Origin of the sequence: Micromonospora nigra, from assembly GCF_900091585.1 — a bacterium.
In the GTDB taxonomy this organism is placed as follows: domain Bacteria; phylum Actinomycetota; class Actinomycetes; order Mycobacteriales; family Micromonosporaceae; genus Micromonospora; species Micromonospora nigra.
The window spans coordinates 4709955-4767100 of record NZ_FMHT01000003.1; the positions used below are offsets into that span (position 1 = coordinate 4709955).

Consider the following 57146-nt stretch of genomic DNA (forward strand, 5'->3'; position numbering starts at 1 on the left):
GAACCCGCTGAGCACGTTCGGCCGGGTCGCGATCACCGGGGCCGCCCGGTCGCCCGACGGCTCCCGGGTGGTGCTGCGCACCTACGCCGACGCCTTCGAGTACGACGTCTCCGACGGCGACGTGGTCGCCGCGCTGACCACCGGCGAGCCCCGGGTGACCGCGCTGACCGACCCGTTCGGCGAGGCGATCAGCTACTCCCCCGACGGGAAGACCTTCCTGACGGTGTCGGAGGCGAGCCGGTTGGAGGACGACGAGCCGGTCGACATCCTGAGCTACACCCCCTCCACCGAGGGGGCGAAGCCGCTGAGCGGGGCGGCCGACGAGGAACGGAAGGCCGCCGGGCAGTCCTGGTTCGCCAGTCTCACGCTGGACGACATCACCTACCTGATCGCGGCCGTGGGGGTGCTCGGCGCGCTGCTGGTCGGCGCGGGGATCACCGGCATCGTCCGGGCCCGCCGCAGGCCGGCCCCGCTGTCCGACAAGCCCTCGGGTCGGGAGCCCGACGGCGGCGTCGACGGCCCTTTCCCGGTGGGCGACAACCGGCAGCGCGGCGGGGTCTACGGCGGCGGGTCGCCCGGTGGGACTGCTCCGGCAGGGGGCGGGGGAGCCGTGTACGGCGGTGCCCGCCCGGCCGGCGGCGGCGTCTACGGCGGCGCCCGCCCGGCCGGTGGAGCCGGCGTGTACGGCGGCGCAGGGCGCTCCGGCGGCGGACGCCAGGGCGGTGGCGTGGCCGGCGGTGGCGTGCCGGTGAGCGGTCGGGACGGTGCTCCGGGCGGTGGTCGTCGCGGTGACGCTCCGGGAGGCGCCCGTGGTGGCGCTCCGGTCCGTGGGCGGCCCTCCGGCGGCGTCTACGGCGGCGGCCGGCCCGCTGGCGACCAGCAGGGCGGCGGGTACGGCGGCGGCCGGGCGGAGCCTCCCCGTCGGGGGGGCCCGGAGCAGGACCCGAGGGGGCAGCGCCCGGCGCGTTGGCGCGAGGACGGCCGGCACGCGGACGTGCCCGACACCGGCGGCGGGTACGGCTACCAGGGCGACCGCTACTGAGCCGGCGCGGGGTCAGATCCGGCGCAGCACCGCGACGACCCGGCCCATGATCACGGCGTCGTCGCCGGGGATCGGGTCGAAGGCCGGGTTCTGCGGCATCAGCCAGACGTGCCCGTCGCGCCGGCGGTAGGTCTTCACCGTGGCCTCGCCGTCGAGCATGGCGGCGACGATCTCACCGGAGTCGGCGGTCGGCTGTTGCCGCACCACGACCCAGTCGCCGTCGCAGATCGCGGCGTCGAGCATCGAGTCACCCTTGACCTGGAGCATGAAGACCTCGCCCTCGCCGACCAGCTCGCGGGGCAGGGGGAAGACGTCCTCCACCGACTGCTCCGCGAGGATCGGGCCACCGGCGGCGATCCGGCCGAGCATCGGCACGTAGGCCGGGGTGGGCCGCTGGGAGCGGCTCAGCTCGTCGTCGACGTGGTCGTTGGGGGAGCGGACGTCCACCGCGCGCGGCCGGTTCGGGTCGCGGCGCAGGAAGCCCTTCTTCTCCAGCTCCTTGAGCTGGTAGGCGACGCTGGACGGCGACACGAGCCCGACGGCCTCGCCGATCTCGCGCACGCTCGGCGGGTAGCCGTGGCGCTCGACCCAGGTGCGGATGAAGTCGAGGATGCGGCGCTGCCGGGCGGTCAGGTCGACGGTCACCGGGTCGGGGAACGAACTGACCACCGGGGTGACGGCGCGGACGGCGGGCTGCCCGGCCCGGCTGCGCGCGGCGCTGCGGCGTCGGGTGGCCGGTGGACCCGCCTCGGTGATCTGCTGCGGGTTCTTCGGCCGGCTTGCCCGGTCGTCGGTCACGTCCGTCCTCCCTGGTCGGCGCTGGGTGCCTCGGCGGCTCGTGGTGCACATGGTGGGTGGGGTCCGGCGAACCCCGTGGGGGGGCCGCGACCGGTTGATCCTGACCGTATCGGTGAGATCGGTCATTTTCAAACATCTGTACGACCTTGTCGGCGTGTCGGGTTGAAAACGCTGTTGTCTCGAACGGGTGTTCTGATAAATGGTACGTCGACTCGAACGGGTGTTCCATGTCGCCCGATCGGCGGGTGACGCCGGCTGGGCGGACGGTAACCGGCGGCGGCGTGTCACGTTGGGCCCCTCGGGTCGCCCCGTGCGGGTGGACGCGGGTGACGCGCCGGACACGCCGGCCAACTTGACCGCCGTTCGCCGGCCGCTTACGGTCAACCCCTAGATGTAGTAGTCACACGGGCGTAAGTCGCCTACAGGTTGGGTTCGACTACCGACCGCACTCCCGTACCGTCGAACCGGCGGCCGTCCCTCGGGGCGGTTCCGCCGCGTCGTCGTGTGCCCGGGAGGCGGCCGATGCGGCCCACGGTCGACGGAGGAGGTCGGGCGAGATGCGGTGTCCGTACTGCCGGCACGCCGACTCCCGGGTCGTCGACTCGCGGGAGGCCGACGACGGTCAGCTCATCCGGCGGCGGCGGTCCTGCCCGGAGTGCGGCAAGCGGTTCACCACCGTCGAGGAGGCGGTGCTCGCGGTGGTCAAGCGCAGCGGGGTGACGGAGCCGTTCAGCCGCACGAAGATCGTCGGCGGGGTGCGCAAGGCGTGCCAGGGCCGGCCGGTGGACGAGGACTCGATCGCTCTGCTCGCGCAGAAGGTCGAGGAGACCGTCCGGGCCAAGGGGGCCGCCGAGATCCCCAGCCACGAGGTGGGCCTGGCCATCCTGGGCCCCCTACGGGACCTGGACGAGGTGGCCTACATGAGGTTCGCCAGCGTCTACCGGTCGTTCGACTCGCTCGCCGACTTCGAGCGCGAGATCGAGTCGTTGCGGGCCGCGGCCCGCGCCCGCGAGGGCGCCGGGGCGGCCGAGGCCGCCGGCCTCACCAGCTGAAGTTCTTCGCAAGGCAATGACAGTCGGCGCGCGGGGCAACCGCGCGGATGAGGGGGCGGATGAGATGTCGGGGGATGGTGTGACAACAAGCAGGGCACGCAGCAAGGCCGGCGCAGGGCTGAAGGTCGAGCGGGTCTGGACGACCGAGGGTGTGCACCCGTACGACGAGGTCGCCTGGGAACGGCGCGACGTCGTGATGACGAACTGGCGGGACGGCTCGATCAACTTCGAGCAGCGCGGGGTGGAGTTCCCCGAGACCTGGAGCGTCAACGCGGCGAACATCGTGACCACCAAGTACTTCCGGGGGGCCGTGGGCACCCCCGAGCGGGAGTGGTCGCTGCGGCAACTGATCGACCGCGTGGTCACCACCTACCGCACGGCCGGCGAGGAGCACGGCTACTTCGCCTCCCCGGCCGACGCCGAGGTGTTCGGCCACGAACTGACCTGGATGCTGCTGCACCAGGTGTTCAGCTTCAACTCGCCGGTGTGGTTCAACGTCGGTACGCGGTCACCGCAGCAGGTCAGCGCGTGTTTCATCCTCGCCGTCGACGACTCGATGGACTCCATCCTGGACTGGTACAAGGAGGAGGGGCTGATCTTCAAGGGCGGTTCCGGCTCCGGGGTGAACCTGTCCCGGATCCGCTCGTCCCGGGAGCTGCTGTCCTCCGGCGGTAACGCCTCCGGTCCGGTCAGCTTCATGCGCGGTGCGGACGCCTCCGCCGGCACCATCAAGTCCGGCGGTGCCACCCGGCGCGCGGCGAAGATGGTCATCCTCGACGTGGACCACCCGGACATCCAGGAGTTCGTGGTCACCAAGGCGCGCGAGGAGGACAAGATCCGCGCGCTGCGTGACGCCGGGTTCGACATGGACCTCGGCGGCACCGACATCGTCAGCGTGCAGTACCAGAACGCCAACAACTCCGTCCGGGTCTCCGACGAGTTCATGACGGCGGTGGAGAACGGCGGCGGGTTCGACCTGCGGGGTCGGCTCGACGGGGCGACCATCGAGACGATCGACGCGAAGAAGCTGTTCCGCTCCATCTCCGAGGCCGCCTGGGAGTGCGCCGACCCCGGCCTGCAGTACGACGACACGATCAACGACTGGCACACCTGCCCGGAGACCGGCCGGATCACCGCGTCCAACCCGTGCTCGGAGTACCTGCACCTGGACAACTCCTCGTGCAACCTCGCCTCGCTCAACCTGATGAAGTTCCTCCGCGCCGACGGCGGCTTCGAGGTGGAGAAGTTCGTCCGCAGCGTCGAACTGGTCATCACCGCGATGGACATCTCGATCTGCTTCGCCGACTTCCCGACCGAGAAGATCGGCGAGACCACCCGCGCGTACCGGCAGCTCGGCATCGGGTACGCCAACCTCGGCGCGCTGCTGATGGCCTCGGGCCTGCCGTACGACTCGGAGCAGGGCCGTTCGGTCTCCGCAGCGATCACCTCGCTGATGACCGGCACCGCGTACCGCCGCTCGGCCGAGCTCGCCGGCATCGTCGGCGCGTACGACGGCTACGCCCGCAACGCGGAGCCGCACAAGCGGGTCATGCGCAAGCACGCCGCCGCCAACGACGAGATCAGGCCGTCCGGCACGGTGGCGACCGCGATCGTCCGGGAGGCCACGAAGCAGTGGACCCAGGGCAACAAGATCGGTGACCGGTTCGGCTGGCGCAACTCGCAGGCCAGCGTGCTCGCCCCGACCGGCACCATCGGCCTGATGATGGACTGCGACACCACCGGCGTGGAGCCGGACCTGGCGCTGGTCAAGTTCAAGAAGCTGGTCGGCGGCGGCTCGATGCAGATCGTCAACCAGACCGTGCCGCGTGCCCTGCGCAGCCTCGGCTACCCCGAGGAGCAGGTCGAGGCGATCGTCGAGCACATCGCCGACCACGGCCACGTCGTGGACGCCCCCGGTCTGAAGCCGGAGCACTACCCGGTCTTCGACTGTGCGATGGGTGAGCGGTCCATCGCGCCGATGGGTCACGTGCGGATGATGGCGGCCGTCCAGCCGTTCATCTCGGGTGCCATCTCCAAGACGGTCAACATGCCCGAGGCGGCCACCGTCGAGGACGTCGAGAAGATCTACTTCGAGGGCTGGAAGCTCGGCCTGAAGGCCCTGGCCATCTACCGGGACAACTGCAAGGTCGGCCAGCCCCTGTCGGTGGCGAAGCCGAACAAGACCGCGTCGCCGGTCGAGGCCCCGGCCGCCGAGGTCGAGAAGGTCGTGGAGAAGGTCGTCGAGTACCGCCCGGTGCGCAAGCGGCTGCCGAAGAAGCGTCCCTCCGAGACCATCTCCTTCTCCGTCGGCGGGGCCGAGGGCTACCTGACCGCCTCGTCGTACCCGGACGACGGCCTCGGCGAGGTCTTCCTCAAGATGTCGAAGCAGGGTTCGACCCTGGCCGGCGTGATGGACGCCTTCTCGGTGGCCATCTCCATCGGCCTCCAGTACGGCGTCCCGCTGGAGACGTTCGTCAGCAAGTTCACCAACATGCGCTTCGAGCCGGCGGGCATGACCGACGACCCGGACGTGCGGATGGCCGCTTCGGTGATGGACTACATCTTCCGCCGGCTGGCGCTGGACTTCCTGCCGTACGAGCGCCGCGCGGAACTGGGCATCTTCACCGCCAGGGAGCGGGCCGCCCAGTTGGCGGCCGAGGCGGAGGCAGAGGCGAGCGGTGCGGACCTCACCGCGATGGCCGCCTCCGCCCCGGTCGAGGTGCCGGCCGAGTCGAAGACCGGCCCGGTCGCCCAGCCGGCCCAGGAGACCGCCGACATCGCCGCCGCCGCGCCGGCGCCGCCGGTGGGCTCCAGCACCGAGCTGCTGGAGGCCGTGATCGGCAAGGCCGCCGACGCTCCGCTGTGCTTCACCTGCGGTACGAAGATGCGCCCGGCCGGCAGCTGCTACGTCTGTGAGGGCTGCGGCTCCACCAGCGGCTGTAGCTGACCCAGGTGCGGCAGGGGCGGGTGGACCGGTGAAACTCCGGTCCACCCGCCCTCGCTGTGCCGAGGCCGGGGGAGCGGCGCACCTCGCCGGCTCCCGGTCAGGTTCGGCCCTAGACTCGCCCGGTGAGTGGAGAGCGCCTGCCGCTGGCACCTCGGGCCCTGACCGAGCCGCATCCGTCCCGGCTGTCGCCCGAGCACCCCGACCAGGAGCGGATCCTCGCCGCGCACACCGCCGCGCTGGCCGCCGGCGACGCCGGTTACACCGACCCGGCCACCGGTCTGTTCGTGCTCACCGCCGGCTTCCTGGCCCGCCGGGGCACCTGCTGCGGGCGAGGATGCCGGCACTGCCCGTACGTCGACGACCCACCTGCGCGGTGAACCGTCGACCTACCCGGACCGACGCGGGGTGACGCAGCAACCCCGTGACAACTTCCGGCGCGGGGTGCAGCGGTCGCCCGCCGTGGTCACCTGGCGGCGACGAAGACCCGGGAGGGTCACCTGGCGGCGACGAAGACCCGGGAGGCCACCTCGCGGGGCAGTCGGACCCGGTCACCGGAACGGTCGATGGAGACCCCGTCGCGCTCCTGCGCCACGGTGACCGTCGCGCCCGGGTCGACCCCGGCCGCGTGCAACTGCCGCAGCACGTCCGCGTCGGTCTGCACGCTCTCGCAGATCCGCCGCACCACGACCGGGCCGCTCAGGCCGGGGAAGGCCAGGTTGCGCTCCGTCTCGGCCGACTCGCTGCTGGCCGGCTCGGGCGAGCCCAGCTCCTCCAGCCCGGGGATCGGGTTGCCGTACGGCGAGCGGGTCGGCCGGTTGAGCAGGTCGTACACCCGCTTCTCGACCGCGTCGCTCATCACGTGCTCCCAGCGGCAGGCCTCCTCGTGGGCCTCCTCGTAGGGCATCCCGATCACGTTGACCAGCAGCAGTTCGGCGAGCCGGTGCTTGCGCATCACGGCGACGGCGGTGCCGCGGCCCAGCGGGGTCAGCGCAAGATGCCGGTCGCCCTCGACGGTGAGCAGACCGTCGCGCTCCATCCGGGCGACGGTCTGGCTGACGGTGGGGCCACTCTGGTGCAGTCGCTCGGCGATCCGGGCGCGCAGCGGCGGCACGCCCTCCTCCTCGAGTTCGAGGATGGTGCGCAAGTACATCTCGGTCGTGTCGACCAGGTCGTGAGACTTCATTTTGTCAGCGGCCCTCCGGCCGTCGATGCTACCCCGCCGTGGACGATCGACCGCAGGTGAACCGCGGGGTGCCGTTGCGCGATGGTGTTGACTGGTCGGCATGTCCGGAACCGACGATCCGCTGGTCGAGGCCGAAGACCTCGCGGCCGAGCTCGACCGTGCCGACCCGCCCACCCTGCTCGACGTCCGCTGGCGGCTCGCCGGGCCGCCCGGCGGCGAGGACTACGCCGCCGGGCACCTGCCCGGCGCGGTCTTCGTCGACCTGGACACCGCCCTGTGCGGGCCGCCCGGCCCGGCCGGCCGGCACCCGCTGCCCGACCCGGCCGCGTTGCAGTCGGCGCTGCGGGCCGCCGGGGTGCGGACCGATCACCCCGTCGTCGTGTACGACGGCGGTGACGGCATGTCCGCCGCCCGTGCCTGGTGGACGCTGCGCTGGGCCGGGCACCGGCCGGTGCGGCTGCTGCACGGTGGCTGGCCCGCCTGGGTGGCCGCCGGCCTGCCCACCTCCACGCGGGTCCTCGCCCCGGCCCCGGGCGACGTGCGGGTACGCCCCGGCGCGTTGCCCGTGCTCGACGCCGACCGGGCCGCCGCGCTCGCCGCGGCCGACGACGCCGTCCTGCTCGACGTACGCGCCGCGGCCCGTTACCGGGGCGAGACCGAACCGGTCGATCCCGTCGCCGGGCACGTGCCCGGTGCGGTGAACCTGCCGGCCGGCGAGTACGTGGCCGACGGCCGGTTCCCGGCCGTCGGGGCGCTGCGGGAGCGGTTCGCCGCCGCCGGGGTCGTCGAGGGCCGTCCCGTGGGGGCGTACTGCGGGTCGGGGGTGACCGCCGCGCAGGCGGTGCTCGCCCTGCACCTGGCCGGTCGCCCCGACGCCGGGCTCTACGTCGGCTCGTGGAGCGAGTGGGTGGCCGACCCGGAGCGGCCGGTGGCGACGGGCCCGACAACCGGGTCGTGACCGGGGCGTTCCGGTTGTCCGTGCGACGATGGGCAGATGTCCGACGACACGGTGGTGGTGTGGGACGAGGCACTGCTCGCCTACGACCTCGGTGACCATCCGCTCGACCCGGTGCGGGTGGAGCTGACCGTCGCGCTCGCCCGGGAACTGGGCGTTCTGCAGCGGCCCGGGGTGCGGCTGGTCGTGCCCGAGCCGGCCGACGACGAGACTCTGGCCCGGGTGCACGACGTCCGCTACCTCGGCGCGGTGCGGATCGCGCCCCGCGACCCGTTGTTCGCCGGGTTCGGCCTGGGCACCTCCGACAACCCGGTGTTCGACGGCATGCACGAGTCGAGCGCGCTGATCGCCGGCGCCAGCGTGGCCGCCGCCGAGGCGGTGTGGCGGGGCGAGGCCCGCCGCGCCGTCAACGTGGCCGGAGGGCTGCACCACGCCATGCCGGCCCGGGCGGCCGGGTTCTGCGTCTACAACGACCCGGCGGTCGCCATCGCCCGGCTGCTCGACCTGGGCGCGCAGCGGGTCGCGTACGTCGACGTCGACGTGCACCACGGCGACGGGGTGCAGCAGATCTTCTGGAACGACCCCCGGGTGCTCACCGTCAGCCTGCACGAGACGCCCCTGGCGCTGTTCCCCGGCACCGGGTTCCCCGACGAGACCGGCGGGCCGGGCGCGGAGGGCAGCGCGGTCAACGTGCCGCTGCCGCCGGGCATCGACGACGCCGGGTGGCAGCGCGCCTTCCACGCGATCGTCCCGTCGGTGCTGCGCGCGTTCCGGCCGCAGATCCTCGTCACCCAGTGCGGGGCGGACGCCCACCGCAACGATCCCCTGGCCGACCTGCACCTGTCGGTGGACGGGCAGCGCGCCACCTACCTGGCCCTGCGGGCGCTGGCCGACGAGTTGTGCGAGGGCCGCTGGGTGGCCACCGGTGGCGGCGGGTACGCGCTGGTCGAGGTGGTGCCGAGAGCGTGGACGCACCTGCTGGCCGTGGCGACCGGCGCACCGCTGGACCCGGCGACGCTGACCCCGCCGGCCTGGCGGGCGTTGGCGGCGGCCCGCCGGCCGGGCCACGAGGTGCCGTTGCGGATGACCGACGGGGTGGACCCCCGCCACGAGCCGTGGCAGCCGACGGGCGAACCCACGGCGGTGGACCGGGCCATCGCGGCGACCCGCAAGGCGGTGTTCCCGCTGCTCGGGCTCGACCCCCACGACCCGCGCGACTGATCGGCGGATCCGGTGACCACGGTCGACCAGCCGGTGGACGTGCTGCTCAGCGACGGCACCACCGTCCAACTGCGACCCATCGACCCGTCCGACGGGCCGGGCGTCGTGGCCATGCACTCCCGGTTCTCGGAGCGCACCCGTTACCTGCGCTACTTCTCGCCGTACCCGCGCATCCCGGAGCGCGACCTGCACCGGTTCGTCAACGTCGACCACCGCGACCGGGAGGCGTTGGTGGTGCTCGCCGGCGAGCAGATCGTCGCCGTCGGTCGCTACGAGCGGCTCGGCCCCGCGGCCCCCGACGCCGAGGTGGCGTTCGTGGTGGAGGACGCCTACCAGGGGCGGGGCATCGGCTCGGTGCTGCTGGAACACCTGGCCGACGCGGCCCGGCGGCACGGCATCGTGAACTTCGTGGCCGAGGTGCTGCCCGCCAACGGGACGATGCTGCGGGTCTTCTCCGACTTCGGCTACCAGGTGCAACGTCAGTTCGCCGACGGGGTGGTGCACCTGACGTTCCCCATCGCGCCCACCGAGGCGACGCTGGAGGTGCAGCGCGGTCGGGAACACCGCACGGAGGCCCGTTCGATCGCCCGGCTGCTCGCCCCGCGTGGCGTGGCCGTCTACGGGGCCAGCGCCACCGGGCAGGGCGTCGGCGCGGCCGTGCTGGGGCATCTGCGGGACGGCGGTTTCGCCGGGGCGGTGGTGCCCGTGCACCCGACCGCGTCGACGGTGGCCGGGTTGCCCGCGTACCCGTCGGCGGTCGACGCGGGGTCCCCGGTCGACCTGGCCGTGGTGTCGGTGCCGCCCCGTGCCGTGGAGGGGGTGGTCGCCGACGCGGCCGCCGCCGGGGCGCACGGCCTGGTGGTGATCTCCGCGGGCTTCGCCGAGGCCGGTGGGGAGGGGGCCGCCGCGCAGCGGGCGCTGGTCCGGGCGGCCCACGCGGCGGGCATGCGGGTGGTCGGCCCGAACTGTCTGGGGGTGGCCAACACCGATCCGTCGGTACGCCTCAACGCCACGCTCGCCCCTCGGCTGCCGGCGCCCGGCCGGGTGGGCATCTTCAGCCAGTCGGGCGCGTTCGGGGTGGCGTTGCTGGCCGAGGCGGACCGGCGCGGGCTGGGCCTGTCCAGCTTCGTCTCGGCCGGCAACCGGGCTGACGTGTCCGGCAACGACCTGTTGCAGTACTGGCAGGACGACCCCGGCACAGACGTGATCATGTTGTACCTGGAGACGTTCGGCAACCCGCGCAAGTTCGCCCGGCTGGCCCGGCGCATCGGCCGGGACAAGCCGGTGCTGGCGCTGGCCTCGTCCGCCCGACCGCCCGGGGCGGGACAGGTCGCCGGCCCCGACGAGGTGGCGGTGAGTGCCCTGTTCGCCCAGTCGGGGGTGATCCGGGTGGACACGGTGGGCGAACTGCTCGACGTCGGGGTGCTGCTGGCCCACCAGCCGCTGCCGGCGGGCGACCGGGTCGGTGTGGTCGGCAACTCCTCGGCGCTGTGCGGGCTCGCCGCCACCGCCTGTGCCGCCCAGGGCCTCACGGTCGCCGCCGGTTACCCGGTCGACGTGGGGCCCCGGGCCGGCGTCGCCGAGTACGCGGCCGCGCTCGCCGGGGCCGCCGCCGACGAGCGGGTGGACGCGCTCGTGGCCGTGTTCGCCCCGCCGCTGCCGGGGCAGCTCACCAGCGCCGAGGCCGACTTCACCGCCGCCCTGCCCGTCGCGTTCGCCGCCGGCAAGCCCACGGTGGCGACCTTCCTCGTCGGCCGCGCCCCGGCCGGGGTGCCCGCGTACCCCAGTGTGGAGGAGGCGGTGCGGGCCCTGGGCCGCGTCACCGCGTACGCCCGCTGGCTGCGCCGCCCCGCCGGGGTGCTGCCCGAGCTGCCCCGGGTCGACGCGGCGGCGGCGCAGGCCGCCCTGCGCCCCGAGTGCCTCGACCCGGCGGGGCTGCTCACGGCGTACGGCGTCGACGTGGTCGAGTCGGTGCCCGCCAGCTCGGCCGACGGGGCGGTCGAGGCCGCGTACGACCTGGGTTTCCCCGTGGCGTTGAAGGCCGCTGCCGCCGGCCTGCGACACCGGCTCGACCTGGGTGCCGTGCGCCTCGACCTGCCCGACGCGGCGACGGTGCGCCGGGCGTACGCGGAGATGGCGGCGGTCTTCGGCGCGGACGTGCTGGTGCAGCCGATGGTGCCCCCCGGGGTGGCCTGCGTGGTGGAGCTGGTGGAGGATCCGGCGTTCGGGCCGGTGGTCGGTTTCGGGTTGGGTGGGGTCGCCACGGAACTGCTCGGGGACCGGGCGTGGCGGGCGGTGCCGCTGACCGACCTGGACGCCGCCGAGCTGGTCGACGAGCCGCGGGCCGCGCCGTTGCTGCGGGGGCATCGGGGTGCCGCGCCGGTGGACCGGGCGGCGCTGACCGACCTGCTGCTGCGGGTGGGGCGGCTCGCCGACGAGCAGCCCCGGGTGCGGGCGTTGACGTTGAATCCGGTGCTGGCCCGGCCGGACGGCATCTCGGTGTTGCACGCGACCGTGCGGATCGGTTCGGTCGTCGACCGTCCCGACACGGGCCCCCGCCGCCTCTGACGGCCGCCGCGTGGAGCCGGCGACGCCGGGTTCGGGCGCGGCGTGCTCCGGCTGCCGGGTCAGGCCCGCTCGGAGATCTGCTGGACGGCCCAGGCGTTGCCGTCGGGGTCGGTGAAGAAGACGAAGCCCACGTTGTCCAGTGGGTCGGGCACGGGCCGCGGGTTCTTCCCGACGACCTGGATCTCGCTGACCTCGACGCCCCGGTCGACCAGTTCGGCCCGCGCCGCGCGCAGGTCCGGAACCACCAGCTGGAGGCCCTTGAGCGAGCCGGGAGGCATGTCCGGCACGGCCCCCTTGCCGATCACCACCGAGCAGCCGGAGCCGGGCGGGGTGAGCTGCACGATGCGGGTGTCGGCGTCGATCACGGTGTCATGGTCGACGGTGAAGCCGAGCCGGTCGGCGTAGAACGCCTTGGCCCGGTCCACGTCGGAGACGGGCACGATCACCACTTCCAGTGTCCAGTTCACCACGCCTGCCTAGTGGGACACCGCTGCGGGCACAAGGACCGACACGCGCGACGGCCCCGGCGAACCGCCGGGGCCGTCGCGGGCGGACGCGTCAGCAGGCGTACGCCTCCAACCGCTGGGCCCGCTCCGGGGCACGCAGCTTCAGCAGGGTGACCTTCTCGATCTGGCGGATCCGTTCCCGGGACAGACCGAACTCGCGGCCCACCTCGTCGAGGGTGCGCTGCCGGCCGTCGTCGAGGCCGAACCGCAGCCGGATCACGGCCTGCTCCCGCTGGGAGAGGGTGGCCAGCACGATGCTGACCTCGTTGCGCAGTTCTCCGTGCGCGGCGACCTCACCGGGTGCGGCTGCCGGGTCGACCGCGGCGACGAAGTCGCCGAGCGCGCTCTCCCCGTCCTCGCCGACCGCCTGGTCCAGGCTCACCGGCTCCCGGTCGTACGAGATCAGCTCGATCACCTGGAACTCGGGAACGTCCAACGCCCGGGCCACCTCCGCGACGGTCGGCTCCCGGCCCAGCGTCACCGACAGTTCCCGGCGGGCGCGGACCATCCGGTTGACCTGCTCGACCATGTGGACGGGGATGCGGATGGTGCGGGCCTGGTCGGCCATGGCGCGGGTGATGGCCTGGCGGATCCACCAGGTGGCGTAGGTGGAGAACTTGTAGCCCTTGGTGTAGTCGAACTTCTCGACGGCGCGGATCAGGCCGAGGTTGCCTTCCTGGATCAGGTCGAGGAAGGCCATGCCGCGTCCCGTGTACCGCTTGGCGATGCTGACCACCAGCCGCAGGTTCGCCTCCAGCAGGTGGTTCTTCGCGGCCCGCCCCTGCGCGGCGACGAGTTCGAGGTCGGCGCGCAGGCCGGCGGAGACCGGGGTGCAGGTGGTCAGCTTCTCCTCGGCGAACAGCCCGGCCTCGATCCGCTTGGCCAGGTCGACCTCCTGTGCCGCCGTCAGCAGCTTCGTGCGACCGATTCCGTTGAGGTATGCCCGGACCAGGTCGGTGGAGACGCCGCGCTCGTCGGTGGCGTCCAGGTCGGTCAGGGTGTCGGTGCCGAGCTCGGCCTCGGTGGTGCCGGCCGGGCGCATCCGGTGCTCCATCATCTGCAGGGCCATCTCTGTTCTCCCCGTGTCCACGTCTGTGCCGCGTCTTTGCCGGCCCAGTGGTGCCGGTATGACAGACAGCTTGGCGGTCCGGGCGTGAAACGGGAGTGAGGCGATCGCAGAGTTGACAGGAACTTGCGTCTTCGGGGCCGGCCCTGCGGCGCGGGCGGGCCCGCGGCGGGTCGGGCGGCGGCCCTTGTCAGGGGCGGATACCGTGCCAGCGGCCGGCCGACCGGGCCGGCGCGGACCGCCCGCACGGGCGGCCGGGTGAACGGACGACGGAGGAGTGATCGTGGTCTTCAAGCGGCTCATGCAGGCGATGGGCGTGGGCGGCCCGTCGGTGGAGACGGTGCTGGCCAACCCGAACTGCCGCCCAGGTGGCCAGTTGGAGGGCACCGTCCAGGTGGCCGGTGGCGACCACGCCGTCGACGTGACCTACGTGGCTCTCGGGCTGGTCACCCGGGTCGAGGTGGAGAGCGGCGACGACGACTACCAGACCACGCAGGAGTTCCACCGGCAGCACGCCACCGGCGCGTTCCGGTTGGAGGCGGGCCAGCGGTACGACATCCCGTTCCGCTTCGACGTGCCGTGGGAGACCCCGCTGACCGAGCTGTACGGGCAGCACCTGCACGGGATGACCATGGGTCTGCGCACCGAACTGGAGGTGGCGAAGGCCGTCGACAAGGGTGACCTGGACGCGGTCGCGGTGCATCCGTTGCCCGCCCAGGAACGGATCCTGGACGCGTTCCTGCGGTTGGGTTTCCGGTTCGCCCGCGCCGACGTCGAACGTGGCCACATCTACGGCGTACACCAGAGCCTGCCCTTCTACCAGGAGATCGAGTTCGCGCCCGCGCCGCAGTACGCCGGAGCGATCAACCAGCTGGAGGTCACCTTCGTGGCCGACCCGCAGCAGATGCAGGTGGTGCTGGAGCTGGACAAGCGCGGTGGCTTGCTCACCGAGGGCCGGGACACCTTCGGCCGGTTCACGGTGCAGCACGCCACGGCCGAGGGGACGGACTGGACGGCTCAGCTGGACGCCTGGCTGCGCCAGTCCCTCCAGCGCCGGGGACTGTTCGGCTGACGTCGTCCGACCCGCCCCGCCCGGCTCGACCCGGCGGGGCGGGTGAGGTGCTCAGAGGTCCAGCAGGAGGGTGCGGGGACCCACGTTGACGCTCTCCACCAGCATGTGGGCGCGGAAGCGGCCGGTCTCGACCGTCGCGCCGCGCTCCCGCAGCACCCGGACCACCTCGTCGACCAGGGGTTCGGCGATCTCGGCGGGGGCGGCGGCCGTCCAGCTCGGCCGGCGCCCCTTGCGGGCGTCGCCGTAGAGGGTGAACTGGCTGACCACCAGCAGCGGTGCGCCGCTGTCGGCGGCGGACCGCTGCTCGTCGAGGATGCGCAGTTCGTGCACCTTGCGGGCCATGGTGCGGGCGATGTCCACCGTGTCGGCGTGAGTCACCCCGAGCAGCACCAGCAACCCGTCGGTGATCGCGCCGACCACCTCGCCGTCGACCGTGACGCTCGCCCGCGCGACGGTCTGCACCACCGCCCGCATCAGCGCACCACCGCCCCGGCCCCCGTCACGCCCGCACCGGTTCGACGAAGCCGCGCTCGACCAGGTGCGCCACGATCGGGCCGGCGGCCTCCGCCAGCTCAGCCGGCGGGACGTCGTGTGCGGCGGCGAGCAACGCCAACTGGTCGCGCAGCGGCAACCGGCCGTCGGCGCCCCCTACCAGCGCCAGCACCAGCGGGTCGATCTCCTCGCTCCAGCGCAGCCCGTGCGGCATGGCCAGGACCTGCCGGTCCACCGCCCAACCCTCCTCGCCCATGGTCGCCTCCTGACGTAGCTGGAGCCCCTCGGCGGCCTGGTAGCGCGCGTCGAGCAGCTCGTCGGTGTCCCGGGCCCGCAGCCAGTCCTGACGGTCGAACCAGCCGGCGACCCGGTCGCCCATCGGCGCCTCCACCCGCTGGCGCAGCTCCTCCACCCGCACGGGCGGGTCGTCGTGGCCGGCCCGGCGCAGCGAGACGATGCCGAAACCGACCGCTTCCACTTTGTGCGCGTCGAACCAGTCCAGCCAGTCGGCCATCCGCCGGGGGTCGGCGGCCTCGCCGACGTCGGTGAGCCACAGGTTGACGTACGCCATCGGGTCGGCGACCTCGCGCTGGACGACCCAGGCGTCCAGGCCGGTGCCGGTGAACCAGCCCGCCACCCGCTCGTCCCAGTCCTCGCCGGTCACGTGCACCCAGTTGGCCAGGTACTGCATGGTGCCGCCCTCGGTGAGCAGGCCGGGGGCGGCGGCGGCCAGTTCGGCGCCGATGGCGTCACCGACCCGCCCCGAGTCGCGGTAGACGTGCGTGGTGGTGCCGGGGCCCACGACGAACGGCGGGTTGCTCACCACCAGGTCGAAGCGTCGGCCGGCGACGGGGGCGACCATGTCTCCGCGCAGCAGCTCCCAGTCCTGTCCGTTGAGGGCGGCGGTGGTGGCGGCGAAGCGCAGCGCCCGGGCGGACAGGTCGGTGGCGGTGACGTGGCGGGCGTGGGTGGCCAGGTGCAGGGCCTGTACGCCGGAGCCGGTGCCCAGGTCGAGCGCGGTGTCGACGGGACGTCGGACGGTGGCCCCGATCAGCGTCTGGGTCGCCCCGCCGATGCCGAGCACGTGTTCGGCGTGCAACGGCTGGCCCGGCCGGGCGCTGGCCGGTACGTCGGCGAGCACCCACCAGTCGTCGCCGTACGGTTCGAGGTCCAGACCCATGCGCAGCCCGTCGCTGTGCCGCTGGACCAGGCCGGCGGCGAGGGCGTCCTCGATCGACAGGGGCGCGAGCGCGGCGGCGACCGCGGCCTCCGGTTCGGTCTGCTCGCAGATGAACACCCTGATCAGGGTGGCGAGCGGGTCGCGGTCCCCGGTCGCGCGCAGCGCTGCCCGGAAGTCGTTGCGGGCGACTCCGCCGGTGGCCGGTGGCCCGAGCCGCAGGGCGATGCCGTTCGAGGTGAAGTTCGCTGCGACCAGCGCGGCCCGGAGCGCCTCCACCCCGGCGGGGGGCAGCAACATGTCGTGTTCGTCCACGGCTCCATCCTGCCTGGTGCACCTCGGCGGGGGGCACGCTCCCCCGTGACACCCGCCAGAATTCGAAGCCTATCGCTGTCATGTCCATCTATGTAGCGCTAGCATCTGATCCACGTTCATCGATGGAAGCGGTTCTCCGGGCCAGGAGTCCGGTGGGCACGCTCCGGTTATGGAGACACACGATGCGATCTGGGTCCACCGCACGGCGGCGCCTCGTCCGCGCGCTCGCCGTCGTCGCCGCCGCGGCAGTTGTCTCGGCGGCCAGCACGACCCCCGTCCTCGCCGCGCCCACCGGGGAGATCCGCGGCGAGTTCGCCCCGAACGCGATCAGCGGCAGCTACCTCGTCGTCCTGCGGAGCGAGGCGGTCGGCTCCGCCGGCACCTTCGCCGCCCGCACCTCGGTGCCGAACCGGGCCAACGCCCTGGTCAAGCGGTACGGCGGCAGCGTCGCCGACGTCTACAGCGCCGCGTTGACCGGCTTCGCCGCCACGATGAACGCCGGCCAGGCGAAGCGGCTCGCCGCCGACCCGGCTGTCGCGTACGTGGAGCAGGACCAGGTGGTCACCGTCCAGGGCACGCAGAGCAACCCGACCTGGGGGCTGGACCGCATCGACCAGCGCAACCTGCCGCTGAGCCGCAGCTTCACCTACCCGAACACGGCCTCGAACGTGCGGGCGTACATCATCGACACCGGCATCCGGACCAGCCACAGCCAGTTCGGCGGCTGGGCCACCTGGGGCACCAACACGGTGGACAGCAACAACACCGACTGCAACGGTCACGGCACGCACGTCGCCGGCACGGTCGGCGGCAGCACCCACGGGGTGGCCAAGCAGGTCCGCCTGGTGGCGGTGAAGGTGCTCAGCTGCTCCGGCAGCGGCAGCATCACCGGTGTGGTCAACGGCGTGAACTGGGTGACCGCCAACGCGGTCAAGCCGGCCGTGGCGAACATGAGCCTCGGCGGCGGGGCCAGCACCGCGCTCGACAACGCGGTGGCCAACTCGATCAACTCGGGCATCACGTACGCGCTGGCGGCCGGCAACTCCACCGCCAACGCCTGCAACACCTCGCCGGCCCGGACCCGGGCGGCGCTCACCGTCGGCTCCACCACCAGCACCGACGCCCGCTCGTCGTTCTCCAACTACGGCACCTGCCTGGACATCTTCGCCCCCGGGTCGAGCATCACGTCGGCCTGGCACACCAGCGACACCGCGACCAACACGATCAGCGGCACCTCGATGGCCGCGCCGCACGTGGCCGGCGCCGCCGCCCTCGTGCTCTCGGCCAACCCGTCCTACACCCCGGCCCAGGTCGGCAGCTACCTGACCGGCAACGCGACGACCGGCAAGGTGACCAACGCGGGCACCGGTTCACCGAACCGGCTGCTGTTCGTGGTCAACTGACCCGCGTTCCCAGCGCCTGACTTCCCAGCGGCCCGACTTTCCAGCGGCCCGGCGGGCGGGATCCACCCGCCCGCCGGGCCGCCGGCCGCAGACCACGGTGGCGCCAGCACGATCCGGATCTGGCGCGACGCGTCGGCCGTCGTCTCCGCCGAGGCGACCTACCCGACCCGCAGCTCCGCCGGCACGACCTGCCCGGAAGCGGAGGGGAACGCCCGAGCGCTGCCCACCACGTGCACGACGACGTCGCCGCCGACCGGCACCGGGACGGCGTCGTCGAGGATCCGGGCGGTGACCCGAGTGCCGTCCGCCAGCCGCAGCCCCACCAGCGCGTCGTGGCCGTGGAAGTCGTGCCGCAGCACCGTCGCCGGCACCGCGCCCGGCACCGGGTCGAGGCGGACCTGCTCGGGCCGGACCAGGACGGTCACCGGGCCGTCCGGCACCGCGCCGGAGATCGGCACCGGCCCGAGGGCGGTGCGCGCCGTGCCGGCCTCGGCGACGGCCGGCAGCAGCACGGCGTCGCCGACGAAGCTGGCCACCCACGCGTCCACGGGCTCCCGGTAGACGGTCGTGGGGTGCGCCGACTGCACCACCCGGCCGGCGCGCAGCACCACCACCCGGTCGGCGACGGACAACGCCTCACCCTGGTCGTGGGTGACCAGCACACCGGTGGCCCCGTCGGTGCGCAGCGCCTCCCGGACGTCGTGGCGCAGCCCGGCCCGCAACCCCGCGTCCAACGCGCTGAACGGTTCGTCGAGCAGCACCACCGACGGCCGGGGCGCCAGAGCCCGGGCCACCGCGACCCGCTGCTGCTGCCCGCCGGAGAGCTGGTGCGGCATCCGGTCGCCGTACCCGGCGAGGCCGACCAGGGCCAGCACCTCCTCGACCCGGTCGCCGCGCCGGGCGGCCCGGTCCAGGCCGTAGCCGACGTTGTCGGCGACGCTGAGGTGCGGGAACAACGCCCCCTCCTGGGGCACCACCGCGATCCGGCGGCGGTGCGCGGGCAGGTGCCGGCCGCCGCTGGCGACGGGTACACCGTCGATGCTGATCTCACCGGCGTCGACGCGTTCGAAGCCGGCGAGGCAGCGCAACAGTGTCGTCTTGCCACAGCCGGAGGGCCCGAGGACGGCGGTGAGCAGCCCGGACGGCACGGTGAGGTCCACCCCGGCCAGGGCGGTCACCGGGCCGTACCGCTTCACCACGCCGGTCAGCGTGACCTCGCTCATCAGCGGTCCTCCTTGTCGAGCAGGCCGCTGCGGGCCACCAGCAGCCAGGTGGGCAGTGCCGAGATGGCGACGAGCAACGCCGCGTACGGGGCCGCCGCCGCGTACGCGCCCACGGCCGTGCTGGTCCACAGCTCCGTGGCCAGGGTGTCCGTGCCGGTGGGCCGCAGCAGCAGGGTGGCGGGCAGTTCCTTCATGCCGGTCAGGAAGACCAGGGCCGCGCCCGCGCCGATTCCGGGCAGGGTCAGCGGCAGGGTGACCGTCCGCAGCACGGTCAACGGTCCCCGGCCCAGCGACCGGGCGACCTCCTCCAGGCCGGGCGGGGACTGGGCCGCGGCACCCGCCACCGCGCCGACGGCGAGGGGCAGGAAGAGCGTGGCGTAGGCCAGGGCCAGCAGCCACCGGGTCTGGTACAGCGGATACGCGACGGTGATCCCGAAGAAGATCAGGGACAGCCCGATCACCACGCCGGGCAGAGCGTGGGCCAGGTACGCCAGCCGGTCCAGCGCGGTGGCCAGCGGCCCGGCGGCGCGGGCGGTCAGCAGCCCCAGTGGCAACGCCAGAAGCATGGTCAACGCGGCGCCGGCCAGCGAGATGGTCAGCGAGTTGCCGGCGGCGGTGAGCACCTCGGGCAGCGCCCCGGGACGGGACACCCCGGTCGCGAGCCGCCGGGCCAGGCTGAGCGCGGGCACGCCGAGCGCGAGCGCGGCCACGCCGGCCAGCGCCGCCACGGCGGGCCAGCGGGCCACGCCGAGCCGCAGCCGCAGGGCAGGTCGACGGGCGCCGCCGAGGCGGGCGTACCGGGCCCCCCGACGGCGGGTGGCGGTCTCGCCGGTCAGCAGCAGCACGGTCAGCGCCACCAGCACACAGGACAGCACCAGTGCCCCGGTGCGGTCGAAGCCCAGGTCGAAGGCGACGAAGATGGCCCGGGTGAAGGTGTCGGCGCGCAGGATCGACACGGCACCGAAGTCGGAGAGCACGTAGAGCGCGACCAGCAGCGCGCCGGCTGCGGTGGCCGGGCGGATCTGCCGCAGGGTCACGGCGGTGAAGGTCTGCCACCCGGTGCGCCCCAGCGACCGCGAGACCTCCTCCTGGGCCGGGTCCGCGCCGCGCAGCGCCGCCGCGACGGGCAGCAGCACGTACGGGTACGAGCAGAGGGTCAGCACCAGGGCCGCCGGCCAGAAACCCTCCAGCCTGGGCGCGGCGGACACCCAGGCGAACGCGGCGATGTAGGTGGGCACGGCCAGCGGCAGCGCGGCGAGTACGGCGAAGGTGCGTCGGCCGGGCAGGTCGGTGCGGGTGACCAGGAACCCGGTGCCGACGCCGAGCAGCACACAGGCGGTGGTGACCACGGTGGCCAGGCCGAGGCTGCGCACGGCGAGCAGGCCGACGCGGGCGGTCCACAGTTCCGCGACGATCCGGTCGGTGCCGGCCTCGGCGGTGCGTACCGCGAGATAGGCCAGGGGGATCAGGGCCACGGCCACCGCGGCGGTCGAGGCGGCGAGCAGCGCGGGCCTCGGCGCCAGCCGTCGGGCCCGCCCGCGTACGCCGGACAGGGCCGACCCGGGACGGGACGGCCCTGCGGTGGTCGTGGGAGCGGTCAGGGCACCAGCCCCGAGTTCTTGATCATCGTGACGGTGGCGTCCAGCGTGTCCAGGTCGTTCAGGTCGATCGCCGGCACCTTCAGGTCGGCCAGCGGCGGCACGTACGCCGGGCCGGTGACGCCGGCCACGACCGGGTACTCGAACGTCTGCTCGGCGAAGTACTTCTGGGCCTCGGCACCGAGCAGGAAGTCGACGAACTTCTGCGCGTCGCCGTCGCCGGCGGAGCCCGTGAGCACGCCCACGCCCGCGACGTTCACCAGCGCGCCGGTGTCGCCGCCGGGGAAGAAGTGCAGCTTCGCCTTCATCTCCTGCGGGGTGGTGCCCTGCTCCTGGGCGATCTCGCCGAGGTAGTAGTGGTTGACCAGGCCCACCGGGACCGCGCCGCTGTTCACGTCCTCGACGATCTTGATGTTGTTCTCCCGGATCTGCGGGTCGTTGGCCTTCAGCCCGGCCAGGAACTGCTCGGCCTTCGCGTCGCCGTGCTGCACCCGGATCGCGGTGACGAACGCCTGGAACGAGGCGTTGGTCGGAGCGACTGCGACCTTGCCCTTCCAGGCCGGGCCGGTCAGGTCGAACACCGACGCGGGCAACTGGTCGGCCGGCACCAGGTCGGCGTGGTAGGTCAGCACCCGGGCGCGGGCGCTGACGCCCACCCACTGACCGTTGCCGGCCCGGTAGGTCTGCGGCACCTTCGCGAGGGTCGCCTCGGGCAGGGCGGCGAACATGTCCCGCTTGGCCACGGTGCCCAGCGCGCCCGCGTCCTGGGCGAGGAACACGTCGGCGGGGGACCGGTCGCCCTCCTCGACCAGCTGCGCGGCGAGCTGCGAGGTGCTGGCGTACCGGGGCCGGACGGTGATGCCGGTCTGCTCGGTGAACTTCTCCAGCAGTGGCTTGATCAGCTGCTCGTTGCGCCCACTGTAGACGGTGATCTGCTGGTCGTCGGGCTTGCCGGGGTCCGCGGCGCCGTCCTCGTCGGAGCCGCAGGCGACCAGCCCGAACGAGAGCAGGCTTGCGGCGAGCACAGCGGCGGCGCTGCGGCGGGTGACAGACACGGTGACCTCTCCTCCACGGTCGGACGACCGAGCCGAAGTTAGCACAGGCTAACCTCACCGCTAACGCGAGCCGGGCACAGGTCACAGCTCCCGGCCCCGCCCGTGCGGGGGTCGCGCCGGGGGGATCCGGTGTGCCGGCGGCGCCGGTCGTCGCCGAGCCGGCAGGATGGTGCCATGACGCTGTCGCTGCCCATCGAGCCCGCGGCCAACGACCTGCTGCACCGCGATCCGCTCGCCCTGCTGCTCGGGATGACCCTCGACCAGCAGGTGCCGATGGAGAAGGCGTTCTCCTCGCCGTACGTGCTGACCCGGCGGCTCGGTCACGACCTCGACGCCCGGGAGTTGGCCGCGTACGACCCGCAAGCCCTGGTCGAGATCTTCGCCCGCCCACCCGCCCTGCACCGGTTCCCGAAGGCCATGGCGGCCCGGGTGCAGGAGGTGTGCCGGGTGCTGGTGGAGCGCTACGACGGCGACGCGGCGCGGCTGTGGTCCGACGCGGCCGACGGTCGGGAGTTGCTGGCCCGCATCGGGGCGTTGCCCGGATTCGGCAGGCAGAAGGCGCAGATCCTGCTGGCGCTGCTCGGCAAGCGTTTCGACGTACGGCCCGACGGTTGGCGCGAGGCGGCCGGCGGCTACGGCGAGCCGGACGCGTACCGCTCCGTCGCCGATGTCACCGATAACGAGTCGCTGCGTCTCGTGCGGGAGTACAAACAGCAGGTGAAGGCGGCCGCGAGGGCGAACGCCGCCACGGACTGACGCTCCCGCTCCCAGGGGCGGTACGGGGGTGTGATGGCGGGCGAACGCGGCGCGGCGTTGCTGCGGCCGGCGGGCAGCCACCCCCGGGCCACCTTCCTGGAGCTGTTCTTCGACCTGGTGTTCGTCTTCGCGCTGACCCGGGTCTCCCAGCGGCTCATCGACGACATCGCCGGAGGGCCCTTCCTCCTCGGCGTCGTGCACACCCTGATGCTGCTCCTCGCGCTGTGGCTGGTCTGGTCGATCACCACCTGGGTGACCAGCCGGTACGAGCCGGATCGCCTGGTCATCCAGGGTGTCGTGGTCGGCACCATGTTCGGTGCCCTGGTGATGGCGGTGGCTCTGCCCAGGGCGTTCGAGGAACGGTCGGTGTGGTTCGCCGGTGCGTACCTGACCGTGATGATCGGCCGTCCGCTGGTCGTCGCGGCGGCCCTGGGCGGTCATCCGCGCCGGGAGGTGCCGCTGCGCCTCGCGGCCTGGGCGTCGGCCGGCGGGGTGCCCTGGCTGGTGGGCGCGTTCGGCCCCGAGGAGTTGCGCCTGCCGTTGTGGGTGGTGGCGCTGGCGGTCGACTCGACCGGGGCGCTGCTCGGCTGGCCGCTGCCCCGGTGGGGGCCGGCCCGCACGTCGGGCTGGCGGATCGCGGGGGAGCACCTCGCCGAGCGGTACCAGCAGATCTTCCTCATCTCGCTCGGCGAGACGATCCTGGTCATCGGCCTGACCTTCAGCGGCAGGGCGTTCTCGGGGCCGCACGCCGGGGCGTTCGCCGTGGCGTTCGTGACCACGGCCCTGCTGTGGCGGATCTACTTCCACCGGGCCGGTCACCTGCTCGCCGAGGCGTTGCGGCTGGCCCGCTCGCCGGGCCACCTGGGCGCCTCGGCCGGGCGCACCCACCTGTTCATCATCCTCGGGGTGCTGAGCACCGGCGTGGGCTACGAGTTGGTGATCGTCCACCCGTTCGGTCGGATCGACGCGACCTGGCTGGTCTTCATCGTCGGCGGGCCCGCCATCTTCCTGCTCGCGCGGGCCCGGTTCGAGTACGAGATCTTCAACCGGGTCTCGGTGTCCCGGGTGGTCGCGGTGCTGGTGCTCGCGCTGGTCGGCCCGGTGCTGGCGCTGGGCACGCCGATGCTCGCCCTGACGGTGGTCGCGGTGGTGCTGACCGGGGTGGCGGTGACGGACGCGGTGCGCAGCCGGGGCCGGCCACCCGAGCGGGCCGCCTCGCCGCTGGGGCGTACCGACAGCCCTCGCGGCAGGTTCAGCCCCTGAGTGCCGGTCAGACGGCGGGGGAGTGGGCCAGGCGTCGGCGGCGGCGCGTACCCGCTCGTAGGTCTCCAGCGGCAGCCGGACCGAGCGGCTGACCGTCGGGGTGCCGCTGTCGGGGGCCGGGTGGCGGCACCGCCGGGGTTCTCGCATCGCTGCGTCGAATCTCGTCGCTCACCCGGTGCGGGTGACAGGATGGGAACAACCCCGAGGAGGTCCGCGTGAAGCGTCAGGCGTACCAGCCGATCCTCATCACCGACGCCGCACGCAGCCAGGACGACCAGCTCACCAGTCGCCAGCGGCGGTACGTGGTGATGATGGGCGTCCGGGTCGCCTGCGTGATCGTCGGCGCGATCCTGGTCGGCGTCAAGGCCCCGCTGCTCTGGCTGTGGCTGCCGCTGGTCGGCCTGGGCATGATCCTCATTCCCTGGCTGGCGGTGCTGCTGGCCAACGACCGGCCGCCCAAGGAACAGCACCGCATGGCCGGCAAGATCGCTTCCCGGCGGCGCGACGAGGCCCCGCCGATGAGCCTGACCGCCGAGGAGCGCCCGCACCGCGTCATCGACGCCGAGCCCTGACCGTCCCACCGCCGGGCCCTGACCGTTCCGTCAACCCGTCGGCCGGGCCCCCAACTGGGAGACCGCCGAGGCGCCCAGGTCGCCGGCACGGGCCAGCACGACCTCGGGCCGCGCGCCAGCCAGCCAGGCCGCGAGCAGCCCGGCGGCGAACGCGTCGCCCGCCCCGGTCACGTCGACCACCGCCACCCGCCGGGCCGGCGCGTCGACGACCCGGCCGTCCCGCTGCACCCACACCGCGCCCGCCGCCCCCCGCTTCACCACGACCCGTCGCGCAGTGGCCGTCAGGGCCCGCCCCTGCGCCGCCGGGTCCAGCCCGCCGGCCAGGACCGTCGCCTCGTCCGCGTTCACCAGCAGCAGGTCGACGTCGCGTACCCAGGTCAGGAAGGCCGCCGAGCCCGCCCGCCGCAGCGGCGCCGTGGAGGCCGCGTCCACGCTGGTGGTGAGCCCGCGTCCGCGTGCCACGGCCAGCGCGTGCAGCCCGGCCGGTCGCGACGCGGCGTCCAGCAGGGTGTACGCGGACAGGTGCAGATGCCCCGCCTCGGGCGCGGCGGCGAACGCCGCGTCGACGTGCGCGTCGGTCAACCGCAGGTTCGCGCCCCGTTCGGTGATCATGGTCCGTTCCCGGTCGGTGGCCAGCACGATGACCGTGCCGGTCGACTGACCGGGGAGCCGGGCCACCGCGCAGTCCACCCCGGCGCGGGTCAGCTCGGCCACCCGGTCACGGCCGGCGTCGTCGGCGCCCACCGCCCCGACCAGCGTCACCGGCACCCCCTGGGCGGCCAGCCAGGCGGCGGTGTTGGCCGCCTGGCCGCCGCCGGTGAACCGGATCCGCGCCGGGGTGTCCGAGCCGACCGCCGGCGGCCCCGCCAGCACGGCCACCACATCGGTGATCACGTCGCCGACGACGAGGACGCGACCCGGCCCGGTCATGCCGAGGCGGCGCGGCGGGTGGCCGCCGCCACCGCGATCCGGGCGGCCAGGTCGGCGTTGCGCAGGATGATCCGCACGTTGACCGCGAGGCTCGCGCCCTCGGTCGTCGAGTGGAAGTGCGCCAGCAGGTACGGGGTCACCGCCTTGCCGGTCACCCCGTCGCGCTCCAGCAGGGCCAGCCCGTCGGCCAGCGTACGGTCGTGCAGGTCCCGGTCCAGTTGCTCGTCGACGGGCAGCGGGTTGGCCACGATCAGCCCGCCGGGGTGCACGCCGTGCTGCTCGCGGGCGGTCAGCACGTCGGCGGCCTGCTCGGGGGAGTCGACCTGCCAGTCCAGGTCGAAGCCGCCGTCGGTGACGAAGAAGCCGGGGAACCGGCGGGTGCGGTAGCCCACCACCTGAACGCCCAGGGTCTCCAGGCGCTCCAGGGTCGCGCCCACGTCGAGGATCGACTTGACCCCGGCGCACACCACCGCGATCGGCGTCCGGGCCAGGGTGACCAGGTCGGCCGACTCGTCGAAGCTCTGCGCGGCCTCCCGGTGCACGCCACCCAGACCGCCGGTGGCGAACACCGTGATCCCGGCCGCGGCGGCCACCGCGCTGGTGGCGGCGACCGTGGTGGCGCCGTCCGCGCCGGTCGCCGCCGCCACCGCGAGGTCGCGGACGGAGAGTTTCGTCACGCCATCGACGGTTGCCAGTCGACTCAGCTGAGCGTCGTCCAGGCCCACCACGAGCCGCCCGCCGACCATGCCGATGGTGGCCGGCACGGCACCCGCGTCCCGGACGGCCCGCTCGATCTCCCGGGCCACCCGCAGGTTGTCCGGCCGGGGCAGGCCGTGCGAGACGATGGTGCTCTCCAGGGCGACGACGGGACGACCGGCGCGCAGCGCCTCGGCGACCTCGGAACCGTAGTGAAGGTGAAAGGTGGTCACGGTGGTCACCGTACGCCCGCCGGCCCGGCGGCCTCAGGTGGACCGGAACCGGGTGACCTGCCAAACTTGCGGGTTGGAGGTGCAGACGTGAGCGCACAGGTTCTCGAGCGTCCGGAGCTGAAGGACGCCGACACCGGTCCCGAGATGTTCCACTACGTCCGGAAGGAGAAGATCGCCGAGAGTGCCGTCATGGGCACCTTCGTCGTGGCCCTCTGCGGCGAGACCTTCCCGGTCACGAAGACCCCGAAACCGGGCTCGCCGGTCTGCCCGAAGTGCAAGGAGATCTACGACTCCTACAAGCAGTGAGCCGGGGCGGCCCGCGCGGTCGCCTGCGTAGCCTGCGGCGGTGACCACCTCCACCGCCCTGCTCCTCGCCGACCTCACCGGCGTGGCGGTCTTCGCCGCCTCCGGTGCCTCCGCCGCGGTGGTCAAGCGGCTGGACCTCTTCGGCGTCGTCTTCGTCGGGTTCGTCGCCGCCCTCGGCGGTGGGATCCTGCGGGACCTGGTGATCGACGAGGTGCCGCCGTTGGCCTTCGCCGACTGGCGGTACGTGACGACCGCCGCCGTGACCGCCGGCGCGGTGTTCTGGCTGCACCCCCAACTGGCGAGGTTGCGCACCTGCGTGCTGGTGCTGGACGCCGCCGGCCTCGGCCTGTTCACCGTCACCGGCACCCTCAAGGCCCTCGACGCCCAGGTGCCGGCGGTCGGCGCCTGTCTCGTCGGCATGCTCACCGCCATCGGTGGTGGCCTCGCCCGGGACCTGCTCACCGCCGAGATCCCCGTGGTGCTGCGCAGCGAGATCTACGCGGTCGCCGCGCTCGTCGGCGCGGTGCTGGTGACGGTGCTGGAGGCGTTCGGGCACGCCGACGCGACCGGGCTGACGGTGGCGGCGGCCTTCGTGTTCCTGGTCCGGCTGGTGGCACTACGCCGCCGCTGGTCCGTGCCCGTGCCGACGTGACCACCCGCTCGACGGATCCCGGTGCGTGGCGCCCGGGGCGGGTGGGGGGCGTGGCGTCGGTGGGGGCGCAGAGCGGCGCTGGTTATGCTGGGGCGGCCTTCGCGGCACCTTCTGCGCGGAGGCGTTTTCATGGGCGGCGCCAACCCGTGGCCCAGCCCCGGCCCGCAGTGTGCGGTCGACGATTCGTGCGGTCGGAGAGGAGCCAACGCATGGCAGCCCGGACGCCGACGCTCGACACGTTCCCGGCCCTGCGGGCCTGGCAACGCAAGGCCCTGGTGGAGTACCTCCGCCGACGCAGCGAGGACTTCACCGCGGTCGCCACCCCCGGCGCCGGCAAGACCACCTTCGCGCTGCGGATCGCGGCCGAGCTGCTCGCCGACGGGACCGTCGAGGCCGTCACGGTCGTGGCGCCCACCGAGCACCTCAAGACCCAGTGGGCCGCCTCGGCGGCGCGGGTGGGCATTCAGCTCGACTCGGCCTTCCGCAACGCCGACCTGCACTCCTCGGCGGACTTCCACGGGGCCGTGGTCACCTACGCCCAGGTCGGCATGGCGCCCCAGGTGCACCGGCGACGCACCATGACCCGCCGCACCCTGGTCATCCTGGACGAGATCCACCACGCGGGCGACTCCCGCACCTGGGGCGACGGAGTGAAGGCGGCATTCGAACCCGCGGTACGCCGCCTCATGCTCACCGGGACCCCGTTCCGCTCCGACGACAACCCCATCCCGTTCGTCACCTACGAGCGGGGCGGGGACGGGCTGCTGCGCTCCCGCGCCGACTCCGTGTACGGCTACGCCGACGCGCTGCGCGAGGGCGTGGTGCGGCCGGTGCTGTTCCTGGCGTACTCCGGGGAGACCCGTTGGCGGACCAACGCGGGGGAGGAACTGGCGGCCCGGCTGGGCGAGCCCATGACGCAGGATCTCGTCGCGCAGGCCTGGCGGACCGCACTCGACCCGGCCGGGGACTGGATGCCGCAGGTGCTGCGCGCCGCCGACGCCCGACTCAGCGTGCTCCGCGACGCCGGCATGCCCGACGCCGGCGGGCTGGTCATCGCCAGCGACCAGCAGACCGCCCGCTCGTACGCCAAGCTCATCGAGCAGTTGACGGGCGAACGGGCGGCTGTGGTGCTCTCCGACGACGTCGGGGCCTCCGCCCGGATCGCCGCGTTCGCCGAGTCACAGCAGCGCTGGCTGGTGGCGGTGCGGATGGTCTCGGAGGGCGTCGACATTCCCCGGCTGGCCGTCGGGGTGTACGCCACCAGTGCCAGCACCCCGCTGTACTTCGCCCAGGCGATCGGCCGGTTCGTGCGTGCCCGACGGCCCGGGGAGACCGCGTCGGTCTTCCTGCCGAGCGTGCCGCACCTGCTCGGCCTGGCCAGCGAGATGGAGGCCGAACGCGACCACGTGCTCGGCAAGCCGAAGGACCGCGAGGGCTTCGACGACGATCTGCTGGAACGCGCCCAGCGTGACGATCAGGCCAGCGGTGAGCTGGAGAAGCGGTTCGCGGCGCTGTCGGCCACCGCCGAGCTGGACCAGGTGATCTTCGACGGTGCCTCCTTCGGCACCGCGGCCCAGGCGGGCACCCCCGAGGAGGAGGAGTACCTCGGCCTTCCCGGCCTGCTCACCGCCGACCAGGTGGCGATGCTGCTCAGCAAGCGGCAGGCCGAGCAGCTCGCGGCGCAGCGTCGGCGGGTGACCGACCGGGCCGCCGGCGAGGCGGCGTCCGCCCCGGTGCAGGCACCGCCCGCGCCGATGAGTGCCGCCCAGCGTCGCGTGGCGCTGCGTCGTCAGCTCAACGCCCTGGTGGCCGCGCGGCACCATCGGACCGGCCAACCGCACGGCAAGATCCACGCGGAGCTGCGCCGGTTGTGTGGCGGCCCGCCGAGCGCCCAGGCCACCATCGAGCAACTCGAAGAGCGCATCGCCACCGTCCAGACGCTCTGACGGCGGGCCGGAGGGTCCGGGTCCGCGGTTCCCGTGGTGCAGCCAGGTCGCCCGGCTGGGCCGACGGTGAGCGCTGCCGGCCGTGGGATGCCCCTACCGGCCCGCTGGGCGCCCGGTGGGGCCACCGGGTGGCTTCACACTCCCGGCGGGCCACAGCGGGCTCCTGCGGGCCACAGCGGGCCACAGCGGGATCCTGCGGGCTTCTGGCGGCCGCACAGCGGTCGCCGGGGCCCGCCGCTGTGCGGGGCCGTCCCGGCGTCCGGGACGGTCGCCTGCCGCGCCCGGAGGCCCGCCGGACGGGCCGGACGAGGCGAGAAAGCCGGCCGGAGACACCCCCACGGGTGTCTCCGGCCGGCTATGTCGAGTTGCGGATTCAGTTCGCCATCAGATCGGCGCCACGCCAACTGAACTCCGGGTCCGCCGCGAACCGCACGGTGATCTTCACGAGATCCTCCGCGTACTTGTTCGCGTGGTGCCCACAGAACACCAGCTCGCTCCCACCCGCCAGAGTGATCCGGAGCTTGCCGGCAGCGTTGCAGCGGTCGCACCGTTCATCGGCGGCCGGGGGGCTCACCGTTTCGGGCGGCGGCGTGAGGGTCGGGGTCATCGCCTTCCTCCTCTGGTCGTCACCGATGAACACGTTCTTCGGTCGTTACTCACCTATCGTGCAACACCCTTACCGAGCCTTGCCTTCCCTGTGTGCCCGCGGGGGACCGAGGTCACACATGGCTGCGGACAGTGTGCCGTGCAACAAGGGTGCCACGTCAACGATCACAATCGTGCATCCACGCGATCACCATCTGATGATGCACGCCAGGTGATCAAAACGACACGTACGGTTGACGAATGCGGATCAGTCGAGGTAGTCCCGCAGCACCTGTGAGCGCGACGGGTGTCGCAGCTTCGACATCGTCTTGGACTCGATCTGCCGGATCCGCTCCCGCGTGACCCCGTAGACCTGCCCGATCTCGTCCAGCGTGCGCGGCTGCCCGTCGGTGAGGCCGAAACGCAGGCGTACCACGCCCGCCTCACGCTCGGACAACGTCTGGAGCACCTGCTGGAGCTGATCCTGGAGCAGGGAGAACGAGACCGCGTCGACGGCGACCACGGCCTCCGAGTCCTCGATGAAGTCACCGAGCTGGCTGTCGCCCTCGTCGCCGATGGTCTGGTCGAGCGAGATGGGCTCCCGAGCGTACTGCTGGATCTCCAGCACCTTCTCGGGTGTGATGTCCATCTCCTTCGCCAGCTCCTCCGGCGTGGGCTCGCGGCCCAGGTCCTGGAGCAGCTCGCGCTGGATCCGGCCGAGTTTGTTGATCACCTCGACCATGTGGACGGGGATGCGGATGGTGCGGGCCTGGTCGGCCATGGCGCGGGTGATGGCCTGGCGGATCCACCAGGTGGCGTAGGTGGAGAACTTGTAGCCCTTGGTGTAGTCGAACTTCTCGACGGCGCGGATCAGGCCGAGGTTGCCTTCCTGGATCAGGTCGAGGAAGGCCATGCCGCGTCCCGTGTACCGCTTGGCCAGCGAGACCACCAGCCGCAGGTTCGCCTCCAGCAGGTGGTTCTTGGCCCGTTCGCCGTCGCGGGAGATCCAGAGCAGGTCGCGCTGCATCTCGCGGGTGAGCTTGTCCTCGCCCTCCTCGGCGGCGCGCAGCTGCTCCGCCGCGTACAGGCCGGCCTCGATCCGCTTCGCCAGCTCGACCTCCTGCTCGGCGTTGAGCAGGGGGACCTTGCCGATCTGCTTCAGGTACGCCCGGACCGAGTCCGCCGAGGCGGTCAGCTCCGCGTCCCGGCGGGCCTGCTTGAGCGCCTCGGACTCCTCGTCGTCCCACTCGAAGTCGTTGTCGGTGGCGGAGCTGGCGGCGTCGGCCTCGGCGGCCCGGGTCAGCTCGGCCGGCTCCTCGACGACCACGTCCTCGACCTCGGCGGCCAACTCCTCCGGGTCGACATCGCCCTCCGCGGCGTCGCCCTTGGCCTTGCCGCCGGCCTTGGTGGTCTTCGCGGCTCCGGTCGCGGCCGCGACGGTGGCCTTGGTGGCCCGCGTGGCCTTCTTGGCCGGCGCGGCGGCCGTGGCCGCCACCTCGGCCGTGGTGCCGGTGGCCTTGCGGGCGGTCGCCTTGCGCGGGGCGGGGGCCGGGGCCTCCTCCGCGGCGGGCGCCTGCTTCGGGGCGGGCGCGGCGGCCTTCCTGGTCGTCTTGGCGGTGGTGGCCCGGGAGGCGGGGGTGGCCGAGCGGGCGGCGGCGACCCGGCGTCGGGTGGTGGCCGAGCCGTCCACGACCACCGTCACGCCGGCCTCGGAGAGCGCCCGCAGGATCTTCTTGGCCTGGGCCGGAGTCACCTCGGCGGACTCGACGGTGCGCGCGAGCTGGGCCGACGTGAGCTGGCCGCCGGCGCTCTGCGCGTGGGCGATCAGGGTGTCGGTGAGCGAGCGAACGTCGGCGCCGTTCTGGCGGGGTTCTGTCACGAATGACCTTCCGGAGGCGAAGAGCGAGCACGGCCGGGGTGCCGGCGCAGCGTGGGGCGTCACGCCGGGCGATGTGGTTGAGGAACCCCCGCGTCCCGGGCCGGCCGGTCGGTCGACCGCCCGTGGCGCGTGGGCAGGGGTGAATTGTAACGCCGTCTGCGGCGATCATCCTGCGCCGCACGGCGGACCGGCGGTGGGGACCGCCGATTCGGCGCAGATGTGGACTTTGTAAGGATGATACCCGCGCGTGACCCGGAACACCCCGGTCGTGCGGGAAGGGGACGGACGATGGACCGCACGGCGGCACCGCCTCGGGAACTGTTGGAGATCGCGATCGACGTGGCCCGGGACGCGGCGACGACGGCATACCGGATGCGGGCCGAGGGGGTCTCGGTCGCCGCGACCAAGAGCACCGTCACCGACGTGGTGACCGCCGCCGACCGGGCGGTGGAGCGGCAGGTGGTCGAGGCCCTGCGCCGCCGCCGGCCGGACGACGCGGTGCTGGGGGAGGAGTTCGGCGCGGCGGAGCACGTTGCCGCCGGGCCGGATCGGGTCCGGTGGATCGTCGACCCGATCGACGGCACCGTCAACTACCTGTACGGGCTGGCGCACTGCGGGGTGTCGCTGGCCGCGGAGGTCGACGGCGAGGTGGTGGCCGGCGTGGTCCGCAACGCCTTCACCGGCGAGGAGTGGACCGCCACGGCCGGCAGCGGGGCCTGGCGCGACGGTCGGCGGCTGCGTTGCTCCACCGAGACCGACCTCGGTCAGGCACTGGTCGCCACCGGCTTCGGCTACGACCCCGGCCGGCGGGCCCACCAGGCGCGGGTGCTGGCCGGGCTGATCGCCGACGTGCGTGACATCCGCCGGCTCGGCGCGGCGGCGCTGGACCTCTGCCTCACCGCGGAGGGGCGGGTCGACGCGTACTTCGAGAAGGGCCTCGCCCCCTGGGACCTGGCGGCCGGCGGACTGATCGCCAGGGAGGCGGGGCTGCGCGTCGCCGGACTGGCGGGCCTGCCGCCCGGGGCGGACATGGTGGTCGCGGCCCCGCCGGCGCTGTTCGGGCCCCTGCACGCCCGCCTCGTCGACCTGGACGCGTCGGGCGGGCCGTGAGGCTCACCCGCCGGGGACCGGGCCGTGCGGCTCACCCCCGGGGGCCTGGGGACGCCTCCGGCGGGTGTCGCTCAGGGCGGGCGCCCGCCCGGGCCGCGACCCCGTCCGGCGGCGACCCCGTCCGGTGGCGACCCCGTCCGGTGGGCTCGCGGCCTGGCGGGGCGGACCGGTCAGTTGCGGACCGGTCAGTTCTCGACCGGCATCGGGCAGGAACCCGGCGGGGCCACGGGTGACCCCAGGTCGCCGAGCGACTGGTTGACCTCGGTGGTGGTGGCGAGCTGCTGGAAACTCTCGCCCAGCACCACGTCGACCACGTCGTCGTCGCGTTCGGCGTCGTACTCGACCACGGCGTTGTTGAGGAAGTAGGCGCGCAGCAGGTGCGCCGAGCCGACCCCCTTGGGGCCGTACCGCAGCACCGCGACGTCGTCGGTCTTCTTCTTGGTCTCCGCGACCTTCTGCACCTGGAACTTGCGGTTGCTGAAGTCGTCGGCGACGCCGCGCGCCCGGCCGCTCTGCTCGGTGCCGTTCAGCACGTTGATCTTGACGTCCTTGGGTTCGCGCAGGGTGACGTCCGCGCGTGGCCACTCCGCGGGGCAGCTCTCGGCCACCGCCTCGCCCTGGGTGTCGCGGACCAGGGCGACGACGACGAAGACCAGAGCGACCACCGCCAGCAGGCCGACGACAACGAGTGCTCGCACTCGCGCAAAGCTCATCAGGGCGCTCCCGGACAGTGTTGGGTGGCGGCGGGCGGCCGACGGTCGTGTGCCGCCCGACGGCCGCCGGGTACGCCGCTGAGGTTATCGGTTGTCCGGCGGACGCGTGGAAACAGTCGGACATGCCGGCGCGCCATCCGGGAAGCGGGTACTACTACCCCTATCTTCGTGTCGCCTGAGTCACATTGGGAACAACTTCGCGTGCAGGGGCGTACATCTCAGCCACAAGGGCGGTATACATGCCTCGCCCAAAGGGGGGGTAAGGTTCCGCGCTCGCCGGGGAGATCCTCCGGCGGCACCGGCCCGCCCGGTCGTCGGGTCGGGTGACCGACACTTGTGGTGACCGGCCAGCGGAACCGAAACAGCGTCGTCCGGCGTTACAACCGGCAGCGACAACATCGAAATGGGAGAGTGAACCGATGGCCACCGACTACGACGCCCCGCGTCGCGACGAGGTCGACCTCGGCGAGGACAGCCTGGAAGAGCTCAAGGCCCGACGGGTCGACTCACAGTCGGGTGCCGTCGACGTCGACGAGGCCGAGGTGGCCGAGAGTTTCGAGCTGCCCGGGGCCGACCTGGCCGACGAGGAACTCACGGTCAAGGTCCTGCCGATGCAGCAGGACGAGTTCCGGTGCGCCCGCTGCTTCCTCGTGCACCACCGCAGCCAGCTGGCGACCCAGCGCAACGGCGAGTTGATCTGCCGCGAGTGCGTCTGAACCCGTAGGCGACCACCGGCGGCGGCTCCCCCGGTGGAGCCGCCGCTGCCCGCTCGTCGTGCGGCACGGCGGTGTTCCTGCTTGACTCGTGATCCTGGGCCGCGGGGGCGGCCACCACCGGGAGGTCCGACATGGGCGAGGGCGGCACCGATCCTGGTACCGGGCAGCAACTGGGCGAGACCGTCGCGGCGTTGACCGCCGACGACGTCGCGCCGGCCCGGCGCCGGCAACTGCTCGGCCGGCTGGTCGGGCAGGCCCGCGCGCGCGGCGTCGGTGACCTGTTCAAGCCGCGCGGGGTCGTGCGGTGGATGGTGGAGACCGTCGCCGAGGTCGCCCCGCACGTGCCCGTCCGCGACCTGGCCACCCTGCGCCGGCACTTCCCCGGGCTCGACGGCGACGAGTTGGCCGATCGGCTGACCCGCAACGCGGCCCGGGCGACCGCCGGTGTGGGAGCGGCCGGCGGCGGTGCCTCCGCCGTGCAGTGGACCGTCGCGCCCGCCCTGCTCTCCGCGCCCGTGCTGCTGGCCGCCGAGACGGTCGCGGTGGTCGCGGTCGAACTCAAACTCGTCGGTGAGCTGCACGAGGTGTACGGCGTACCCCTGCCCACCAGCGGCAGCCAGCGGGCCGTGGCGCTGGTGCAGTCCTGGGCCAGCCAGCGCGGCATCAACCCGATGATGCCGGGGGTCGGGGTCGGCGCGGTGCTGGGCACCGCCGCCCGCCAGGAACTGCGGGACACTCTGCTCAAACGCTTCGGGCGGAACCTGACCACGCTGGGGCCGTTCCTCACCGGCGCGGCCGTGGCCGGCTACCTCAACCGGCGGGCCACCCGCGCGCTGGCCGACGAACTGCGCACCGACCTGCGCCGCCAGGCGAAGGCCCTGCCGGGCGTCCCGCCCGGCCCGCCCGCCCTGCCCACCGGTCCCGGCGACCCGTCCAGCTAGGGACCGGAACGGGGGTCAGCGGGCCGCGTCGCGGGCGGCGAGCAGCGCCTCGGCCAGCTCGACCGGGTGGCGGGTGCTGACCACCCAGAAGGGGGTCGGGTCGGCGGGGTCGTCGAGCACCACCTGGACCGCCCCGGCGACCCACGGCCGCTGGACCACGAACGCCAGCGGGTCCGCCCCGACGCCGAGCGCCTCGCGGCGGCCGGCGGCGTCGAGCGGGATCACGTCGGCGACGAACCGCGCGGGCAGCCGGGCGTCGTCCACCCACAGCTCGCCGTCGCGCACCGAGACCCGGATCCGGCCCAGCCAGAGCATCGCGGCCAGGGCGCCGGGCAGCAGCACCACGAACGGCAGCCAGGCGCGCACACCGGGCGCGCCCATCCACACCTCGACGGCGAGCATCGTCGCCGCCGCGAACCCCGCCAGCCACAGCCACCAGGGCAGGAAGAGGCGTTCCGCGTGCGCCGCGGGGACTGCGGCGGACGGCGCGGACGGCGACTTCGACGGCGACTGGCTCACTCCTGCCAGGGTACGGCGCGTCGCGGGTCGGGCACCGGGCAGGATGGCAGGGTCACCCCTGGAAAATTCGGACGGAAGTGGGTAACCGTGACCGACGTCGTGACCGTGCCGGTGCGGCAGCTCGACCCCGAGCTGCCGCTGCCGGCGTACGCCCAGCCCGGTGACGCGGGTGCCGACCTGGTGGCCGCCGCGGACGTGGAGCTGCCGCCCGGCGGGCGGGCCCTGGTGCCGACCGGGGTGGCGGTCGCGTTGCCGCAGGGCTACGTCGGTCTGGTCCACCCCCGGTCAGGGCTGGCGGCGAGGCTCGGCGTGACGGTGCTCAACGCGCCCGGTACGGTCGACGCCGGCTACCGGGGTGAGATCCTGGTCAACCTGATCAACCATGATCGGGACGCGCCGGCGAAGATCTCCCGGGGCGACCGCATCGCGCAGCTCGTGGTGCAGCGGGTCGAGCGGGCGGTGTTCCAGCCGGTGGCCGAGCTGCCGGCGTCGCGGCGCGGCACCGGCGGGCACGGTTCCACCGGCGGGCACGCCGGGCTGGTGCCGCCGTCGGCGCAGTCGCCGGGCGGGTGGACGGAAGAGGTGACAGGGTGAGTGCGAACAGCGGAGGGTGGGCGCAGTGATCTTCTCCCGTAAGCGGGCCGACGCGGCACGCGACGGCCGTGACGAGCGCGGTGGGGTCGTCGACACCGCCGGCGCGGACGGCGCGACCGCGGCGGCTCCGGCACGCGGGCCGTACGACGTCAGCGAGGCGCCGGGCGGGGTCCAGCGGCTCGACCTGGGCAGCCTGCAGATCCCCGCCGTGGCCGACGTCGAGGTGCGGGTACAGGCCGACCCGCAGGGCGTCGTCCAGCAGGTGGTGCTGGTACACGGCCCGAACGCCCTGCAGCTGGGGGTGTTCGCCGCGCCGCGCTCCGAGGGCATCTGGGACGAGGTGCGCGAGGAGATCCGCCAGTCGCTGCTCGGCGACGGTGCCGCCGCGCAGGAGGTCGACGGGGAGTACGGCATTGAGCTGCACGCCCGGGTACGCACCCAGGACGGCCCGACCGACCTGCGGTTCGTGGGCGTGGACGGGCCGCGCTGGATGGTCCGGGGCGTCTTCCAGGGCGCCGCCGCCACCGACCCGGCCGCCGCCGGTCCGCTCGCCCAGTGCCTGGAGGGCCTGGTCGTCGACCGGGGCCAGGAGGCGAAGCCCGTGCGGGAGCCGCTGCCGCTGCGGCTGCCCCGCGAGGTCGCCGAGCAGGGCGGGGCGGCTGACGCCGCCTCCGGACCGGTCGAGGTCTGAGCAGGCACCCTGTCACCGGCCCACCCCGGACCGGGCCCGTCGGCGTACGCTGGCTCCGACGGTCCCGGGTGCCGGGGCCGGCGGAGCCGGCGCGGGCCGGCCGGTGTGGAGAGGGTGACACGGAGGTCATGACGACCGACGAGGGCCGGGGACCGCTGCGGCGGATGCTGCGACGCCTGACCGCGAGCGAGGCCGAGATCGAGGCGGACGAGCTGCGTCAGGAGAGTGCCCGGTGCGGTGGCGTGCCGGCCCGGCAGTGCGTGCGCGGCCAGGTCGTGTCGGTCGCCGGCCGGCTGCGCACGGTGGTCTACACCCCCCGCACCAACCTGCCGACGCTGGAGGCGGACCTCTACGACGGCAGTGACGTCGTGACGCTGGTCTGGCTGGGCCGGCGGCACATCGCCGGCATCGAGCCGGGGCGGCACCTGACCGCCCGGGGGCGGGTGGCGGTACGCGACGATCGTAAGGTCATCTACAACCCGTACTACGAGCTGGAGACTTCCAAGTGACGCCAGTGGGCCCGGCGGACGGCAGGCCGGCCATGACCCCTTCGGAGTCGGCCACCCCGGCGGAGAGCCTCGGCGCCGAGGACGAGCGGCTGCCCACCCTCGCCGAGCAGATGGCCGACCAGCTCGGCGGCTGGCGGGGCCTGGTCGAGTCCAGCATCCCCGTCGTCGTCTTCGTGGTCGCCAACATCGTCGGGGAGCTGCGCCCGGCGGTGATCGCCTCGGTGTCGGTGGCCCTGGCCATCGCGGGGCTGCGGCTGGCCCAGCGGCGGCCGGTCCGGCACGCGGTCAACGGGCTGTTCGGCATCGGCATCGGCGCGGCGATCGCCTGGCGCACCGGCGACGAACGGGACTTCTACCTCCCCGGCATCCTCTACGGCATCGGCTACGGCCTGGCGCTGCTGGTGTCGGCGGTCGTCCGGCAGCCGCTGGTGGGCTGGATCTGGTCGGTGCTGGTGGCCAAGGGGCGCTCCGAGTGGCGCGACGACCCGCGTCTGGTGCGCACCTTCACCGGCCTGACCGTGCTGTGGGGCGTGGTGTGGCTGGCGAAGGTGGGCGTGCAGGCCGCGCTCTACCTCGCCCAGCAGGACACGGCTCTGGGCATCGCGCGGCTGGCGCTGGGCTACCCGCCGTACGTGCTGCTGCTGCTGATCACGGTCTGGACGGTGCGTCGGGTGACCCGCGAGCAGCAGGCGGAGGCGCAGGCCGGCTGAGCCGCGTACGACGGGCGCAGGCCGGCTGAGCGGCACCCGGGCCGCTGAGCGGCACACGGGCCTCAGCGCGACTCGCGGGTCCGCTCGACGCTGTCGGGGCCGAGCACGACGGCCCGCACCGCGTCCTCCATCTCGGCCGTGCAGACGAAGACCAGTTCGTCGCCGGCCTCGATCGGGTCGTCGGGGCTGGGCACCAGCACCCGCTTCCCGCGCAGGATCGCCACCAGGGCGGCGTCGCGGGGCAACGGCACCGCGTGCAGGGGTTGCCCGACGTACGGGGCCGTGGGTGGCAGGGTGATCTCGACCAGGTTGGCCTCGCCCTGCCGGAAGGTCATCAGACGGACCAGGTCGCCGACGGTCACGGCCTCCTCGACCAGGGCGGCCATCACCCGTGGCTTGCTGACCGCGACGTCGACGCCCCACTGCTCGGTGAACAGCCACTCGTTCTCGGCCCGGTTGACCCGGGCGACCACCCGGGGCACCGCGAACTCGGTCTTGGCCAGCAACGAGACCACCAGGTTGACCTTGTCGTCGCCCGTGGCGGCGACCACGACGTCGCAGCCGGCGATCTCGGCCTCCTCCAGGCTGGTCAGCTCGCAGGCGTCGGCCAGCACCCACTCCGCGTCGGGCACCCGTTCCGGCCGCAGCTGCCGGGGCTGCCGCTCGATGAGCATCACCTGGTGGCCGTTGTCGATCAGCTCCTGGGCGATCGAGCGACCCACGTTGCCGGCGCCGGCGATGGCGATCCGCATGCTCAGTGCCCCCCTTCGGGCGTCGCCGCGACACCGGTCACGGACGCGGCGATGTCGTCGGTCACCAGCATGAAGATCTGGTCACCCTCCTGGATCACCGTCGAGCGGGTGGGCAGGGTGCCGATGCCGAAGCGGATCAGGTACGCCACCCGGGCTCCGGTGGCCGTCTCCAGGGCGGGCACCGGCCGGCCGACCCAGTCCTTGTGCACGGGCACCTCGATGATCGACACGGTGCTGGTGGGGTCGCGGAAGATCTCCACGTTGCCCTCGGGCACCAGGTGCCGCAGCATCCGGTCGGCGGTCCACCGCACGGTGGCCACGGTGGGGATGCCCAGGCGCTCGTAGACCTGCGCGCGGCGCTGGTCGTAGATGCGGGCCGCGACCCGGTGCACGCCGAACGTCTCCCGTGCCAGCCGGGCGGAGATGATGTTGGAGTTGTCGCCGCTGGAGACCGCCGCGAAGGCGTCGGCGCGCTCGATGCCGGCCTGGCGCAGCACGTCGCCGTCGAATCCGGCGCCGGTGACGATGATGCCCGCGAACTCCGGTCGGAGCCGACGGAACGCGTCGGCGTCCTGGTCGATCACGGCCACCGAGTGCCCCCGGGACTCCAGGCTGTGGGCCAGGGTGGAACCCACCCGGCCACAGCCCATGATCACCACATGCACGCTGCCCTCCCACGGTGCGTACCCGCTGCGTCGGTCCCTCGCCTGCGAGCCTGTCACGTCCGGGCCCGGGGCGGGCACCGACGCTACTCCGCCGTGCCGGCGGGCCGGCGGTCGGCCACCGGCACTTCCACCGGCCGGTGGCCGTACCCTTGGCGGTTGTGGCCAGATCCACCTCGCTGCTGAAGCGGCTGCTCGTCGGTCGACCGTTCCGGTCCGACCGGCTCCAACACACTCTCCTGCCGAAGCGCATCGCGCTGCCGGTGTTCGCCTCCGACGCCCTGTCCAGCGTGGCGTACGCCCCGGACGAGATCCTGCTGATGCTGTCCATCGCCGGGGCGTCCGCGTTCGTCTTCTCGCCCTGGGTCGCCCTCGCGGTGGTCGTGGTGATGCTGACGGTGGTGGCCAGCTACCGGCAGAACGTGCACGCCTACCCGTCCGGCGGCGGCGACTACGAGGTGGCCACGGTCAACCTCGGCCCGCGCGCCGGGGTCGGGGTGGCCAGTGCCCTGCTGGTCGACTACGTGCTGACCGTGGCGGTGTCGGTCACCTCCGGGGTGGCCAACCTCGGTTCCGTGATCCCGTTCGTGGCCACCCACAAGGTGCTCATCGCGGTCTCCGCGGTGGTGCTGCTCACCGCGGTCAACCTGCGCGGTATCAAGGAGTCGGGGCGGGCGTTCGCCATCCCCACCTACGGCTTCATCATCGTCATCATCGGGATGATCGCCACCGGGCTGGTCCGGGTGCTCGTGCTCGGGCAGGATCTGCGCGCCCCCAGCGCCGACCTGGTGATCGCCGCCGAGTGGCACGACACGACCGGCTGGGCGATGGCGTTCCTGCTGCTGCGCAGCTTCTCCTCCGGCTGTGCCGCGCTGACCGGTGTGGAGGCCATCTCCAACGGGGTGCCGGCGTTCAAGGCGCCAAAGAGCCGCAACGCCGCCACCACCCTGCTGCTGCTCGGGGTCGTGGCGGTGACCATGCTGGTCGGCATCGTCTGGCTGGCCCGGCTGACCGGTCTGCAGTTCGTCGAGAACCCCCGGCTGCAGATCGTCGGGGGCCCCGAGGGCTACGTGCAGAAGACCGTCACCGCCCAGCTCGGGGAGACCGTCTTCGGCTCCGGTTCGCTGCTGTTGTTCCTGGTGGTCGGCGTGACGGCCCTGATCCTGTTCCTGGCCGCGAACACCGCCTTCAGCGGTTTCCCGGTGCTCGGGTCGATCCTCGCCCAGGACCGCTACCTGCCCCGGCAACTGCACACCCGGGGCGACCGGCTGGCCTTCTCCAACGGGATCCTGTTCCTCGCCGTGTTCGCGAGCCTGCTGATCATCGGGTTCGAGGCCGAGGTGACCAAGCTCATCCAGCTCTACATCGTGGGCGTCTTCGTGTCGTTCACCCTGTCCCAGGCGGGCATGATCCGGCACTGGAACCGACACCTGGGCACCGAGCGCGACCCGCAGGTCCGTCGCCGGATGCTGCGGTCGCGGGCCATCAACGCGTTCGGCATGGCCATGACCGGGACGGTGCTGGTGATCGTGCTGGTCACCAAGTTCCTGCTCGGGGCCTGGATCGCCATCGCGGCGATGGGCGTGATCTACGTGCTGATGCTGGCCATCCGCCGGCACTACGACCGGGTCGCCGTCGAACTGACCCCCGACGACGGACGGCCCGTGCTGCCGGCCCGCAACCACGCCGTCGTGCTGGTCAGCAAACTGCACCAGCCCACCCTGCGGGCGGTGGCCTACGCCCAGGCCACCCGGCCGGACACGGTGACCGCCGTGACCGTCAACGTCGACGACAAGGACACCCGGCAGTTGCAGGCCGACTGGGAGCGCCGGGGCGTGCCGATCCCGCTGACGGTCATCGACTCGCCGTACCGGGAGATCACCCGGCCGATCCTCAACTACGTCGCCGGGGTCCGCCGGGAGTCGCCGCGCGACGTGGTCACCGTCTTCATCCCGGAGTACGTCGTGGGGCGCTGGTGGGAGAACCTGCTGCACAACCAGAGCGCGTTGCGGCTCAAGGGCCGGCTGCTGTTCGAGCCGGGGGTGATGGTGACCAGCGTGCCGTGGCAGCTCGCCTCGACCGCCACCAAGAACCTCGACCGGCTCGACGCCACGCTGACCCGCAGCCCGGTGCGGGGCCCCCGGGTGGTGCCGCGCAGCACCCTGCCGCCCCGCGTCCCGCCGGTGGGGTCCACCCCGTCCGGCGAGACCGACCGGGTCGACGGGGGTGACCGGTGACCGGCGGTGTGGAGGAGGCCGGGCGGGTCGAGCTGACCGTCGACGCGGTCGCGCCCGGTGGGCACTGCGTGGCCCGGGTGGACGGCCAGGTGGTGTTCGTCCGGCACGCGTTGCCCGGCGAGCGGGTGGTGGCCGAGGTCACCGAGGTGCACAAGGGATTCGTCCGGGCCGACGCTGTGACCGTGCTGGCGGCGGCACCCGAGCGGGTCACCCCGCCCTGCCCGTACGCGGCACCCGGCCGCTGCGGCGGCTGCGATCTGCAACACGTCGCCCCCGCAGCCCAGCTCGACTGGAAGACCGCGGTGGTCCGCGAGCAACTCGTCCGCCTCGGTGGCCTCACCGACGTGCAGTGCGACGCCCTCGGCGTCCGGGTCGAAGCGCTGCCCGGCGGCCAGCTGGGCTGGCGGTCCCGGGTCCGGTACGCGGTGGACGCGGCCGGCCGGGCGGGGCTGCTCAAGCACCGCTCGCACGAGGTGGTGCCGGTCGACCGCTGCCTGATCGCCCACCCGGCCGGGCGTGACCTGCCCGTGCTGGCGGTGACGGGGGTGCGCTGGCCGGACGCCGAGGCCGTCGAGGTGGTCGTCGCGACGGGTGGCGACGTCACGGTGACCGCACTCACCGGCGGCCGGTCGCGCACCGTCAGTGGCCCGGACCGGGTGCGGGAGCGGGCCGCCGGCCGGGAGTGGACCCTGCCCGCCTCGTCCTTCTGGCAGGTCCACCCGGCCGCCGCCGACACCCTGGTCGGGGCGGTGCTGGCGTTGACCGACCCGCAGCCGGGGGAGACCGCCTGGGACCTCTACGGCGGGGCGGGCCTGTTCGCTGCCGCGCTCGCCGGGCGGGTCGGCGACGCCGGCCGGGTCACCCTGGTCGAGGCGGCCGGCGACGGCGTCACGGCAGCCCGGGAGAACCTGCGTGACCTGCCCGGGGTGGAGGTGGTCGCGGCCCGGGTGGAGACCGCGCTGGCCCGCCGCCGGATCACCGGCCCGGTCGACGTGGTGGTGCTCGACCCGCCCCGCGCCGGGGCGGGTGCCCGGGTGGTACGCGAGATCGTGGCGGCCGACCCGCGCGCGGTCGCGTACGTGGCCTGCGACCCGGCCGCCTTCGCCAGGGACGTACGTACGTTCACCGGGCTCGGCTGGCGGCTCGCCGCGCTGCGCGGGTACGACCTGTTCCCGATGACCCAGCACGTCGAGCTGGTCGGGCTGCTGCTGCCGCCCGCCTGACCGGTGTCTCGCCGTCCGCCGCGCGGCCACCGGGGGGTGTGTCGGTCTCCGGGGGCTGCCCGGTCCCGTGTCGGGCTGCCCGGTTCCGTGTCGGGCCGCCGGCCGGCACCGACCGGCGCGGGGGCGCGTAACCTGGCGCGGTGCGGATCGTCGGGTTGATGTCGGGCACCTCCCACGACGGTGTGGACGTGGCCGCCGCCGAGTTCACGGTCGAGGGTGACACCCTGTGGCTGCGCCCGCTGGGCCACCGGGAGCTGCGCCACGACGCCGACCTGCGTGCCGAGATCACAGCGGTGCTGCCCCCGGCGGCCACCACGGTCGAGGCGGTCTGCCGGCTGGACAACCGTCTCGGGGAGGTCTTCGCCGAGGCGGCGGCGGTCGGCGTCGGGCTGGCCGGAGGTACCGTCGACGCGGTGGTCTCGCCCGGTCAGACGGTCTTCCACTGGATCGACGGCGGTCGGGCCCGGGGCACCCTGCAACTGGGGTCGGCGGCACGGGTGGCCGCGCGGGTCGGCGTACCGGTGCTGTCGGACCTGCGCGCGGCGGACGTCGCGGCCGGCGGGCAGGGCGCGCCCCTGGTGCCGGCCTTCGACGCCCTGCTGCTGGCCGACGCCCGGGGCGGGGCGCGAGCCGCGCTCAACCTGGGCGGCATCGCCAACCTCACCGTGGTCGCGCCGGGCGCGCCCGTGCTCGGGTACGACGTGGGCCCGGCCAACGCCCTGCTCGACGCGGCGGCCCGCCGCCTGCTCGACGCCCCCTGCGACGTCGACGGAGCCCGCGCGGCGGCCGGCCGGGTGCACCCCGGACTGCTGGCGGAGCTGCTCGCCGAGCCCTACTACGCCGTGCCGCCGCCCAAGTCGACCGGCAAGGAGCTGTTCCACGCCGGCTACCTCGACGCCCGGCTGGCCGCCCTCGCCGCCGGCCCGGTCGCCGGGGCCGACGGGGGTGGCGGTGGCCCGGTGCCGGTCGACGACGTGCTGGCCACGCTGACCGAGCTGACCGCCCGGGTGGTGGCCGACGCCTGCGACCGGCACGGCGTGGTCGAGGTGGTGGCGGCCGGCGGGGGAGTGCGCAACCCGACCCTGTGGCGGCGGCTCGGCGCGCTCGGTGCGGGCCGCTGGCGGCTGCGAACCACCGACGAGCTGGGGATTCCCGCCCAGGCCAAGGAGGCGTACGCGTTCGCGCTGCTGGGGTGGCTGTCCTGGCACGGCCTGCCGGGCGCGCTGCCCTCGGTGACCGGCGCCACCCGGGCGTCGGTGCTCGGCTCCTGGACCCCCGCCGGGCCGGCGTTCGGGGGCCCCACGCCGGTCCCGCCCCGCCGGATGCGGGTCGCCACCTGACCGTCGGGTCAACGCCGGGGGGTTCTCGGCCCACGATGCGGACTGGGCGCAGGCCGATAGACTCTTCGTTCATGAGTGTTGAAGAGGACACGGCCGTCCACGGCCGGCTGCTGGCCACGGTGCGCGGTCCCCAGGACGTCAAGCGGCTCACGGCCGGCGAGCTGGGCATCCTCGCCGCCGAGATCCGGGACTTCCTGGTCGCCAAGGTGTCCCGCACCGGCGGGCACATCGGCCCCAACCTCGGTGTGGTGGAGCTGACCCTGGCCATGCACCGGGTCTTCGACTCCCCGCGCGACCGGCTCCTGTTCGACACCGGCCACCAGGCGTACGTACACAAGATCCTCACCGGCCGGCAGGACGGGTTCGACAGGCTGCGCCAGCGCGGCGGCCTGTCGGGCTACCCCAGCCAGGCCGAGAGCGAGCACGACCTCATCGAGAACTCCCACGCCTCCACCGCCCTGTCGTACGCCGACGGGTTGGCCAAGGCGTACGCGCTGCGCGGCGAGCAGCGCAGCGTGGTCGCGGTGGTCGGCGACGGCGCGCTGACCGGCGGCATGTGCTGGGAGGCGCTGAACAACATCGCCACCGCCGGCAACCCCCTGGTCATCGTGGTCAACGACAACGGCCGATCGTACGCGCCGACGATCGGCGGCCTGGCCGACCACCTGTCGTCGCTGCGGCTCAACCCCGGCTACGAGAAGGTGCTCGACAGCGTCAAGGAGGCCCTCGGCTCGACCCCGCTGGTCGGCAGGCCGATGTACGAGGTGCTGCACGCCGTCAAGAAGGGCATCAAGGACGCGGTCGCCCCGCAGGCGATGTTCGAGGACCTGGGCATCAAGTACGTCGGCCCGGTCGACGGCCACGACGTCGGCGCGGTCGAGGTGGCGCTGCGGGCGGCGAAGAACTTCGGCGGCCCGGTGATAGTGCACGCGGTCACTCGTAAGGGCTACGGCTACCGTCCCGCCGAGGAGGACGAGGCGGACTGCTTCCACGGCCCCGGCGCCTTCGACATCGCCACCGGCAAGGCCACCGCCGCGTCCGCCGTCAAGTGGACCCACGTCTTCGCCGACGAGCTGGTCGCGATCGCCGACGAGCGGCCCGACGTGGTCGGCATCACCGCCGCCATGGCCGAGCCGACCGGCATCGCGAAGCTGGCCCGCAAGTACCCGGAGCGCACGTACGACGTGGGCATCGCCGAGCAGCACGCCGCCACCTCGGCGGCCGGCCTGGCGCTGGGCGGGCTGCACCCGGTGGTGGCGGTCTACGCCACCTTCCTCAACCGCGCCTTCGACCAGGTCCTGCTGGACGTGGCGATGCACAAGCTGCCGGTCACCTTCGTGCTGGACCGGGCCGGCATCACCGGCCCCGACGGGCCGAGCCACTACGGCATCTGGGACATGTCGGTCTTCGGGGTGGTGCCGGGCCTGCGCATCGCCGCGCCCCGCGACGCTGCCACCCTGCGCGAGGAGCTGCGCGAGGCGGTCGCCGTCGACGACGGCCCGACCGTCGTGCGCTTCCCGACCGGTGCGGTCGCCGCCGACCTGCCGGCCCTGCGTCGGGTCGGCCCGGTCGACGTGCTGGCCGAGTCGGCACGTAAGGACGTGCTGCTGGTCGCCGTCGGCTCCTTCGGGCAGCTCGGCATGGAGGTGGCCACCCGGGTCGCCGAGCAGGGCTACGGGGTGACCGTGGTCGACCCGCGCTGGGTGCGGCCGGTCCCCGCCGAACTGGTCGAGCTGGCCGCCGCGCACCGCCTCGTGGTCACCGTCGAGGACGGCGTCCGGGTCGGTGGGGTCGGCGACGCCCTCGCCCAGGCGATGCGCGACGCCGACGTCCGGGTGCCGCTGCGTGACCTGGGCGTGCCCGCCGCCTGGCACCCGCACGGCTCCCGCACGCAGATCCTGGCCGACCTGGGCCTCACCGCGCAGGACGTGGCCCGCGACGTCACCGGCTGGATCTCCCAGCTCGACGGCGAGCGGACCGAGTCGGTCCGCGTCCCCCAGAACTGACCCGCCCGGCGTGGGCCCCGTCCGGGGCCCACGCCGGCCGGCCCCGCCGCGTCCACCCGCGGGCCCCGGCCGGGGTCAGGAGCCGCCGGCGGACCGGTAGTGGGTCTTCTCGGCCGCCGCGAGGCTGAAGGTCTCACTGCGCTCGGGGCGCGGGACGACCACCAGACCGGGCCGGTCCACCAGGCGCAGGGTTCCCGGCGGAGCGGACAGCGTGCTGTCCTTCGCGGCCCGCCAGGTCAGCACCACCAGCGGCTGACCGGGGACCGGCAGGTCGTACACCTGTAGGGGCGTGGTGCGGTCGGCTGGGGAGAACACCGCCGCCGCGCCGTCGGCCGGCCGGTAGAGCACCGCGCTCATGGTGCCGTCGGCCGTGTCCCAGCTCAGCTGCTGCAACTCGGCCGGCTCGCCGCCGCCCAGGGCCACCTCGCCCAGCGTCTTCACGCTCAGGCCCGCCATCGGCCAGGAGGCGGGTACCGAGTGGGGGGCGTCCCGGTCGCCGATGCGACGCGGGATGCTGCCGAACGGGCCGTCCTCACCGGCGAGCAGGCAGGTGTCCAGGCCCTGCAACGCGCGTCTGCCGGAACTGCTCTCGTCGCGGACGAGCGGGTAGCGCGGGTCGGTCGTGCCGGTGCCCAGGTCGAGCAGGCGGTCGGCGGCACGCCCCCGGGGCAGCGACTCGGTGGCCCGCAGGGTGACCGTGAGCGGAACCGCCCGGCAGGCCGGCACGTCGACCGGTTCGGTCAGGCCCTCCGCGTCGGCCAGTGCCCGTCCGTCGGGGCCGAGCAGCCGCTCGACGCGTTCCGAGGTGAGGTACCGCCGCCCGTCGGGGGTCTGCACCGGCAGCACGTCGGAGTAGACCAGGTAGCCCGGGTTGGTGTATTCGGTGGCCCGCTCGACGTTCCACCGCTGACCGTCCCGGGCGAGTTGCAGCAGCCAGGAGGCGCTCTCACCCGGGACGCTGGCGGCGACCAGCGCCAGCGGGCTGCCGTCGACCTCGCCCGACCAGAGGATGCCGGACGACGGCAGGTGCACCCGGTCGTCGACCGGCGAACGCCAGTCCCGCACCGCCTCGGTGACCGCAGCCGCCGCGTCGTCGCTGCGGGCCAGGTCGCCGCGCGGCGGCCACACCCGCAGCGTGCCGTCGAGGCTGTCGAAGCCCGTACGGAGGACTCCCGGTTCACGCTCGGCGACCGGACCGCACCCGGCGGCGGCGACCAGCAGCGGGGCCAGCAGGGCGGCGGCCGTCACACCGCGCCGACGGACTGGAGCCACCTGTACGCCTCCCGATCGCCTCGGCCGTCGTGCGGAAAGCGCCATCGTACGAGATGTCCCGCCGCGTGATCGCGTCGCCTCACGCTGCGTCGCCCAGGTCACCACTCGCCACAGCGGACCGTCGCGTCGACTTTGGGGCATATACCCATTCGGGTAGACTCCGCCGACTGTGACGCCTGCCGAGACCCGCGCCGACTCCCCGCCGGCAACCGACGCCGCCGCCGGCACCGCGTCCCGCACCGTCACTCGTGGTGAGGGTACGGCCGCCGCCTCGGACCGTCCCGTCGGGACGGCCTCCGCCGCGACGGCCCCGGCCGCGACCGCCCCGGCCGCGACCGTCGCGGAGTCCGGCGCGGTCACCGACGGCACCCGCCCCGCAGACGACATCGCCGTGGGACGCCAGGACGGCAGCGGGGCGACGCCGTCGGCCGACGGCAGGTCGTCCAGGTGGCGACGGTTCCGCTGGACCCCCCGCCGCCGCGACCTGGCCGTCCTCGGTGGATTCCTGCTGACCGCGGTGTGGGTGACCAGCCAGATCTGGGTGGATCCGGCCGGCCGGGTGGCCTCGCTCTACAGCAGCGACCCGGCGCAGGTGCAGTTCTTCCTCGCCCACTCCGTGCGGGTGGTGCTGCACGGGGAGTTTCCCTTCTTCACCGAGCAGTTCAACTACCCCGACGGGGTGAACCTGATGGCCAACACGGCCATCCTCGCGCTCGGCATCCCGATGGTGCCGGTGACCCTGCTGTTCGGGCCGGCCGTGACCTTCGTGCTGCTGGTGACGCTCGGACTCGCCGGCACCGCCTCGGCGTGGTACTACGTGCTGTCCCGGCACGTCGTCCGCACCCCGCTGGCCGCGATCGTCGGTGGCTGGTTGTGCGGCTTCTCCCCGGCGATGCTGTCGCACGCCAGTTGGCACCCCAACATCATCAGCCAGTTCCTGTTGCCGTTCATCGTGTGGCGGGTGCTGGTCATCACCCGCTCCACCCGGCCCTACCGGGACGGGGCCCTGCTCGCCCTGCTGGTCACCACCCAGGCGTTCATCAACGAGGAGATCCTGCTCTTCACGGCCATGGCCTGCGGGATCTTCCTGTTGGCCGTGGTGGCGCAACGCCCGGCGACGTGGTCGGCGGCGTGGCGGCCGATGGCGAAGGCGCTGGGCACCTGCACGGTGATCGCCGGGTCGCTGCTGGCGTACCCCCTCTACGTCCAGTTCGCCGGGCCGATGGCGTACCACGGCCTCAGCGACGCCGTCCGCGACTACGGCAACGACATCGCGGCGTTCTTCGCCCCCGGTTCGCCGACCCTCGGCGGCGACCAGCGGGCCAACATCAACCTGGCGCCGAACTACTCGGAGGAGAACGCCTTCTTCGGCTGGAGTCTCGCCCTGATCGTGGTCGGCATCGTGGTGTGGCTGCGCCGCGAACTGCTGGTGCGGGCCCTCGCCGTGACGGCGGTGTTCTTCGCGGTGCTCTCGTTGGGCGAGCGGATCTCCTGGTGGGACCGGGAGTTGGTGACGGGGCCGTGGGAGTGGCTGGTGCGGCTGCCGCTGCTCGACGCCGTGGTGCCGACCCGGTTCGGCCTGATCACCAGCGTGGTGGTGGCGGTGCTGCTGGCGTTGGCCATCGACCGCACCCGCGAACTCGACCTGCCCCGGCCCGCCGTGCGCACGTTGACCGTGGCGGGGCTGGTGCTCGCCCTGCTGCCGATCCTGCCGATGCCGCTGCCGATGACCTCCCGCCCGCCGGTGCCGAAGTTCATCACCGCCGACCGGTGGCGGCCCTACGTCGGGCCGGACCAGACGCTGGTGCCGATCCCGGTGCCGAGCATGGGCAACGCACACGGCATGCGCTGGGCGGCCGCCACCAACCTCGACTTCAAGATCCCCGGCGGGTACTTCCTCGCCCCCCGCAACGGCAACACCGGCGACCCCGGGCGCTTCGGGGGCCGGCCCAGCGGGATGGGCGCGCTGCTGGAGGAGGTGGCCAGCACCGGGCGTACCCCGAAGCTGGACGACCGGCAGCGCCGCCGCTGCCTCGACGAGCTGCGGCAGTGGCGGGCCGCCATCCTGGTGCTGCCTGTGCGTCAGCACCACGCCGAGCCGCTGCGGCAGACCGTCGAGCAACTCGTCGGCCCCGGCCGGCAGGAACTGGACGTCTGGGTGTGGGACGTCCGGACACTGACCGACCCGTCGGCCTGATGGTCAGCGGCACCACCACCAGCGACGAGGACGTCGAGACCCGGCGACGCCCGCCGCGGCTGCCGGGCCGGGCACCCGCCGCGCTGGTGGTCGGCGGCTACCTCGCCCTGGCGGCGTGGCTGACCAGCGGGCAGTGGGGCCGCCCCGACCGGCTGTTCCATCAGGCCGGCGACCAGATCCTGTTCGAGTGGATGCTGGCGCGCGCCGCCCGCGCGGTGGTCGACGCCGACGATCCGCTGTGGAGCGACGCCCTGAACGCCCCCGACGGGGTGAACCTCATGGCCAACACGTCGGTGCTCGGCCTGGGCGTGCCGCTGACCCCGGTGACCCTGCTGTTCGGTTCGCAGGTGTCCTTCCTGGTCGCGGTGGTCGCCTGCCTCGCCGGCACCGCCACCGCCTGGTACGTGCTGCTGCGCCGCCGGCTCGCCGTGTCCCGGGCGGCCGCGGCTGTCGGTGGCCTCGTCTGCGGCTTCGCCCCGGGAATGGTCGCCCAGGCGGGGGCCCACCTGCACATGGCGGCCCAGTTCCTGGTGCCGGTGATCCTGGGCCTGGTGCTGCGTCCCGACACCGACCGGGTGCGGCGGCACGGGGTGCTGCTCGGGCTGGTCGTCGCCTACCAGGCGTTCCTCGGCGAGGAGTTGCTGGTCTTCGTGGCGCTCGCCGGGGCCGTGTTCGTGGCGGCGTACGCGCTCGCCGATCCGGCCACCGCCCGCCGGTTGGCACCCGCCACGGCCGGCCGCCTCGCCGTCGGGGCCGTGGTGGCCGGGGTGCTGCTGGCGTACCCGTTGTGGTTCCAGTTCCTCGGGCCCGGCCACTACCGGGGAATGCCGTTCCACACCCACGCCTACCCGCTCGACGTCGTGTCGTTCGTCGTCCCGGCCCGGCAGACCATCCTCGGCGACGACCACCTGCCGGGGCTGTTGGCACCCAATCCCACGGAGGAGAACTCGTTCTTCGGCCCCGGGCTGCTGGTGCTGGCCGTCGTCGTGGTGGCCTGGCTGTGGCACCGGCCACTGGTGCGGGCGCTGGCTGCGGTCGGGGTGCTGTTCGCCCTGCTGTCCCTCGGCTCCTCGGTGCGGGTGCGCGGCACCGACACGGGGCTGCCCGGACCGTACCGGCTGCTGGCCGACCTGCCGCTGCTCGACCTGGCGGTGCCGGCCCGGTTCCCGCTGGTCTGCGTGCCGGTGCTGGGTGTCCTGGTCGCCCTCTCCCTGGACCGGGTCCGCGCCGCCGCGTCGGCCGCGCAGCCCGTCGCGCCCGGTGGTGCCCGGGCCGCGCATCCGGTCGCACCCGGTGGCGACCCGGGCGGGGTGCCGGTACGGCTGCTGTGGGCCGGTGCCGTGGCCGCCGCGCTGCTGCCGCTGATCCCCACACCGATCCGCACCGTGCCGGCGTGGCGCGTGCCGGCCTTCGTCGCCGACGGCGGCTGGCGGGCGCACGTGCCGCCGGGACGCACCGTGGTGCCCGTGCCGCCGGTGACCAACGCGGGACGCAGCCCGGCGATGCTGTGGTCGGCGCGGACGGGGTTGGCCTTCGACGCGCCGGGCGGCTACTTCATCGGACCGAGCGCCCCCGACGACCCGACGGCCCGCTGGGGCGCTCCCGACCGGCCCACCTCACTGCTGCTGCGCCGGGTCGCCGACACGGGGCAGGTGCCGCCGATCACCGACGTCGAGCGCCGGCAGGCGGTGCAGGACCTGCGGCACTGGCGCGCGGCGGTGGTCGTCCTGGGCGGGCTGCACCACGGCGATCCCGTCCGGCGGGCCGTCGAGGAACTGCTCGGCCCGGCCCGGGAGATCGACGGTGCGCTCGTCTGGGACGTCCGTCCCCTCGTCGGCTGACGGGCAGCCCGAGCGCCCGGAGCGGGCCGACGGGCGGCGCGGCCTGGCCGGTGGGCGGCTAGGCCGGCGGCACCAGCGGGCGCACGTCCCAGAGCCAGACGTCGTCGACCCGTCGCGGCTCGCCGAGCAGGCCGGTCATCAGCTCCCGCAGCACGGCCTCCCGCGGGTGGGCGCCCAGCACCACCACCGATGCCCGCCAGAAGCGCAGGTCCTCCACCGCCTGGCGGCGGTTCTCCGCCGTCAACGGCGGCACCGTGCCCGCGTCCATGGTGGAGTAGATCAGGCTGCTGGTCGGCCGGTTCGGCGCGCCGAAGACGCCGTCGCCGTCGAGGTTCGGGCCGATGAAGTAGCCGCCCGGGATGGGGAACGCGTGCTGGGTCAGCGCGCTCCACCGCAGCGTGGACAGGCCGTGCACGTTGCTGGGAATCGGCACCGGCACGAGGGTGCGCCCCTCGGGCACGTACGGTCGCCAGGCCCCGGAGGTGATGAAGGACGGTGGCGGTGCGACGGGCATGGCCGGCAGCGGCCGGGGGAACAGCGGCAGCAGAGCCGCGGCGATGGCGGCGTACCCCACGACCCGCTGCCAGGCGGGCCGTCGCCCCGCCCCCTCGCGGTCCTGGCCGCCCTCGATGGGCCGGCCCTCGCCGGCCGTGTCGTCGCGGCCTTCGGTGGCCTCGGTGTCGTCGCGGTCCTCGGTCGCCGGCCCCTCGCGGCCCCCGGTGGCCGCCGGTCCGTCCTGCCGCCGCCGGAGATCGGCCACCGCGTCCCAGGCAAGCGCCAGCAGCACGCCGAGCGCGGCGGTCGTCACCAGGGCGAGCCGGGTCGGCATCATCATCTCGACCAGCGGCACGTCGGGTGGGATGTAGGCCCACGGCCCGTCGGTCTCCGTGACCTCCCCGTCGATCCGGATCTTCGGCCCGAGCGCCGCGACGGAGAACAGCACCGCCAGCACGGCCAGGATCCGGGCCACCAGCGACCGGCGGACCAGCAGCACCAGCGCCACCACCGCCAGGATCACCAGCGGCCAGCCGAACCAGGTGTTCTGCTCGGTCAGCCCGATGGTCCGCTCGACCGCCTCGTCCCCGGCGAGCGAGTCGCGGGGGAAGGTGACGAAAGCAGCCAGGTCCTCACCCCAACTGTGGAACACCCCGCCCTGTAGACCCCGGTAGGACTGCGGACCGTTGAACTGGAACCAGATCGGGTAGGCGGCCAGCGCCAGCGCCAGCGCCCCGCCGAGGCCGAGGCCCGCCGCGAAGGTGCCGGCCCGTGCCCAGGCGGCGCGCGGGCGCATGACCGCGTACGCGACCACGATGACCAGGCAGGCCATCGCCGTGAGCAGCAGCATCTCCTCGTTGATGAAGATCTGGTACGCCACCAGCAGGCCGAGCACGATGCCGTTGCGCCGCCAGCGACCCGGCTCCGCCAACCGGAACACCCGCACCACGATCAGCGGGAGCAGGAAGTTGGAGACGAAGTTGGGCTGCCCGTTGGCGTGGTGCACGACGCCCGGCGCGAAACCCAGGAACGCGCCGCCGACGAACGCCGCGGCGCGCGAGCGCACCAGGTGCCGCGACAACATCCAGTACGAGGTGCCGGCCGTGGCGGCCAGCGCGGCACCCAGGTAGAGGGCGTACATCACCTGCGGGCCGAGCAGCCAGGTGAGCGGGGCCAACGGCAGGGTCACCCCGAGCAGCGAGGTGTTGGCCATCATGTTCACCCCGTCGGGGGCGTTCTGCCGCTCGGTGAACAGCGGGTTCTCCAGGTGCCGCAGGGAGTACGCGCCGTGCGAGAACAGCCACTCGAACCAGCTGTGGTCGGTCGGCAGGTGGGAGGAGACCCGGTTGTGCACGTCCGCCCAGTAGTTGAGGCACACGAAGACGCCCAGGAGCACGTACGCTCCGATGGCCAGCGCGTCGGCGCGGGCCACCCGCCGGTGCGGCCCTCGCGACGACGGCGTCGCGACGGGCTCGGGGACGGTCTTCAGCGAGGGATCAACCACCGGCACAGCCACGACGGGCCATCGTACAGGCGTCCGCCGTCCCGTCCGGCTGGCCCGTGGCGGGCGCGGCGGGACAGTCCTGGCGGTGCTGGCTGGTCGCGGGACGGGCAGACCGCCGAACGTGGGCGCGGCGACGGGAAGGACGACGTGACGCTGATCGACCTCGGTGACATGGACGGCAACACCGACGCGCGTGCGCTGCCCCCGCCGTCGCGAGCCGTCGGCCGGCCCGTGCGGGTGGCACTGACGGTGCTGCTCGTGCTGGTGACGTTGACGGCCTCCGCCGGGCCGGTGGTCCAGAGCCGGGCGACCGTGCCGGCGGCTGCGGGTGCGGCCGTCTTCCTCTCCGGGGAGCGGCTGTTCGTCGTGCAGCCGCCACCCACCAGGGCCGACGACGGCCGGTCGGAGCTGGTGACGTACCCGGTGCCGCAGCGGGCGGCGCCGGGTTGGCAGCGGCCCGAACCACTGTGGCGGGTTCCGCTGCCCCCGGGAAGTCGGAGCTGGCGGGTCGAGGTGGTGTCCGCCGGGGTGCTGGTGTCGGTGTCCGGGCGGGAGCAGACGACCCTGCTGCTCGACGCCGACACCGGTCGGACCCGGTGGACGGCCCCGGGGATCGCCATCACCGACGGCTCCGACCAGGTCCTGCTGCAGACCCTGGCGAACCAGCCGACGCTGCGGGCGGTGGAGCTGGCGACGGGCCGCGAACGGTGGGCCGTGCCGGTGCCGATGACGGGGGTGGACCAGCGCTTCCGCGACGGCGTGATCGACCGCGTGGTACGCGCGCTGCCCGGCGGCCCCGTGGAGGTGCTCGACAGCCGCACGGGATCGGTGCTGCACCAGCTCGACCCGTCGGCCGGGCAACGGCCCATCCACCATCAGGTCCAGGTGGCCGGTGACCTGGTGCTGATGGTCCGCAGCCGGCCGGCCACCCTCGTCGCGTACGAGGTGGACGGCCTGCGCCAGCGGTGGTCGACGGCGCTGCCCAGGGTGGGACGGGTCACGCCGTGCGGTGTGCTGTTGTGCGTCGTCGGGCAGACCGGGGGCGTGCGGGCTCTCGATCCCGCCACCGGGGCGGTGCGCTGGTACGCCGACGAACTCCGGGCGGTGCTCAGTGTCGCCGGCGGTCCGCTCGTCGGGATCCGGCCGAGCGACGACGGCGACCGGATCCAGGTGCTCGACCCGGCCACCGGCCGGGTCACGGCCGACCTCGGCACCTGGCAGCTGGTGCCGTGGGCCGACCGTGACCAGCCGCTGCTCGTCACCCGCGGCGCGGCCGGGGGCGGGCTGGTGCTCGCCGAGGTGATCGACTCGGCCGGCGGGGTGCGGATCCGCGAGGTCATGCACGACGCCGTCGGCGGTTGCGTCACCGGTGGTGGCGCGGTCGCCTGCCTGCTGCGCGAGGACACCGGTGGGGGTGTCGGCGTGTGGCAGCTCGACTGACCACACCGCGTTCGCCGGCGTTGCCGCCCCGGCGACGGTGGGTGACTCCGGTTTGGCGGCCGGCACTAGGTTGTCGGATGGTCACGGCGAGGAGGTCGCGGTATGCGGGTGCTGGTGGTGGAGGACGAACGTAATCTCGCCGACGCTATCGTCCGGGGGTTGCGCAAGCGCGGGATGGCGGTGGACGTCGCGTACGACGGCGACAGCGGCCACGAGATGGCCTTCGTGACCCGGTACGACGTGGTGGTGCTCGACCGGGACCTGCCCGGCATGCACGGCGACCAGATCTGTGCCGAGCTGGCCGCCTCCGGCGCACTGACCCGGGTGCTGATGCTGACCGCCAGCGGCACCGTCGCCGACCGGGTGGAGGGGTTGCAGCTCGGTGCGGACGACTACCTGCCCAAGCCGTTCGCCTTCGACGAGCTGGTCGCCCGGGTGCAGGCGTTGGGCCGCCGGGCCACCCCCGCCGCGCCGCCGGTGCTCGCCCTGGCCGACCTGGAACTCGACCCGGCCCGCCGGGTCGTCACCCGGGGCGGTCAGCCGGTCGACCTGACCAACAAGGAGTTCGGCGTGCTGTGCGAGTTGCTGAAGGCGCGCGGCGCGGTCGTCTCCAGCGAGGAACTGCTGGAACGCGTCTGGGACGCCAACACCGACCCGTTCACCACGATCGTCCGGGTTACGGTGATGACGCTGCGCAAGAAGCTGGGCGACCCGCAGCTGATCGAGACGGTGGTGGGCGCGGGCTACCGCACGGCCGGGGTGGTTTCGTGAGCGTGAGGAGTGAGCCGGTGTTGCGAGCCCCGCAGTCGCGAACCGGGGTGGTTTCGTGAGCGTGAGGAGTGAGCCGGTGTTGCGAGCCCCGCAGTCGCGAGCCGGGGTGGTTTCGTGAGCGTGAGGAGTGAGCCGGTGTTGCGAGCCCCGCAGTCGCGAACCGGGGGTGACCTGGCGGCCGGTTCGCCCCGGCTGCGGCCGACGTTACGGCTGCGGCTCACGCTGCTCAACGGCGTCCTGCTGGTGGGTGCGGGCGCGATCCTGGTGCTGCTGGCCTGGCTGCTGGTCCGCGACGCCCTGCGCCCCACAGACGAGCTGCTGCCCGGCACGACGGTGGTGCTGGCCGACGGTCGCACGCTGGACGCCGCGCAGTGGCAGCGGCAGCTGGCCGACTCCGCGTCGGGGGAACTGCTGGCCAAGGGGCTCGGTGCGCTGTTGGCGATCAGCGCGGTCGGGGTGGTCGGCGCGTACGCGGTCGCCGGCCGGGCGCTGCGCCCGCTGCACCAGGTCACCGCCACCGCCCGCCGGCTCGGCGAGACGACGCTGGACCAGCGCATCGGCTACTCGGGCGCGGACGACGAGGTGGCCGAGCTGGCCGACACCTTCGACGCGATGCTGGATCGGATCACCGCCGCCTTCGCGGCGCAGAAGCGGTTCGTCGCCAACGCCTCACACGAGCTGCGCACCCCGCTCGCCGTCATGCGAACCGAGATCGACGTGACGCTCAGCGACGACGAGGCGGACACGGACGAGTACCGCCGGATGGCCACGGTGGTGCGTGACGCCTCCGAGCGGGCCAACGGGCTGGTCGACGCGCTGCTGGTACTCGCCCGTAGTGAGGCGCAGACGGGCCGGCGGCTCGGCCGGCGTACCGAATGCGACCTGGCCGTCGGCACCGCCAACGCGTTGTCGGCGGTACGCCGCGAGGTGGAGCGGATCAAGCTGCGGGTGCAGACCTCGTTGGAGTCCGCGCCGGTGGTCGGCGATCCCGGACTGCTCGACCGGCTGGCCGGCAACCTCGTCGAGAACGCGGTCCGCTACAACCACCTGCACGGACGGATCTGGGTGCGGACCGGCTCCGACGGATCCCGGTCCTGGCTGGTGGTGGGCAACACCGGTTTCGAGGTGGACCAGGCCGACGTGCCGGGGCTGTTCGAGCCGTTCCGGCGGGGCGGGCAGGAACGCACGGGCGCCCGGGGCTCCGGGCTGGGGCTCTCCATCGTCCGGGCGGTCTGCGACGCGCACGGCGGCACCGTCAAGGTGCTCGCCCAACCGGGCGGTGGACTGGAGGTCACCGTGACCCTGCCCTGCGCCGACAACCTTCCGGCGGTGGCCGCCAGCGCCAAACGGCGAGCCGGACCGTAGCCGCCACGGGCTGGGCCGGAATGCCCAGGCCCGACAAGGCCCCTGCC

At 73.7% G+C, this 57146-nt stretch carries 50 protein-coding genes (1 of these 50 only partly in view); 31 read left to right on the forward strand and 19 right to left on the reverse strand.

The genetic code is table 11. The features are described from left to right. Positions 1–1042, forward strand: the 3' portion of a protein-coding gene (locus GA0070616_RS20490) for an SMP-30/gluconolactonase/LRE family protein (RefSeq protein WP_091085538.1). The gene continues 686 nt to the left of window position 1, outside the view; the window shows 1042 of its 1728 coding nt (coding positions 687–1728); its start codon lies beyond the left edge, outside the window; it ends in the stop codon at positions 1040–1042. 12 nt (positions 1043–1054) lie between these two features. On the opposite strand, the gene lexA is transcribed toward GA0070616_RS20490, so the two are convergent. After that, a complete protein-coding gene (lexA, locus tag GA0070616_RS20495; RefSeq protein ID WP_091085541.1) occupies positions 1055–1840 on the reverse strand; it encodes a transcriptional repressor LexA in 786 nt (261 codons plus the stop codon). Positions 1841–2397: 557 nt separating this feature from the next. Here lexA and nrdR point away from each other — a divergent pair. From nrdR to GA0070616_RS20510, 3 genes are all read left to right on the forward strand, one after another. After that, a complete protein-coding gene (gene nrdR, locus GA0070616_RS20500; protein ID WP_091085546.1) occupies positions 2398–2892 on the forward strand; it encodes a transcriptional regulator NrdR in 495 nt (164 codons plus the stop codon). Positions 2893–2956: 64 nt separating this feature from the next. Then, on the forward strand, positions 2957–5839 hold the full coding sequence (locus tag GA0070616_RS20505; RefSeq protein WP_091085550.1) for a vitamin B12-dependent ribonucleotide reductase: 2883 nt from the start codon (positions 2957–2959) through the stop codon (positions 5837–5839). A 122-nt stretch (positions 5840–5961) separates the two neighbouring features. Then, complete coding sequence (locus GA0070616_RS20510; protein ID WP_091085554.1) at positions 5962–6216, forward strand: C1orf53 family protein; 255 nt, start codon at positions 5962–5964, stop codon at positions 6214–6216. A gap of 116 nt (positions 6217–6332) precedes the next feature. Here the strand turns inward: GA0070616_RS20510 and GA0070616_RS20515 are convergent, their stop codons facing one another. Continuing rightward, entirely contained in the window at positions 6333–7022 is a 690-nt protein-coding gene (locus GA0070616_RS20515) for an iron-dependent transcriptional repressor DtxR (RefSeq protein WP_091085557.1), read from the reverse strand. 100 nt (positions 7023–7122) lie between these two features. Between GA0070616_RS20515 and GA0070616_RS20520 the strand changes: the two genes are divergently transcribed. Genes GA0070616_RS20520 through GA0070616_RS20530 form a run of 3 tightly spaced genes read left to right on the forward strand, consistent with a single transcriptional unit; the run spans position 7123 to position 11766 of the window. Further along, a complete protein-coding gene (locus tag GA0070616_RS20520) occupies positions 7123–7980 on the forward strand; it encodes a sulfurtransferase (RefSeq protein WP_091085561.1) in 858 nt (285 codons plus the stop codon). A gap of 36 nt (positions 7981–8016) precedes the next feature. Continuing rightward, positions 8017–9198 carry an acetoin utilization protein AcuC gene (locus GA0070616_RS20525; protein WP_091085565.1) on the forward strand — a complete coding sequence of 394 codons (1182 nt, stop codon included), beginning with the start codon at positions 8017–8019 and terminating at the stop codon, positions 9196–9198. A 12-nt stretch (positions 9199–9210) separates the two neighbouring features. Further along, on the forward strand, positions 9211–11766 hold the full coding sequence (locus GA0070616_RS20530) for a bifunctional acetate--CoA ligase family protein/GNAT family N-acetyltransferase (RefSeq protein WP_091085569.1): 2556 nt from the start codon (positions 9211–9213) through the stop codon (positions 11764–11766). A gap of 59 nt (positions 11767–11825) precedes the next feature. On the opposite strand, the gene GA0070616_RS20535 is transcribed toward GA0070616_RS20530, so the two are convergent. After that, positions 11826–12233 carry a VOC family protein gene (locus GA0070616_RS20535; RefSeq protein WP_091091229.1) on the reverse strand — a complete coding sequence of 136 codons (408 nt, stop codon included), beginning with the start codon at positions 12231–12233 and terminating at the stop codon, positions 11826–11828. A 91-nt stretch (positions 12234–12324) separates the two neighbouring features. Next, positions 12325–13341, reverse strand: coding sequence for an RNA polymerase sigma factor SigB (sigB, locus tag GA0070616_RS20540; RefSeq protein ID WP_425412964.1), 1017 nt, complete (start codon positions 13339–13341; stop codon positions 12325–12327). Between the two features lie 280 nt (positions 13342–13621). Here sigB and GA0070616_RS20545 point away from each other — a divergent pair, with 280 nt between their 5' ends. Continuing rightward, positions 13622–14410: a sporulation protein gene (locus GA0070616_RS20545; protein WP_091091236.1), complete on the forward strand. Its 789-nt coding sequence runs from the start codon at positions 13622–13624 to the stop codon at positions 14408–14410. Positions 14411–14461: 51 nt separating this feature from the next. On the opposite strand, the gene dtd is transcribed toward GA0070616_RS20545, so the two are convergent. Next, the gene (gene dtd / locus GA0070616_RS20550) at positions 14462–14884 is read right to left on the reverse strand and encodes a D-aminoacyl-tRNA deacylase (RefSeq protein ID WP_091085573.1); all 423 of its coding nucleotides are present in this window, start codon (positions 14882–14884) and stop codon (positions 14462–14464) included. A gap of 25 nt (positions 14885–14909) precedes the next feature. After that, positions 14910–16394, reverse strand: a complete 1485-nt coding sequence (locus GA0070616_RS20555; RefSeq protein ID WP_175440145.1) for a DUF7782 domain-containing protein — start codon at positions 16392–16394, stop codon at positions 14910–14912. A 182-nt stretch (positions 16395–16576) separates the two neighbouring features. Between GA0070616_RS20555 and GA0070616_RS20560 the strand changes: the two genes are divergently transcribed. Beyond that, positions 16577–17797: a S8 family peptidase gene (locus GA0070616_RS20560; RefSeq protein WP_091085576.1), complete on the forward strand. Its 1221-nt coding sequence runs from the start codon at positions 16577–16579 to the stop codon at positions 17795–17797. 158 nt (positions 17798–17955) lie between these two features. On the opposite strand, the gene GA0070616_RS20565 is transcribed toward GA0070616_RS20560, so the two are convergent. From GA0070616_RS20565 to GA0070616_RS20575, 3 genes are read right to left on the reverse strand one after another with little or no spacing between them, the layout of a single operon-like run. Next, complete coding sequence (locus tag GA0070616_RS20565; RefSeq protein ID WP_091085579.1) at positions 17956–19020, reverse strand: ABC transporter ATP-binding protein; 1065 nt, start codon at positions 19018–19020, stop codon at positions 17956–17958. After that, positions 19020–20573, reverse strand: coding sequence for an ABC transporter permease (locus GA0070616_RS20570; protein WP_091091242.1), 1554 nt, complete (start codon positions 20571–20573; stop codon positions 19020–19022). Before GA0070616_RS20570 ends, GA0070616_RS20565 begins: the two co-directional genes overlap by 1 nt. A 44-nt stretch (positions 20574–20617) precedes the next feature. After that, positions 20618–21673: an iron ABC transporter substrate-binding protein gene (locus GA0070616_RS20575; protein WP_091085583.1), complete on the reverse strand. Its 1056-nt coding sequence runs from the start codon at positions 21671–21673 to the stop codon at positions 20618–20620. 174 nt (positions 21674–21847) lie between these two features. Here GA0070616_RS20575 and GA0070616_RS20580 point away from each other — a divergent pair, with 174 nt between their 5' ends. From GA0070616_RS20580 to GA0070616_RS20590, 3 genes are all read left to right on the forward strand, one after another. Continuing rightward, the gene (locus tag GA0070616_RS20580; protein WP_091085588.1) at positions 21848–22429 is read left to right on the forward strand and encodes an HhH-GPD-type base excision DNA repair protein; all 582 of its coding nucleotides are present in this window, start codon (positions 21848–21850) and stop codon (positions 22427–22429) included. Positions 22430–22462: 33 nt separating this feature from the next. Continuing rightward, positions 22463–23692 carry a low temperature requirement protein A gene (locus GA0070616_RS20585; protein ID WP_091091246.1) on the forward strand — a complete coding sequence of 410 codons (1230 nt, stop codon included), beginning with the start codon at positions 22463–22465 and terminating at the stop codon, positions 23690–23692. 215 nt (positions 23693–23907) lie between these two features. Further along, on the forward strand, positions 23908–24264 hold the full coding sequence (locus GA0070616_RS20590; RefSeq protein WP_091085591.1) for a DUF3099 domain-containing protein: 357 nt from the start codon (positions 23908–23910) through the stop codon (positions 24262–24264). A 30-nt stretch (positions 24265–24294) separates the two neighbouring features. Here GA0070616_RS20590 and GA0070616_RS20595 read toward each other — a convergent pair whose 3' ends face one another. Both GA0070616_RS20595 and GA0070616_RS20600 read right to left on the reverse strand, forming a co-directional pair. Next, positions 24295–25194, reverse strand: coding sequence for a carbohydrate kinase family protein (locus GA0070616_RS20595; protein ID WP_091085595.1), 900 nt, complete (start codon positions 25192–25194; stop codon positions 24295–24297). After that, entirely contained in the window at positions 25191–26123 is a 933-nt protein-coding gene (locus GA0070616_RS20600) for a pseudouridine-5'-phosphate glycosidase (RefSeq protein ID WP_091091250.1), read from the reverse strand. The genes GA0070616_RS20595 and GA0070616_RS20600 overlap by 4 nt, the downstream gene beginning before the upstream one ends. 87 nt (positions 26124–26210) lie before the next feature. Here GA0070616_RS20600 and GA0070616_RS20605 point away from each other — a divergent pair, with 87 nt between their 5' ends. The 3 genes from GA0070616_RS20605 to GA0070616_RS20615 all read left to right on the forward strand — a co-directional run bounded on the left by GA0070616_RS20605 (position 26211) and on the right by GA0070616_RS20615 (position 29027). Further along, complete coding sequence (locus GA0070616_RS20605; protein ID WP_091085599.1) at positions 26211–26429, forward strand: DUF3039 domain-containing protein; 219 nt, start codon at positions 26211–26213, stop codon at positions 26427–26429. Between the two features lie 40 nt (positions 26430–26469). Further along, positions 26470–27081: a trimeric intracellular cation channel family protein gene (locus GA0070616_RS20610; protein WP_091085602.1), complete on the forward strand. Its 612-nt coding sequence runs from the start codon at positions 26470–26472 to the stop codon at positions 27079–27081. Between the two features lie 209 nt (positions 27082–27290). Further along, a complete protein-coding gene (locus tag GA0070616_RS20615) occupies positions 27291–29027 on the forward strand; it encodes a DEAD/DEAH box helicase (RefSeq protein WP_091085605.1) in 1737 nt (578 codons plus the stop codon). Between the two features lie 373 nt (positions 29028–29400). Here the strand turns inward: GA0070616_RS20615 and GA0070616_RS20620 are convergent, their stop codons facing one another. Together GA0070616_RS20620 and GA0070616_RS20625 are read right to left on the reverse strand one after the other, a co-directional pair. Beyond that, on the reverse strand, positions 29401–29634 hold the full coding sequence (locus tag GA0070616_RS20620; protein ID WP_091091264.1) for a DUF7455 domain-containing protein: 234 nt from the start codon (positions 29632–29634) through the stop codon (positions 29401–29403). A 246-nt stretch (positions 29635–29880) separates the two neighbouring features. Beyond that, entirely contained in the window at positions 29881–31491 is a 1611-nt protein-coding gene (locus GA0070616_RS20625) for an RNA polymerase sigma factor (protein ID WP_091085607.1), read from the reverse strand. 288 nt (positions 31492–31779) lie between these two features. Here GA0070616_RS20625 and GA0070616_RS20630 point away from each other — a divergent pair, with 288 nt between their 5' ends. After that, positions 31780–32601 (forward strand): inositol monophosphatase family protein, encoded by an 822-nt coding sequence (locus GA0070616_RS20630; RefSeq protein WP_091085611.1) that lies wholly within the window; start codon positions 31780–31782, stop codon positions 32599–32601. Between the two features lie 185 nt (positions 32602–32786). Here the strand turns inward: GA0070616_RS20630 and GA0070616_RS20635 are convergent, their stop codons facing one another. After that, complete coding sequence (locus GA0070616_RS20635) at positions 32787–33299, reverse strand: LytR C-terminal domain-containing protein (protein WP_175440287.1); 513 nt, start codon at positions 33297–33299, stop codon at positions 32787–32789. A gap of 434 nt (positions 33300–33733) precedes the next feature. Between GA0070616_RS20635 and GA0070616_RS20640 the strand changes: the two genes are divergently transcribed. Continuing rightward, positions 33734–34030 carry a DUF4193 domain-containing protein gene (locus tag GA0070616_RS20640; protein ID WP_091085619.1) on the forward strand — a complete coding sequence of 99 codons (297 nt, stop codon included), beginning with the start codon at positions 33734–33736 and terminating at the stop codon, positions 34028–34030. Between the two features lie 131 nt (positions 34031–34161). Next, positions 34162–34971: a hypothetical protein gene (locus GA0070616_RS20645; protein ID WP_091085622.1), complete on the forward strand. Its 810-nt coding sequence runs from the start codon at positions 34162–34164 to the stop codon at positions 34969–34971. 15 nt (positions 34972–34986) lie between these two features. Here GA0070616_RS20645 and GA0070616_RS20650 read toward each other — a convergent pair whose 3' ends face one another. Beyond that, on the reverse strand, positions 34987–35490 hold the full coding sequence (locus GA0070616_RS20650) for a DUF3093 domain-containing protein (RefSeq protein ID WP_091085626.1): 504 nt from the start codon (positions 35488–35490) through the stop codon (positions 34987–34989). Between the two features lie 87 nt (positions 35491–35577). On the opposite strand from GA0070616_RS20650, the gene dut reads away from it, so the two are divergent. The 4 genes from dut to GA0070616_RS20670 all read left to right on the forward strand — a co-directional run bounded on the left by dut (position 35578) and on the right by GA0070616_RS20670 (position 37994). After that, the gene (gene dut, locus GA0070616_RS20655; RefSeq protein WP_091085630.1) at positions 35578–36084 is read left to right on the forward strand and encodes a dUTP diphosphatase; all 507 of its coding nucleotides are present in this window, start codon (positions 35578–35580) and stop codon (positions 36082–36084) included. A gap of 25 nt (positions 36085–36109) precedes the next feature. Next, on the forward strand, positions 36110–36775 hold the full coding sequence (locus tag GA0070616_RS20660; protein WP_091085634.1) for a DUF3710 domain-containing protein: 666 nt from the start codon (positions 36110–36112) through the stop codon (positions 36773–36775). A 128-nt stretch (positions 36776–36903) separates the two neighbouring features. Further along, entirely contained in the window at positions 36904–37284 is a 381-nt protein-coding gene (locus tag GA0070616_RS20665) for an OB-fold nucleic acid binding domain-containing protein (protein WP_091085637.1), read from the forward strand. A gap of 32 nt (positions 37285–37316) precedes the next feature. Further along, complete coding sequence (locus GA0070616_RS20670; protein ID WP_091085641.1) at positions 37317–37994, forward strand: DUF3159 domain-containing protein; 678 nt, start codon at positions 37317–37319, stop codon at positions 37992–37994. A 62-nt stretch (positions 37995–38056) separates the two neighbouring features. Here GA0070616_RS20670 and GA0070616_RS20675 read toward each other — a convergent pair whose 3' ends face one another. Together GA0070616_RS20675 and GA0070616_RS20680 are read right to left on the reverse strand one after the other, a co-directional pair. Then, positions 38057–38746 carry a potassium channel family protein gene (locus tag GA0070616_RS20675; RefSeq protein WP_091085646.1) on the reverse strand — a complete coding sequence of 230 codons (690 nt, stop codon included), beginning with the start codon at positions 38744–38746 and terminating at the stop codon, positions 38057–38059. 2 nt (positions 38747–38748) lie between these two features. Further along, positions 38749–39411: a potassium channel family protein gene (locus tag GA0070616_RS20680; protein WP_091085650.1), complete on the reverse strand. Its 663-nt coding sequence runs from the start codon at positions 39409–39411 to the stop codon at positions 38749–38751. Positions 39412–39569: 158 nt separating this feature from the next. Between GA0070616_RS20680 and GA0070616_RS20685 the strand changes: the two genes are divergently transcribed. The 4 genes from GA0070616_RS20685 to dxs all read left to right on the forward strand — a co-directional run bounded on the left by GA0070616_RS20685 (position 39570) and on the right by dxs (position 46214). After that, positions 39570–41645 (forward strand): APC family permease, encoded by a 2076-nt coding sequence (locus GA0070616_RS20685; RefSeq protein WP_091085652.1) that lies wholly within the window; start codon positions 39570–39572, stop codon positions 41643–41645. Continuing rightward, positions 41642–42868: a class I SAM-dependent RNA methyltransferase gene (locus tag GA0070616_RS20690; protein ID WP_091085656.1), complete on the forward strand. Its 1227-nt coding sequence runs from the start codon at positions 41642–41644 to the stop codon at positions 42866–42868. Before GA0070616_RS20685 ends, GA0070616_RS20690 begins: the two co-directional genes overlap by 4 nt. A 140-nt stretch (positions 42869–43008) precedes the next feature. Continuing rightward, on the forward strand, positions 43009–44208 hold the full coding sequence (locus GA0070616_RS20695; RefSeq protein ID WP_091085660.1) for an anhydro-N-acetylmuramic acid kinase: 1200 nt from the start codon (positions 43009–43011) through the stop codon (positions 44206–44208). A gap of 71 nt (positions 44209–44279) precedes the next feature. Continuing rightward, the gene (dxs, locus tag GA0070616_RS20700) at positions 44280–46214 is read left to right on the forward strand and encodes a 1-deoxy-D-xylulose-5-phosphate synthase (protein WP_091085662.1); all 1935 of its coding nucleotides are present in this window, start codon (positions 44280–44282) and stop codon (positions 46212–46214) included. A 75-nt stretch (positions 46215–46289) separates the two neighbouring features. On the opposite strand, the gene GA0070616_RS20705 is transcribed toward dxs, so the two are convergent. Beyond that, positions 46290–47486 carry a hypothetical protein gene (locus GA0070616_RS20705; protein ID WP_091085666.1) on the reverse strand — a complete coding sequence of 399 codons (1197 nt, stop codon included), beginning with the start codon at positions 47484–47486 and terminating at the stop codon, positions 46290–46292. Between the two features lie 391 nt (positions 47487–47877). Here GA0070616_RS20705 and GA0070616_RS20710 point away from each other — a divergent pair, with 391 nt between their 5' ends. Together GA0070616_RS20710 and GA0070616_RS20715 are read left to right on the forward strand one after the other, a co-directional pair. Beyond that, positions 47878–49683 (forward strand): DUF6311 domain-containing protein, encoded by a 1806-nt coding sequence (locus tag GA0070616_RS20710; protein WP_245713004.1) that lies wholly within the window; start codon positions 47878–47880, stop codon positions 49681–49683. Beyond that, entirely contained in the window at positions 49683–51524 is a 1842-nt protein-coding gene (locus tag GA0070616_RS20715; protein ID WP_245712845.1) for a DUF6311 domain-containing protein, read from the forward strand. Before GA0070616_RS20710 ends, GA0070616_RS20715 begins: the two co-directional genes overlap by 1 nt. A 58-nt stretch (positions 51525–51582) precedes the next feature. Here the strand turns inward: GA0070616_RS20715 and GA0070616_RS20720 are convergent, their stop codons facing one another. Then, the gene (locus GA0070616_RS20720) at positions 51583–53508 is read right to left on the reverse strand and encodes a DUF6311 domain-containing protein (protein WP_245713005.1); all 1926 of its coding nucleotides are present in this window, start codon (positions 53506–53508) and stop codon (positions 51583–51585) included. 162 nt (positions 53509–53670) lie between these two features. Between GA0070616_RS20720 and GA0070616_RS20725 the strand changes: the two genes are divergently transcribed. The 3 genes from GA0070616_RS20725 to GA0070616_RS20735 all read left to right on the forward strand — a co-directional run bounded on the left by GA0070616_RS20725 (position 53671) and on the right by GA0070616_RS20735 (position 57099). Next, positions 53671–54963 (forward strand): outer membrane protein assembly factor BamB family protein, encoded by a 1293-nt coding sequence (locus GA0070616_RS20725; protein ID WP_091085677.1) that lies wholly within the window; start codon positions 53671–53673, stop codon positions 54961–54963. A gap of 102 nt (positions 54964–55065) precedes the next feature. Beyond that, complete coding sequence (locus GA0070616_RS20730; RefSeq protein ID WP_091085680.1) at positions 55066–55734, forward strand: response regulator transcription factor; 669 nt, start codon at positions 55066–55068, stop codon at positions 55732–55734. Between the two features lie 171 nt (positions 55735–55905). Then, positions 55906–57099, forward strand: a complete 1194-nt coding sequence (locus GA0070616_RS20735) for a sensor histidine kinase (RefSeq protein WP_091091285.1) — start codon at positions 55906–55908, stop codon at positions 57097–57099. Positions 57100–57146: the final 47 nt, after the last annotated feature.

Bases quoted from the DNA above. Each gene is read 5' to 3' on its own strand.
- nrdR (WP_091085546.1), top strand. From the start codon at position 2,398: ATGCGGTGTCCGTACTGCCGGCACGCCGACTCCCGGGTCGTCGACTCG.
- GA0070616_RS20505 (WP_091085550.1), top strand. From the start codon at position 2,957: ATGTCGGGGGATGGTGTGACAACAAGCAGGGCACGCAGCAAGGCCGGC.
- GA0070616_RS20515 (WP_091085557.1), bottom strand. From the start codon at position 7,022: ATGAAGTCTCACGACCTGGTCGACACGACCGAGATGTACTTGCGCACC.
- GA0070616_RS20520 (WP_091085561.1), top strand. From the start codon at position 7,123: ATGTCCGGAACCGACGATCCGCTGGTCGAGGCCGAAGACCTCGCGGCC.
- GA0070616_RS20525 (WP_091085565.1), top strand. From the start codon at position 8,017: ATGTCCGACGACACGGTGGTGGTGTGGGACGAGGCACTGCTCGCCTAC.
- sigB (WP_425412964.1), bottom strand. From the start codon at position 13,341: ATGGCCCTGCAGATGATGGAGCACCGGATGCGCCCGGCCGGCACCACC.
- dtd (WP_091085573.1), bottom strand. From the start codon at position 14,884: ATGCGGGCGGTGGTGCAGACCGTCGCGCGGGCGAGCGTCACGGTCGAC.
- GA0070616_RS20560 (WP_091085576.1), top strand. From the start codon at position 16,577: ATGCGATCTGGGTCCACCGCACGGCGGCGCCTCGTCCGCGCGCTCGCC.
- GA0070616_RS20565 (WP_091085579.1), bottom strand. From the start codon at position 19,020: ATGAGCGAGGTCACGCTGACCGGCGTGGTGAAGCGGTACGGCCCGGTG.
- GA0070616_RS20580 (WP_091085588.1), top strand. From the start codon at position 21,848: ATGACGCTGTCGCTGCCCATCGAGCCCGCGGCCAACGACCTGCTGCAC.
- GA0070616_RS20585 (WP_091091246.1), top strand. From the start codon at position 22,463: ATGGCGGGCGAACGCGGCGCGGCGTTGCTGCGGCCGGCGGGCAGCCAC.
- GA0070616_RS20595 (WP_091085595.1), bottom strand. From the start codon at position 25,194: ATGACCGGGCCGGGTCGCGTCCTCGTCGTCGGCGACGTGATCACCGAT.
- GA0070616_RS20615 (WP_091085605.1), top strand. From the start codon at position 27,291: ATGGCAGCCCGGACGCCGACGCTCGACACGTTCCCGGCCCTGCGGGCC.
- GA0070616_RS20620 (WP_091091264.1), bottom strand. From the start codon at position 29,634: ATGACCCCGACCCTCACGCCGCCGCCCGAAACGGTGAGCCCCCCGGCC.
- GA0070616_RS20630 (WP_091085611.1), top strand. From the start codon at position 31,780: ATGGACCGCACGGCGGCACCGCCTCGGGAACTGTTGGAGATCGCGATC.
- GA0070616_RS20640 (WP_091085619.1), top strand. From the start codon at position 33,734: ATGGCCACCGACTACGACGCCCCGCGTCGCGACGAGGTCGACCTCGGC.
- GA0070616_RS20645 (WP_091085622.1), top strand. From the start codon at position 34,162: ATGGGCGAGGGCGGCACCGATCCTGGTACCGGGCAGCAACTGGGCGAG.
- GA0070616_RS20665 (WP_091085637.1), top strand. From the start codon at position 36,904: ATGACGACCGACGAGGGCCGGGGACCGCTGCGGCGGATGCTGCGACGC.
- GA0070616_RS20670 (WP_091085641.1), top strand. From the start codon at position 37,317: ATGACCCCTTCGGAGTCGGCCACCCCGGCGGAGAGCCTCGGCGCCGAG.
- GA0070616_RS20675 (WP_091085646.1), bottom strand. From the start codon at position 38,746: ATGCGGATCGCCATCGCCGGCGCCGGCAACGTGGGTCGCTCGATCGCC.
- dxs (WP_091085662.1), top strand. From the start codon at position 44,280: ATGAGTGTTGAAGAGGACACGGCCGTCCACGGCCGGCTGCTGGCCACG.
- GA0070616_RS20715 (WP_245712845.1), top strand. From the start codon at position 49,683: ATGGTCAGCGGCACCACCACCAGCGACGAGGACGTCGAGACCCGGCGA.
- GA0070616_RS20730 (WP_091085680.1), top strand. From the start codon at position 55,066: ATGCGGGTGCTGGTGGTGGAGGACGAACGTAATCTCGCCGACGCTATC.